A 57,671-nucleotide genomic window follows, 5' to 3' on the forward strand; every position below is an offset into this window, starting at 1 on the left:
CCCAGGCATTCCGTGAGGCGTGCGATCTACGCGAATTCCCCCGTCAGCGCCGGTTCACAGACGGTTTACGCGCACCCCTTGACCGCGCGGGGCGGCGACTTTCAGGATGTCTCCCATCGCGCAACACGCCGCGCTATACGCAACTGGGGGGTAACCGGCGGCCGTTGAACGGCCTCGGTCTCACCCTCCTTCGAGGCAGTCATGCCAGCTCCCGTGCACCGGTCCCTGCGATCGCAGGAGAACAGAGGAGTGAGCCATGCCGCAAGAAGCCCGCGCCGTCGTCGCGGTCAAAAAGGGCGCCCCGGTGGAAGTGGTGCCCGTTCTCGTGCCCGAGCCCGGTCCCGGTGAGGTGCTGGTGGGAGTGCAGGCGTGCGGGGTGTGCCACACCGACCTGCACTACCGGGACGGCGCGATCGGTGACGAATTCCCGTATCTGCTCGGGCATGAGGCGGCCGGAATGGTCGAGGCCGTGGGCCCCGGCGTCACCGCACTCGCCCCCGGCGACTATGTGGTCCTGGCCTGGCGGGCGCCGTGCGGCGGCTGCCGCTCCTGCCACCGGGGCCGCCCGTGGTACTGCTTCGACAGCCGCAATGCCGCCCAGCCGATGACCCTGACCGACGGCACCCCGCTCAGCCCGGCGCTGGGCATCGGCGCGTTCGCCGAGAAGACGCTGGTCGCGGCCGGACAGGCGGTGAAGATCGACCCCGGGGCACGGCCCGAGGCGGCGGGCCTGATCGGCTGCGGGGTGATGGCCGGGTACGGCGCGGCGGTGCACACCGGCGGGGTGTCCAACGGTGACACGGTCGCGGTCATCGGCTGCGGCGGCGTCGGCAACGCCGCGATCGCCGGGGCCTCGCTGTCCGGGGCCCGCCGGGTGATCGCCGTGGACATCGACGACGCCAAGCTGGACGCGGCGACCCGCTTCGGCGCCACCGACACCGTCAACTCCCGTGGTACGAACCCGGTCGAGGCGGTGCGCGAGCTGACCGGGGGCTTCGGCGCGAACGTGGTCATCGACGCGGTGGGCCGCCCCGAGACCTACACCCAGGGCTTCTATATGCGCGATCTGGCCGGGGTGCTGGTGCAGGTCGGGGTGCCGGACCCGGAGATGCGCATCGATCTGCCGCTGATCGATCTGTTCTCGCGGGGCGGTGCGCTCAAGTCGTCCTGGTACGGCGACTGCCTGCCCAGCCGGGACTTCCCGGTCCTGGTCGACCTCCACCTCAGCCGCAAGCTGGATCTGGAGGCGTTCGTCAGCGAGACGATCACGCTGGACGAGGTCGAGGCCGCGTTCGCGAAGATGCAGCGCGGCGAGGTGCTGCGGTCGGTGGTGGTCCTGTGAACGCGCCATTGAATTCCCGTGTTGTGATCGTCGGGGCCGGGATCGTCGGCTGCTCCCTCGCCGATGAGCTGACCGCACGTGGCTGGCGGGACGTCACCGTCCTGGAGCAGGGGCCGCTGCTCGCCCCCGGCGGCTCGACCTCGCACGCCCCCGGTCTGGTCTTCCAGACCAGCCCCTCCAAGACCCTGACCGACCTCGCCCGGTACACCGTGGAGAAGTTCTCCTCCCTCGAGGTCGACGGGCTGCCCTGCTTCAACCCGGTGGGCGGTCTGGAGATCGCCACCAGCGAGGAGCGCTGGGCGGACCTGCACCGCAAGGCCGGTCTCGCGGCATCCTGGGGCGTACGCGCCGAGCTGCTCGGCCCGGCCAGGTGCGCCGAGATGTGGCCGATGCTGGACCCGGAGCGGATCCTCGGCGGCCTCCACACCCCGGACGACGGGCTGGCCCGCGCGCTGCTCGCCTCCCGCGCCCAGATGGAGCGGGCCACCGCGCACGGTGCCCGGTTCCTGGACCGGCACACCGTGACCGCCATCGAGCGGGAGGGCGGCCGGGTGACCGCCGTGGTCACCGACCGGGGCACCTTCCCCGCCGACATCGTGGTCTCCGCCGCCGGTTTCTGGGGCCCGCTGATCGGCGACATGGCGGGGGTCCCCGTCCCCTTGCAGCCGCTGGCCCACCAGTACGCCAAGACCGGGCCGCTGCCCGAGCTCGCGGGGGTGAACGACCCCCGTACGGAGGCGAGCAAGCCGATCCTGCGGTTCCAGGACCGCGATCTGTACTACCGCGAGCACACCGACCGCATCGGCATCGGCAGCTACGCCCACCGCCCGCTCCCCGTGGACCCGGCGCGGCTGCCCGCGTACGACGACGCCCCGGTGATGCCGTCCTCGCTGCCGTTCACCCCGGAGGACTTCGCCCCCAGCTGGGAGGACAGCGTCCAGTTGCTCCCCGCGCTCGGCGCGAGCCGGGTCGAGGAGGGCTTCAACGGCGTCTTCTCCTTCACCCCCGACGGTATGCCGGTGATCGGCGAGTCCCGCGAGGTGCGCGGCTTCTGGCTGGCCGAGGCGGTGTGGGTGACCCACTCCGCGGGCGTGGCCCGGGCCCTGGCCGAGTGGATGACGGACGGTCGGCCAGGCATGGACGTCCATGAATGCGATCTGTACCGCTTCGAGGACGCCCAGCGCTCCCCCGCCTACGTCACCGAGCGGGGTCAGCAGAACTTCGTCGAGGTCTACGACGTCATCCATCCGCTCCAGCCGATGGAGCAGCCCCGTCCGCTGCGGGTCAGCCCCTTCCACGTCCGGCAGCGTGAGCTGGGCGGGTACTTCCTGGAGGCGGCGGGCTGGGAGCGGCCGCACTGGTACGAGGCGAACGCCCCGCTCGCCGAGTCCGTCGAACTGCCCCCGCGCGACGCCTGGTCGGCCCGCTACTGGTCGCCCATCGCCGCCGCCGAGGCCAGGGCCACCCGGGAGCGGGTCGCGCTGTACGACATGACCCCGCTCAAGCGGCTGACGGTCAGCGGCCCCGGGGCGCTGGACTTCCTCCAGCGCATGACCACCAATCAGCTGGCGAAGAAGCCCGGCGCGGTCACCTATACCCTGCTGCTGGACGAAGCCGGGGGCATCCGCAGCGACCTCACCGTGGCCCGGCTCTCCGAGCACCACTTCCAGGTGGGGGCCAACGGCGGGCTGGACATGGACTGGCTGCTGCGCCACGCGCCCGACGACGTGCACATCGCGGACATCACCCCGGGCACCTGCTGCGTCGGCGTCTGGGGCCCGCTCGCCCGGGAACTGGTCCAGCCGCTGACCCGCGACGACTTCTCCCACGAGGCGTTCGGCTACTTCAAGGCCAGGCAGACCTATATCGGCCATGTCCCGGTGACCGCGATGCGGCTGAGTTACGTCGGCGAGCTCGGCTGGGAGCTGTACACCACCGCCGACATGGGGCTGCGGCTGTGGGACACCCTGTGGGAGGCCGGACAGCGCCACGGGGTGATCGCCGCCGGGCGTTCGGCCTTCAACAGCCTGCGGCTGGAGAAGGGCTATCGCGCCTGGGGCCATGACATGACCACCGAGCACGATCCCTACGAGGCCGGGGTCGGCTTCGCCGTCCGGATGAACAAGGGCGACTTCACCGGGCGCGCGGCGCTCGAGGGCCGCTCCGAGGCGACGGCGGCGCGCCGGCTGACCTGTCTCACCCTGGACGACCCGGCCGCGGTCGTCATGGGCAAGGAGCCGGTGTACGCCGATGGCGTCCCGGCGGGCTATGTGACCAGCGCGTCCTACGGCTACACCATCGGCCGGACGGTCGCCTACGCCTGGCTGCCCGCCGCGGCCGCGGCGCCCGGCACCGCCGTCCACATCGAGTACTTCGGCGAGAAGGTGCCCGCGACCGTCGCCGCCGAGCCCCTCTTCGACCCGCGCATGGAGCGCATCCGCCGCTGACACCGAGCGCCGCGGGAGCGGGACACGACCGCTCGGCGGCCCCCTTGGCACTCACCGGTGACACCGCCCACCCCATCGAGCTCTTCGACCCCCGCCGGCCGACCGCCGCGACCGCCTGAGGAGAACCCATGACTGTGGCTCCCGAGTCCCCCGCCATCACGCCCCCCAGTCTGCTCGCCACTCTCCCCGGCCACTGGTACACCGCTCCCGGGGTCTTCCGCCGGGAGCAGGAGCACCTGTTCGAGGCCATGTGGTTCTGCGCGGTGCGCGGGGCCGATCTGGACCGGCCGGGTGCCTTCCGCACCGTGCGGGTCGGCCGGGAGAGCGTGCTGATCACCCGCAACCGGCGGGGGGAGGCGCGGGCGTTCCTCAATATCTGCCGCCACCGCGGCGCCCGGCTGTGCACCGAGGAGTCCGGTACGGTGCGGCGCTCGCTGCAATGCCCGTACCACGCCTGGACCTACGATCTGGACGGCCGGCTCACCGCCGCCCCCAACCTATCGAAGATGCCCGATGTCGACCGGGTCGAGCGCGGGCTGGTGCCGGTACGGCTTCGCGAATGGCTCGGCTATGTCTGGGTCTGCCTGGCCGAGGAGCCACCGTCGTTCGAGGAGACGGTGATCGGGGAGGTGGCCGAGCGGCTCGGCGACGCGGACTCCGTGGAGCGCTACGGCGTGGCGGGGCTGGCGCTGGGCCGCCGGATCTCCTACGACGTCAAGGCCAACTGGAAGCTGATCGTCGAGAACTTCATGGAGTGCTACCACTGCGCGACGATCCACCCCGAACTGACCGAGGTGCTCCCGGAGTTCGCCGACGGGCTGGCGGCTCAGTACTTCGTCGGGCACGGCGCTGAGTTCGCCGAGGAGGCCCAGGGGTTCACGGTGGACGGCAGCGAGGGGTTCGGCCGCTTCGCGGGGATCGCCGACGAGCAGGACCGCCGCTACTACGCGATCACGGTACGGCCGCAGGTCTTCCTCAATCTGGTGCCCGACCACGTGATCATGCACCGGATGTTCCCGCTCGCTCCCGATCGCACGCTGGTCGAATGCGATTGGCTCTACGCACCCGAAGTGGTGGCGTCCGATCGGGATCTTTCGAAGTCGGTGGAGCTGTTCCACCGGGTCAACACCCAGGACTTCGACGCCTGTGAGCGCACCCAGCCCGCCATGAACTCCCGCGCCTACCGCGACGGCGGGGTGCTCGTCCCCAGCGAACACCACATCGGCGCCTTCCACCGATGGGTGACCGACCATGTCCCGACCCCGGAAGCGGAGGAATGCCCGTGACGGACCTCTTCATCGGTGGCCAGTGGACCGGCGCGATCGACGAGCGCACCCGGGAGATCCGCTGCCCGGCCGACGGATCGCTGGTGGCGGTCGTCGACGAGGGCGGCGGCAAGGACGCGGCCGAGGCGGTGGCCGCCGCCCGGCAGGCATTCGACCAGGGGCCCTGGCCCCGTACCCCGGTCGGGGCGCGCGGCGATCTGCTGCTGCGCGTCGCCGCTCTGGTCGAGCGCGACAAGGCGGCGCTCGCCCGCGCCGAGTCCCTGGACACCGGGAAGCGCCTGGCCGAGAGCGACGTCGACATCGACGGTGTGGTGGCGTGCTTCCGCTACTACGGACAGCTGGTGCGCACCGAGGCGGACCGGGTCGTGGACACCGGCAGCGAGCACGCCGTCAGCCGGGTGGTCTATGAACCGGTCGGGGTCTGCGCTCTGATCACCCCGTGGAACTATCCACTGCTCCAGACCGCGTGGAAGGTGGCGCCCGCGCTCGCCGCGGGCAACACCTTCGTTCTGAAACCCAGTGAGCTGACCCCCAGCACCGCGATCGCCCTGATGCGGCTGCTTGCGGAGGCCGGACTGCCGGACGGGGTGGCCAATCTGGTGCTCGGCCCGGGCGCCGAGGCCGGGGCCCCGCTCACCGACAACCCCGATGTGGACATGGTGTCCTTCACCGGGGGCCTGCGGACCGGACGCCGGATCATGGCCGCGGCCGCGGGCACGGTCAAGCGGACCTCGCTGGAGCTGGGCGGCAAGAACCCCAATGTGGTCTTCGCCGACGCGGACTTCGACACGGCCGTGGACTACGCGCTCACCGCGGTCTTCCTCCACTCCGGGCAGGTCTGCTCGGCCGGGGCCCGGCTGCTGGTGGAGGACCCGGTGCACGACGCCTTCGTCGAGGAGGTCGTACGCCGGGCCCGCGGGATCCGGCTCGGCGGGCCGTTCGACGAGCGGGCCCAGACCGGTCCGCTGATCTCGGCGGCGCACCGGGCCAAGGTCGAGGCGTATGTGGCGGCCGGGCTCGCGGAGGGCGCCCGGCTGCGCTGCGGCGGCACCCGCCCCGACGATCCGGCCCTGGCCGACGGCTACTACTTCCTGCCGACCGTCCTCGACCGCTGCCACAGCGGGATGTCGGTGCTGGCCGACGAGTCCTTCGGGCCGGTGCTCACGGTGGAACGTTTCGCCGGTGAGGACGAGGCGGTGCGGCTGGCCAACGACACCGTGTACGGGCTCGCCGGGGCCGTATGGTCCGGCGACGAGGCGCGGGCGCAGCGGGTGGCCTCACGGCTGCGGCTGGGTACCGTCTGGATCAACGACTACCACCCCTGTCTCCCGCAGGCCGAGTGGGGCGGGTTCAAACAGTCCGGGACCGGGCGGGAGTTGGGGCCCAGCGGACTCGCGGAGTACCGGGAGGCCAAGCACATCTGGCGCAATACGCGTCCGCGTCCGCAGGGCTGGTTCGCCTGACCGGGGAGTCCGTCCGGGTCCGATACGCGTCCTCCTCGGCGTCCATCACCCAGACGGTGAACCCCGGTTCGGGGGAGCCCTCCCTGCTCACGGCCGGTCCGCCACCTCGTCGGGCGCCGCCGCGTCCGCCTCGGGGCGGCGGTACATCCGGGTGGCGGTGATCTGGCCGTGGACCTGCTGCTCCTCCTCCGGCTCGCGGACCGGCAGGCCCGGCCGCAGATGCTCCTCGACGCTGATGTACTTCAGTCCGGCCCGCAGATCCGCGTCATTGCGCAACCGGATCACCAGCGGGAACTCGGCCAGCGCGGTGGTGTCGAACAGCCCCGTCGTATAGAGCAGCTGCACTCCCAGCGCGTCCGCCACCGCCCGCTGGAGCTCCAGCAGATAGGTGGCGTTGGCGCGGCCGATGGGGTTGTCGAGGAAGAGCGTGCCCGCGTGGCGGTGCTTGTCCCGGCCCCGGTCGTTGCTGCGCAGGGCCGCCATCGTGCAGTACAGCGCGATGGCGGCGGTCAGCAGCTGCCCGCCGGAGAACACGTCGCCCATCTGCCCCACCGGGACCCGCTCGGCCCGCAGCACCGCGTCCGGTTTCAGGATCTCCACGGCCACCCCGCGCGGCTGGAGCGCGGCATGGACCCCGCGCAGCAGCAGTGACATGCCGTCCCGGCGCAGATCGGAGTTCTTCCGGACGGCGGAGCGGGTGGCCTCGTCGATGACCTCGCCAAGCCGCTCGGTGAGCGTGGCCTGGTCGGGGTCCTCGAAGCGGATCCGCAGGAACTCCTGGCCCGACCACTCGCCGAGCCCCTCCGGGAGCCGGGAGAGCCGCTGCGCCGAACGCAGCGTGGCCAGACAGGACTCGACGAGGCCGCGCAGCCGGTCCACGATCGAGTCGCGGTTGCGCTCCAGCTGCTCCAGCTCGTCGGTGAGCACGCGCAGCCGGGGCGCGAACGCCTCGGCCCAGGCGGCGGCGTGCTCTGGCAGCGCGGCCGCCGGGAGTTCGCGGATCTGCTGGCGGGCGGGGGTGCGCACCTGCTCGTAGCGGGTGGAGTTGGCGTGCCGTACGAGGACGTCGCTCGCCTCCCGCACCGAGGACTCGGCCGCCGAGAGATCGGCGGCGCAGCCGCGCAGTGAGCGGCGGGTCTCGGCGGCGGCCTGACGGGCCTCGGCGAGATCCCCCGCGTACGGCTCGGGCCGCTCGCCGTCGTCCTCCGCGCCGGGGCCGTCCCGCAGCAGATCCCGCAGCAGGGCGGCGGTCTCGTCGAAGCCGCCCGCGGCGTCCTCGGCGGCGCGGTGGGCGCGCACCAGGTCGGCGTGGGCGGTGCGGGCGGTGTCCAGGGCGTCCGTACGGGCGGCCAGTTCGCCATTGGCGGTGCGCAGCAGCTCCTTCGCCTGCTCGGCGTCGGCCGGGACCGTCTCCTCCGGCAGCTCGGTGTGGGCGTCGCCGTCGGCGGGGGCGAGCCGCTCGGCCTCGCCGCGCAGCCGACCCAGCTGCTCGCTCGCCGCCGACGCGCGGCTCTCCAGCATCTGGACCAGCGATTCGGCGCGGGCGGCGGCGGCCTGCCGGGAGGGGCCGTCGGCGCCGTCAGTGCCCTCCAGGAGCTGGGCGGCGCGGGTGCGGACCTTGTTGGTGAGCCGGTCGAGGGTGGCGAGGGCCGCGCTCTCGTCGCTTTCGGCGCGGGCCTGTTCGGCGCGGAGGTCGGCGCCGACGCCGACCTTCTCGTAGACCTGGGAGGCGGCGCGGTACGCCTCGCGGAGCGCGGGCAGCGAGGCGGAGGGCGGCTCGGTGGCCTCGCCGAGGTCGTCGGGGGCGCCCGCGATCTCCGCGCGCTCGGCGCGCAGGGCGCGGGCGGTACGGCGCGCGTCGTCGGCCGCGCGCTGGGCGGCGCGCCGGTCCTCGTCGGCGGCGCGGGCCCGGTCCACGCAGCCCGCGGCGCGCTCCTCGTACTCGACGGCCTCCTCTGCCAGTTCGCGCAGCCGGGTCTGCCAGGTGGCGCGCTCCCGCAGCCGGTACGCCAGACCGGCCAGCGCGTCCGCCACCCGGCGGGCCCGCTGCGCCGCCTCCTGGCGTTCGTCCCGGACGCGGGCGGCCTCGGTGGCGGCCTCATCGGCCTCCGCGCGTGCCGTGCGTGCCTCCACGAGGTCGCTCTGCGCGGTGTCGGCGGCCTCCCGCGCGGTCTCGGCCGCGGCCGCGAGCTCCGCGAGCCGCCCGGTCGGGCAGCCGGTGCGCCAGGAGGCGAGCCGCGCGGACAGCGCCCGGTCCCCGGCCAGCCGCGCGGCGAGCGCCCTGATCTCCTCGTCCCGCGCTGTGGCACGGGCCCGCAGCTCGCGCCGTTCGTCGTCGGCGGCGCGCTCGTCGTGCATCGCCGGGTTCGGCGGCACGAGGAAGACCGCGCTGTCCTCGGCGCCGGGCGTGGGCGTCGGCGCGAGCAGCGCGGCCGACGTCCCGACGGCCACGGCGGACCGCGGCAGCAGCGACGCCTGGCCGAGCACCTCACGGGCGCGGGCGTGGGTGCCGGGGTCGGTGATGACGACGCCGTCCACCAGCTCGGGCCGGGCCGCGAGCACGGCGGCGTGGTCGACGGGGTCCACGGCCTGGGCGAGATAGCGCCAACCCGGGAGCGCGGGGATGCCGTGCTCGCCGAGGAATTCGACGGCCGCCAGCACATCGGCGCTGGGCGGCAACAGCCCCCCGTCACCGAGCGCCCCCAGGATCCGCGCGTCCTCGGCGGCGGCGGTCCGCAGCTCGAACAACTGCCGCTCGGCGGAGCTCACACTCTCCTCGAGCAGCTCCCGCAACGCCTCGGCGTTGCGGTCCAACTCCTCGGCGGTGAGCGGGCCTTCCTCGAGGGGCCGCGGGGCGGGCTGGGGGCGGCGACCACGGTCGCGGTCGCTTTCGGGATCGGGTCCGGGTTCGGGTTCGGGTTCGCTGCCGGGATCGGGGCTCCAGCAGTCGGAGTCGTCGGTGGCGGTGTCGGCGTCGTCGGGGCCGGGCTGGGTGTCGTTGGCGGCGGCGGCCTCCCCTTCGGCCTTACCGCCGTTGCCGACCCGAGCCGACACCTCTCCGGGCGGCCGGGACTCAGCCGCCACAACCCGGGCCCCGCCGCGCGGAACGCCCGCCGGGGCCGCGTGGTTGACGTCGGCCGAGTCCGTCGCGACCCGCGTCCCGGCCCGACCGCCGTCGCCGTGGGAACCGGCCGCCACGGCCGGGGCGCCGTCACGGGGACCGTCGGGGCGCGGGCCGTCATCGTCCGCCAGATCGTCCCCGGCCTCGTCGATCCGCACCGTCACCCGTCCCGCGGGCCGCGACTCCGCCGCGAGCGGACGACGCCCGGGGGCCTCCCCGGGGTCCGCCTCCGCGTCCTCGGCGGACGCCGCTCCATGGCGAGCGCGGCGCGTCTCCTCCGCCTCATCCACCGGTTGGGCATCCGTCCGTCCACCGCCGACGGGGGAGGAGCCGTCCCCCGGCCCCTCGACGCGCCCCGGCACCTCGCCCACCGGGCACGGCTCGCCGAGGGCGCACGAGGCGGCGCCGCCCTCACCGGGCGCCGGGCCGGAGGCGGGACCCGGGCCGGCGCAGTCCTCTGCCGCGAGGCGTTCGCGGGTGTCGGTGGGGGGCTCCTCGGGGGCGTAGGCGTGGTCGTGGGGCGCGGGCTCGCCGTCCACGGGGACCGGGTGGGCGGAGGGGTCCGCGCGGAAGGCGGCGGGGAGTTGGGAGAGTCCGACGTCGTCCGCGTCCTCCTCGTCCACGTGGACCGTGATCCACCCGGTCCGGTCCGAGTCGGTCGGCAGGGCTCGGGCCCCTCGGCGGCCCACGCCGTCCGCGTCCGGAACCCGCACCGTCACCCCGCGCGCCGCGCGCGCGTCCGCCGGTGACGGGCGGGTGGCGGCGGCGCGTGGGGCGGGGACGGCGGCGGACGGCTGCGGCAGGCCCAGCAGTTCGACCAGGCGCTGCTCCGCGCCCAGCGCCTCCGCGGCGCGCCGCTCCGCGTCGTACGCGGACTCCGCGGCCCGCGCCGCGTCCGCCGCTCGCGCCGCGGCCAGTTCGATGCGGGCCTCCTCGGCGGCGGCCGACTTCGCGTGGTCGGCGGTGCGCCGGGCGGTCTCGCGGGCCTCGTCGAACGCGGCGACCGTGGTCTTCTCGGCGTCGCTCGCGGCGAGCGCGGCGCGGGCCGGGTCGGCGTCGGGGGCGGAGTCGTCGAGCCATCCGGCGCGGACGGCCTCGGCGGTCTCCTGCTCGACCTCGGCGAGCCGCTGGCGCAGATGCTCGGCGTCGCTGCGGGCGCGCTGGGCCGCCGTGGCAGCGGAGGTGGCGTCGCGGTGGGCGGCCTCGCCCGCCTCCTGGAGGCCGGCGGAGCGCTCCTCCTCCTCGTTGGCGACCCGCTCGCCGTCCTCAGCGGCCGCGTGCAGGGCACGGACGAGTTCGGCGGCGGCCTTGGCGCGGGCGGCGAGCGCGGGGGCCGCGTCCCGCTCGGCCTCGCGGATGGCGGCGGCCACGCGCGCGGAGCGGTCGGCGGCGGCGCGGTGGCGCAGCACGGTCTCGGCGGCCTGCCAGGCGGAGTGCAGGGTGCGGGCGTCGTTGAGCTCGCGGCGCTGCGCGGCGGCGCCCTTCTCGGCGGCGGCGAGCGCCAGGGAGGCGTGCCGGTAGGCGAGTTCGGCGGCGACGAGGTCGCTGCGGCCGCGCGCCCCCTCGGCGTCGGTGACGGCCTCGGCGGCCGAGGCGACCCGCTCGGCGAGCTCGGCGGCGCGCGCCCGCTCCTCCCCGCCGCGCGCGGACAGCCGCCGGGCGAGCGTACGGGTGCGGCGCTCGGCGCCCGCGTGCACACCGCGCGCCTGCTCACGCCGGTCCGCGGCGTCCGCGATGCGCTGGAGCAGATCGAGCGAACCGGCGGTGAAGTCACGCTCGGCGGTCAGCTCGGCGCGGCGGCCCAGCTTGTGGGCGAAGCCGTGGACGAGGTCGGCGAGCCCGTCCGTGTCGCGGGTGTCGGTGACGGCGCGCAGCAGCAGGTCGGTGAAGTCGGAGTCGTTCTTGACCGCGAAGAGCCCGGCGGCCTCGCCCTCGTCGGCGTTCATCTCCCGCTGGTAGCGGAAGAGTTCGGGGTCGAGGCCGAGCTCGCCGAGGTGTTCGTTCCAGCGCTCGTGGATCTCCACCCAGACCACGTCCAGATGCGGGTACGCCTTGGCGGCCTCCGTAAGGGCGTCACGGAAGCCCTTCATGGTGCGGCGGCGGCCGCGGGCGGTGGAGGCGCCCTCGACGGCGGGCCGCACCGCCGCGGACTCGGCGACCGGCAGCGAGTCCAGGCTCATCCCGGGGCCGGGCCGGAAGGAGTACCACGCCTCGGCGAACTTCCGCGGGTCGTTGGAGACCTGACGGCCGCGCCATTCGCTGACCTTGCCGACCACGACGGTCTCACCGGTGACGGTGTGCTGCCACTCCAGCGCGACATGCCCGCAGTCGTCGGCGAGCAGGAACTTGCGCAGCACACCGGAGCTGGCGCCGCCCAGGGTGTTGCGATGGCCGGGCAGCATGACCGAGAAGATCAGTTTGAGCAGGACGGACTTGCCGCCACCGTTCTCCAGGAAGAGCACCCCGGCGGGGGCGGGGCGGCGCGGCGGGCCGACCGGCTCCTCCTCGAAGAACTCCGCCTGAGTGGGCGCGGGGCTGGGCACCGGCTCGCCGACTCCGCGCAGGTCCAGCACGGTGTCGGCGTAACGCGCACCGGCCGGCCCGATGGAGTAGAGGCGGATCCGGGACAGCTCGTACATGGCGGCGGACTCTCGTTGTCGGAAGGTGTGGTGGTGTCGGGCGGGTGGGGGGCCGGGCGTCGGGGTTCAGGAGTGGAAGGGGAGACCGGCGTCGGCCACCAGGTCGAGGTCGTCGCCCTGGTCGGGGGGCAGCAGGGTGGCGCCGCCGTCGCTGACGGGGACGACGCCGAGCTCCAGCAGCTCGGCCATGGCGGCGGAGGCCGCCATGTCGCGCACCTGGAGCTGATAGCGGGCGGTCGTGCGGTAGGTGCCGCCGGATTCGTCGCCGGTGCGCTGGAGGAAGCCGGAGTCGACCAGGAAGGCGACGGCCTTGCCGACGATGCCGGTGGTGGAACCGGCGAGCCTGCGCGCGTCCTTGGTGGCGCCGGTCGCGCTGCGCCGGGCGTAGACCCGCCAGGCGGACTCCAGACCGGGCGCACCGGTGGCGGGGTCGGTGTTCTCCCCCTGCTCCTCGGCGCGCTCCTCCAGCCGCCGGCACGCCTGGCGGACGAAGGCGTCGACCCCGTTGACGGTGACGCGGCCGATATAGCCGTCGTCGGCGAGGTCCTCGGGGCGGGGGAACGCCAGGGCGGCGACGGCGAGATGGGCGAGGCCGTGCAGAAAGCGGTCGGCGGAGTCGGTGGCGGCGCGGCGGGCGTAGTCGCCCATGCGGACGGCGAAGACGGAGTCCTCGGCGGCGGTCACCGCCATTCCGGCGCGGGTCGACACCTCCAGCACGATGAGCCCGAGACCGGCGGCGATGGCGTCGGTGAGGCGCGCGAACGCCGGTTCGTCGCGGTGGCGGCGCAGCAGCTCGGCGTATTCGACGTCCCGCGCGGGCAGCAGCTTGGGCTGGAGCCCGAAGGCCACCAGCCGCGCGGCGTCGGCCGCGTCGGCGGGTGTCAGCCCGGCGGCCGCCGGGGCGGGGGCCGCGTCCGGCGGGGTCATCTCGTCGATGTCGTACTCGGTCACGGCTGAACCTCCTCGCGCGGGGCGTACTCATGGATCGCGGCCATCAGGCCACCTCCGCGCGGTCGGCCGCCATACCGGCCGCGTCCAGCAGGGCGGTGCCCACTATCAGGTCGGCGCCGCCGAATTCGGGGTCGTCCAGTTCGGTCCCGTCGTCCACGGCGAACAGCAGCCGCTGCTCGCCCTGGCGGTAGGCGGTGCCGACCGGGGGGCTCGCGGCGTGGACGGCGAGGAGGGCGATCAGATAGGGCAGATCGGGGTCGCGGCGGCGGGCGTCGGCGAGCAGCCCGGACAGCCGTCGCGGGGCGTCCGCGGGCAGTTCGAGCAGTTCCATGGCCACCGCCAGCTGCTCCTCGCTGAAGCGGCTGTCGTCGGGGGTGGCGATGAGATCGGGCTCGGGCATCTCCGCGCCGAGGTGCTCCCGCTCCACGGGCGGGGTGAGCAGCATCTCGACCAGGTCGCTCATCCGCACCGAGGTCGGGGTGCGCAGCCCCGTGCCGCGGGCGAAGAACGCGTCGGTGACCCGGCCCGCGCGCTCGAGGGGCAGCGGGAGGACGGGGGCCAGCAGCTGTCCGTACAGGTCGTATCCGGAGCGCGGGGCCGGGGGCGCGAAGGACTGGCGGTCCTGCTCCGCGCGGAACAGCGGACCGGCCTCGAGCAGCCGGGACTGGAGCTGGGTATGGCGCCGGATGCAGTCCTTGACGATGTCGACGAGCTCGGCGGCGCGCCGCTTGTGCTCGGCGCTCTCGGCCTCGTCGCGCGCCTTGCGGATGTTGGTGAGGATCGCGTTCTCGTGGCGGTAGCGGTCGGCGACGTGGTCGAGCGCCTCGCTGATCAGCTCGGGGACGGTGCTCAGCCAGTCGACGGCGCGGACGTTGCGCCGGGTGGCGTCGAGGGTGCGGCGCAGGGTCTCCGAGTACTGCACGGTGCGGTAGCGGGCCTGCTCGGCGGCGAGTTGGGCATCGGCGAGGCGGCCCCGGCTGATCAGGACCTCCAGCTTGACCTCGGCGGCGATCTGGGCGCTGGTGACATCCGTGTCGAGGGCGCCGACCAGGACGTTGACCGCCTCGTCGGTGGTGCGCAGATAGACGCTGCCGCCGGGGCCCGGCACCTCTTCGATCAGCTTGAAGTCGTAATCCCTGCGGACATAGACCCCATCGGGCCCGAAGGTGCCGTAAACGGCGCGGAAGCCGCGGTCCACACTGCCGACGTTGATCAGGTTCTCCAGCACCCAGCGGGCGACCCGGTCGTGCTCGGCGGCGGGGCGCCCGGGGGCCTGGGCCGCCACCCGGGGCAGCAGCCTGGCCACTATCTGCTCGTGGTCGGCGCCGGTGTCGAAGTCCATGTGGAGCGTGACGAGGTCGATGGCGGCGAGGGCGACCTCCGCCATCGCGTACACCCCGTACTCCCCCGCGAGGTTGGCCTTGCGCGCGTCCAGGTCGTGCAGCGGCGCGGTGCAGGCGAGCGCGCGCAGCCGCCGGGCCAGGCCCTCGTCGGCGGCCGGGCCCGGGGCCGGCCTGGCGGCCCCTTCAGCGGTGTTGAGCTGGGGCGCGGCGGCCCCCGGGGGTGGAGATGTCACGTCGCACAGAGTAGGCGGTCGCACCGACAACGTACGAAACGGCACGGAGATCCCGCTATGACACACCAGGTCCCCCGCGCGTGTACGCGCGTACACCGGCGCGTCCCCCGCACCTCACCGATCCGTCAGTCTACGGCTCACCGGCCGGTGGTCCGTCCAGGGCGAGCGCCGCGAAGGTGGCGAGCCAGTGGTCGCCGGTGAAGTCCCCGGAGACGGTGGCCGGGAGCCCTGCGGCCAGATGGTCACGGGCCGCCGTCCGCAGCACGTCCGCGCGCGGATCGCCGTGCGGCAGGGCGGCGGCCAGGCGGCGGAGCGCGGCGGCCCGGCTGAGGATGAGGCCCAGCAGATGGCCGATCTGCGGATCGGCGGGGTCGGAGACGATGGGCGGGGTGAGCACGGTGACGGGCGCGCCCCATTCGACGCCGGGGAGGAAGCGTTCCAGCCAGCGCGCGAACTCCTCCTCCGGCAGCACCCGGCAGACCGCCTCGGCCTCGGTGAGCGCGGGCGAGAGGAAGTCCTGTCCGGAGGGCTCCCAGTGGACGGGCGCGTCGCGGTCGTCGGCGAACCAGTCGAGGACGGCCTCGGTGACCGGTTCCACGATCCCCTTGACGCCCGCGGCGGCCGCGCTGTCCAGGACCAGGCCGAGGGCGAAGGCGCTGTTGGTGTGGACGCCGTGCCGCACCGGGTAGGTGGCGCGTTCCAGCCATCCGCCCAGCAGTGCGCAGACGGCGTCGGCGGCCGGTTCCAGGGCCTCGGCCCAGCGCTCGCCCGCGGGCCCCGGCAGGCTTCGGCACTCGGCGGTCAGCGCGAGCAGCCAGGCCCATCCGTAAGGGCGCTCGAAGGAGGGATGTGCGCGCAGATAGTCCGCCTCGGCGGCGAGGGCGCCGGCCGTAAGGTGCTCATCCAGTACGGCGGTGACCTCGCCGGCGCGGACGCGGTCGGGGCAGCGGCGCAGCAGCCGGACCAGCAGCCAGTGCATATGGACCGCGGAGTGCCAGTCGTAGGAGCCGTAGAAGGCGGGGTGGTGCCGGCGTGGCTCGACCAGGTCCTCGGGTCCGCGCAGCAGATGCGCGGGGGCGTTGGGATAGGCCCGGGTGACGTTGGCGGTGGCGAGGGCGGCGAACCGGGCCGCGTACCGGCCGAGTTCGCTCCCCGTCCCGTCCGGCCCTTCCACCTCGTCGGGCTCGTTCGCGGCGTCGGGCTCGTTCGCGGCGTCCGGCCCGTTCACCACGTTCGGCCCGTTCACCACGTTCGGCTCGTAGGCGTTCAATGCGTTGCCCCCTCGGCGACGCGCAGATCGGTCCGGGTGCTCACGGCCGCCCCGATGATCGCCCGCAGCGCGTCGGCCGCCATGGCGGCGGGCAGTGCGGGTTCGGCGCCGTCCACGACCTGCTCGGGCGCGTACGGGAGGTGGACGAAGCCACCGCGCAGGGCGGGCCGCTCGGTGGCGATGAGGTGGGCCAGACCGTAGAAGACGTGGTTGCACACAAACGTTCCGGCGGTCTGTGAGACGGCGGCCGGAATCCCGGCCTGGCGGACGGCCGCGACACACGCCTTGACGGGCAGGGACGCGAAGTAGGCGGCGGGACCGCCCTCGACCACCGGTTCGTCGATGGGCTGCCGTCCGGCGTTGTCGGGTATCCGGGCGTCGTCGACGTTGATCGCGACCCGCTCGACGGTGACACCGGGACGGCCGCCCGACTGGCCCACGCACAGCACCAGGTCGGGGTCGGCCTCCGCCACGGCGGCGGCCAGCTCCTCGAGGGCGGTGCCGAAGACACAGGCGAGTCGTACGGCCGTGACCTCGGTGCCGGGCGGCGGATCGGCGGCCACCAGGGAGACGGCCTGCCACGACGGGTTGACGGCCGAGCCCGCGAAGGGTTCGAAGCCGGTGAGAAGCACGCGGGTCACAGCAGCGGCCCCCTTCAGAAGGCGAACAGCGAGATGATGGCGATGTTGCAGACCAACAGCGCCCCGGCGGTGGGGATCTGCGCCTTGATGGGCCCGTACTGGTCCTTGAGTTCCAGCAGGGCGGCGGGCACCAGATTGAAGTTGGCGGCCATGGGCGTCACGAGCGTGCCGCAGAATCCGGCCAGCATGCCGACGGCGAGGACGACGGGCGCGTCCCCGTGCATCTGCTGGATGAGCACGGGCCAGCCGATGGCGGCGGTCATCACCGGGAAGGCGGCGAAGGCATTGCCCATGATGACGGTGAACAGGGCCATTCCCACGCAGTAGACGGCCACGGCCACGTACTTCTGGCCCTCCGGCAGCACCTGTTCGGTGATCTTGCCGACCTGGGTGCCCACCCCGGCCTCCTGGAAGATGGAGCCGAGCACGGCGAGCAGCTGGGGCAGCAGCAGCGCCCACCCCATGGACTCCAGCAGGCTCCGGCCCGCGTGCAGCGACACCGCGGGCCGCCGCTCGCGCACCACGACCATGGCGACCAGCAGCCCGACGATCGCGCCGAAGCCGAGGCCCAGGATGGTCTCGCTGCCGGCCTCCAGGACCGGTTCGCCCCCGATGTGCCAGTGCTTGACGGCCGAGGCGCAGACGACGGCGACCAGCGGGATGGTGAGCGCCGGGACGAACAGCCTGCTGCCGAGCCGGGCGGCCGAGGCCACGCGCTGCTCGGACGTGGTGGTGCGCGGCACTCCGCGCCCGGTGAGCGGGAAGCCGCCCAGGCAGACCATGGCGAGGACGGCGACGCCCAGCGGTTCCGCCGGGGCCTTCTTCTCCACCACCCAGCTGCTGTAGAAGAAGCAGCCGCCGAGCAGCCCCCAGAAGGCGGCCGAGCCGAGGCGCTTGGGGTTGGTGCGGTCGACGACCATCTGGGCGGCCATGGCGAGGAAGACGGCGCCGACGAGCCAGTAGAACCACTCCGCCTTGATCACTTGGCTTCCTCCGCGGTGCGGCTGCCCTCGGCAGCGGATCGGCCGCCGGCGGCGGCGAGGTCGTGGTCCAGCGAGCGGTCCAGGCGCAGCAGCCGGAAGCCGTGGATGAGGAACGCGCAGACGGCGGTGGGGATGGCCCACAGCGCCAGCTGAAGGGGCTCCAGGTGGGTGTGGTACGTGGTGTTGACGAACCCGGTGATCAGCAGGATCGAGCCGATCGCCAGGAAGCAGTCCTCGCCGAAGAACAGCCCGACCGTGTCGGCGCTGGCGGAGTACGAGCGGACGCGCTCGCGGACCCGCTCGGGCAGCGGGCCGTGGCGGCGCTCCGCGGCGCCCTCGGCCATCGGCGCGACCATGGGCCGGACGCTCTGGGCCGGCCCGCCGATGCTGGTGAGGCCGAGCGCGGCGGTGAGCTGGCGCAGCAGCAGATAGAGGGCGAGGAACCGGCCGGTGGTGAGCTTGCCGAGCCGGCCGATGAGGGTACGGGCCTGTTCCTGGAGGCCGTGGCGCTCCAGGAGGCCGATCACGGGCAGGGTGATGACGAAGATCGTCACCGAGCGGCTGGAGGCGAAGCCGTTGCCGAAGGCCGCCAGGATCTCCTGGGGCGAGAGCTTGGCCAGCAGTCCGGTGGCGATGCCGGCGACCCCCACCACCAGCAACGGGTTGCGTCGTGTGGCGAATCCGAGGATCACCACGAGGACGCCAAGGAGAACGATCATGCGTCCGGCCTTCCGCGCACAAGGACCTCACGGGGGCGTGAGGAGGGTGCACCGGAGGCTAGGCGTTCGTTCAACGATCCGACAAGAGCCTGAAACGAACTTGTTCCGGCTCCGCCGGATCGTTTACCGCTGGGAAACCTCTATCGGCGGGACATCTTCCGCCCGTAGGCGTCGGCCAACTGCCCCTGGGAATCGTCCAGATAGGAGGCGAGCAGCCGCTCCGCCTCCATCGCGTCGCCGCCCTGGAGCACCTCCAGGATCTGGCGGTTGCGCACCAGATAGGGAGCGTGGAAGCGGCGGGGGTCGGCCATGACGTGGAAGACCAGCCGGAGCTCGGCCAGCACCGCGCGCATGAGTTCGTCCGCGCGGGGACTTCCGGCGAGGGAGACGATCGCCTGATGGAAGCGGATATTGGCGGTGGACAGGTCCTGCCAGGCCCGGTCCCGCGCGGCCCGCTCGCCCGCCAGGACCGCCGCCTCGACCGCCCGCACCTCGTACGGTGGCTCGCCCAGGCCGCGGACCGCCGCGCATTCGACGAGCCGGCGCACGCGGTAGATGTCGTTGAGGTCGTCCACCGTGACGACGCGGACGAAGACGCCGCGGTTCAGTTCGTGCACCAGCAGCCGCTCGTGGGTCAGCAGGCGGAACGCCTCCCGGAGGGTGTTGCGCGAGACGCCGAGCGCGCCGCCCACGCTGTCCTCGGACAGCCGGGTGCCGGGCGGGAAGAACCCCTCGGCGATGCGGTCGCGCAGGATGTCCGCGACGCGCTCCGCCGTGCTGGTGCGCCCCAGCAGTGCCCGGTCGGCCTCGAGCCCGGCGGCGAGACCGGGGACCGGGGCGTACCCGGTCGGCTCCACCGGCTCCGCGGCTTCCGGCGTCCCGGCCGTCTCCGGCGCCTCCGACATCTCCGGCACCTCGTCCGGCGACTCGTCCGACGACTCGCCGGAACGGCGGTTCGCACCCTTTGTCCCGTTCGCCACATCAGCCCCTGTTCGGTGTCTCGTTCGTCCCGTATAGCGAGAAGTCAAGCCCAGAAACCGCCCCCGGACAACAAGCGTCTTGTCGGATCGTTCAACGATCGCTTACCTTGTGGTGCCATCCGCATCCCCTGACGTATCCCCCACGCCCGAACGGACGGATATGACCGCATCCTTGGCGAACCTGTCCATCGATCTCAACGCCGACCTCGGCGAGGGGTTCGGCCGCTGGCAGCTCACCGACGACGAGGCCCTGCTGTCCATCGTCACCAGCGCCAATGTCGCCTGCGGCTTCCACGCCGGGGACCCCTCGACCATGCGCCGGGTGTGCGAGCTGGCCGCCGAGCGCGGAGTGCGCGTCGGGGCCCAGGTCTCCTACCGGGACCTGGCTGGTTTCGGCCGGCGCAGCATGGACGTCCCGCCCCGGGAGCTGGCCGACGAGATCGCCTATCAGATCGGCGCGTTGGAGGTCTTCGCCCGCGCCGCCGGGACGCGGGTGCACTACGTCAAGCCCCATGGCGCGCTCTACAACCGCAGCGTGCACGACGAGGCGCAGGCCGCGGCCGTGGTCGAGGGCGTCAGGCTGGCCACCGGCGGTCCGCTGCCGGTGCTGGGGCTGCCCGGGTCCCGGCTGCACGAGGCGGCCCGCGCGGCCGGGCTGCCGGTGATCGCCGAGGCGTTCGCCGACCGCGCCTACACCGCCGCCGGGACGCTCGTGCCGCGCGGCGAACCCGGCGCCGTGGTCCACGACCCGGACACGGTGGTCAAGCGCGCCCTGGGCTTCGCCCGCGACCGCGCGGTGACCTCCATCGACGGACGGCGCGTCGAGGTGGACGTGCGCTCGCTGTGCGTCCACGGCGACACCCCCGGCGCCGCCGACCTCGCCCGCCGGGTGCGGTCCGAGCTGGCCACCGCGGGGGTGCGGGTGGCGGCGTTCATATGACGGTGCGGACCCTGCCCGTCGGTGAGCACGGGCTGCTCATCGAGCTCGACAGCGGTGAGGCGGCCGAGGCGCTCCACGCCGAGCTGCTGCGCCGCGCCGCCGAGCGGCGGCTGCCCGCCGTGCGCGAGATCGTGCCCGCCGCCCGCACCGTGTTCCTCGACGGGCTCGCCGACCCCGGGCGGCTCGCGGCCGAGCTGCCCGGCTGGCGGATACCGCCGCTCGACCGGGGCGACAGCGAGATCGTCGAGGTGCCCGTGCGCTACGACGGGCCCGATCTGGACGAGGTCGCGCGGCGGTGGGGGGTGGCGCCCGAGGAGGCCGTACGGATCCACTCCGGCGCCGAGTTCCGGGTGGCCTTCTGCGGCTTCGCACCCGGCTTCGGCTATCTGACGGGGCTGCCCGAGCGGTTCCACGTGCCGCGCCACGCCACGCCCAGGACGCGGGTGCCGGTCGGCTCGGTCGCCCTCGCGGGCGGGTACACGGGCGTCTATCCGCGCTCGTCCCCCGGCGGCTGGCAGCTCATCGGCACCACGGACACCGTGCTGTGGGACACCGCGCGGGAACCGGCGGCGCTGTTCACCCCCGGCACTCGCGTCCGCTTCATCCCGGTATCGGATGGCGCGGCCCCGGAGGGGGCGGCGCCATGACCGACAGCGCCTTCGTCGTCGTACGGCCGGGAGCCCTGACCACCGTCCAGGATCTCGGCCGCGTCGGCCATGCCCATCTCGGAGTGCCCCGCTCGGGGGCGCTCGACCAGCCGGCCCACCGGCTCGCCAACCGCCTGGTGGGCAACGCCGAAGGGGCCGCGACCCTGGAGACCACGCTGACCGGCTGCGCGGTACGGCTGCGCCGTCCGGCGACGGTCGCGGTCACCGGCGCGCCCTGTCCGGTCACGGTCGACGGCCGCCCCGTCGCGTGGGGCGCGGCCGTACGGGTACCGTCGGGCGCGCTCCTGGAGGCCGGGGCCGCCGCCCACGGGGTGCGCAGCTATCTGGCGTTCGACGGCGGTGTCGAGGCCGAGCGGGTGCTGGGCAGCCGGGCCACGGATGTGCTCTCCGGGCTGGGCCCGGCGCCGCTCGCGGACGGCGCGGTGCTGCGGCTCGGGCGGCCGCGCGGGCCGGTGCCCGCCGTGGACGGGGTACCGCACCGGGGCGTCGCACCCGAGCTGGTACTCCCCCTGGTGCTGGGTCCCCGTGACGACTGGTTCACCCCCGCGGGGCTGCGCACCCTCTCCACCGGGGACTTCCGCGTCTCGGCCGCGAGCAACCGGATCGGCCTGCGGACCGAGGGCCCCTCGCTGGAGCGGGCGCGGGACGGTGAGCTGGCCAGTGAGGGCATGGCCCTCGGCGCGCTCCAAGTCCCGCCGGACGGACGGCCGGTGCTCTTCCTCGCCGACCATCCGACGACCGGGGGCTACCCGGTCGTGGGCGTCGTACCGGACCGGTATCTGGCCGCCGCGGCGCAGGCCGTCCCCGGCACTCCGGTGCGGTTCACCCCGCTGGGCCGGGTCTCCTGGGGGCCGCCTGCCGGACGGACCGTGCCGGATGGCGGCTAGGGGGCGCGCCGTGCGCCGACGCGCTGCCTGCGCTGTGCCTTGCGGCGCAGCGCGCGGCGCTCCTCCTCACCGGTACCACCCCAGATCCCGTGGGTCATTCCGCTCTCCAGTGCGTAGTCCAGGCATTCCTGGATCACCGGACAGCGCCGGCAGACCTCCTTGGCCAGCGTCTCCTGCCGCCGGGCGGCCGGACCCGCCACCCCCACGGGGAAGAACAGCTCCGGATCCTCGTGCGTGCATTCGGCGTCATGCCACCAGGCCATGGCTGCCCCTTCCGTGAACGACGTTGCGGAAAGCACCCGCCGTCGGGCTCACGCGCGGGATGCGCGGGGCGGGCGCCCGTGGGTCAATTCGGGCGCGTCCGGGCGGGCTTTGACAAGGTGCGGGTTTCCGATCGTGGCGGCGGCAAACGGATCCGAACACGCCATGCCTCATATCGGGCGGCCTGGTTGAGCCCGGGGCGGCCTGGGGCCCCTCCCGGTCGGTCTGGGCCCCCAGGCGCGCCAGTCGTCAGTCCCGCAGCCGCTCGGGCAGCAGGATGACGGTGCTGCCCGGCCGGCCGATCCACCGCGGCCCGCCGTCGACCGCGACCCCGGTGACCGCGGCGGCCATCGCCAGCGCCCGCGCTGTCCAGCCGGACGGATGCCCGCCGTCCCCGAACCGATACCGCCATGCCTCCTCCGGATCGCCCTGTTCCGGATCGAGCATGACCTCCTCGCAGGAGCACATCGCCCCGTCACGGGCTATGGAGGGATGGATGAACGCGTCGGGGTGGTCGAAGACCGAGACGGCCACGGTGCCCCGGGAGAGCGGTGCCAGCACCTCCTCGCCATGGATGGCGATGCCGTCGAACTGCTGGAGCACCACGCCGCCGGGCGCCGCGCCGATCAGCAGCCGCCCCTCCTCCTCCAGCAGGACATCCGCGTAGTCGGCCTCGCCGCCTTCCTCACCTTCCTCGCCATTCTCGTCCTCGTTCTCGTCCTCGTCCTCGTCCTCGTCCTCGCCGATGGTGGCGACGATGTCCCCGCCCAGCGCGGCCACGACCTCCGGCACGCTCCGCCCGGCCACGAACGCCACACACCCCCAGTCCTGGTACTCCCCGCCCTCGCCGTCGAAGGCGGCGATCAGCTCATCGGCCGCCCGCTGCGCGGCCCGCTCCTCTGGGGACGGCTCCCGGGCCCCGGGCGCCCCGGCCACCAGGTCGGCCAGCGGCGTCCACCACGCCAGCTCGCCCGGGCACCGTCCGTCGGCCTCCCGGGGCCGCCAGGGGTCGGCCCCGGCCGCGATGAGCGCCGATGCCTTCTCCCGGTCCCAGTTGCGCACCGCGTGCCACAGCGGGGTGCGGCCCGCCGCGTCCGGCTGGTCCACCTCCCGTGCCACCGTGAGCAGTTCGGCCAGCACCTCGGCGCTTCCCGAGCAGGCCGCGGAGTGCAGCGGCGCCATATGGCCGCCGACGAGGCGGTCGGGGTCGGCCCTCGCGGCGAGCGCGGCGCGCACGGCCCTCAGATCCGTCCAGTCGTGGATGTCCTGCCAGTCGGTCATGCGTCCAATCTGGCATCCGCCACCGACAATCCGTCCCCGGCCTCCTCCGGCGGGCCGTAACCGCCGCCGCCCGGGGTGTGGACGACCAGGGCGTCCCCCACCCCGACGTCCGCCGCGTCACGGCCGTCCAGGCGGTCCACCGAACCGTCGGCGCGCTCGATCAGGTTCGCGCCCAGCGCTCCCGGTTCACCACCGGCCATGCCGTACGGGGCCACCCGGCGGTGGCCGGTGAGGAGGGCGACGGTCATCGGCTCCAGGAAGCGGATGCGGCGGGTGACGCCGTGGCCGCCGCGCCAACGGCCGCGGCCGCCGCTGTCCCGGCGGATCGCGAAGCTCTCCACCCGCACCGGATAGCGCCACTCCAGCACCTCGGGGTCGGTCAGCCGGGAGTTGGTCATATGGGTCTGTACGGCGTCGGCGCCGTCGAAGCCGTCCCCCGCGCCGGAGCCGCTGGCGACCGTCTCGTAGTACTGGACGCGGTCATTGCCGAAGGTGACGTTGTTCATCGTGCCGGAGCCCTCGGCCTGGACGCCCAGGGCCGCGTACAGTGCGCCCGTGACGGCCTGGGAGGTCTCGACGTTCCCGGCGACCGTGGCGGCCGGGAAGACGGGCGCCAGCATGGAGCCCTCGGGGATGCGGACCTCCAGGGGCTTCAGACAGCCGCTGTTGAGCGGGATGTCCTCGGCGACCAGCGTGCGGAAGACATAGAGCACGGCCGCCATCACCACCGAGCTGGGCGCGTTGTCGTTGCCCGGCCGCTGGGGCGAGGTGCCGGTGAAGTCCAGGACGGCGCCACGCGCGTCCCGGTCCACCGTAAGGCTGACGCGGATGACCGCCCCGCCGTCGGTCTCGTAGCGGTACGAGCCGTCGCGCAGCCCGGCGACGATACGGCGCACCGACTCCTCGGCGTTGTCCTGGACGTGGCCCATATAGGCGTGCACGACATCGAGGCCGAACTCCCCGATCATCCGGCGCAGTTCCTGGATGCCCTTCTCGTTGGCGGCGATCTGGGCGCGCAGATCGGCGAGGTTGGCGTCCGGGGCGCGGGACGGATACGGCCCGCCGGTCAGCAGCTCGCGGGTCTCCCGCTCGCGCAGCGCCCCGTCCCGCACCAGCAGCCAGTTGTCGAAGAGGACGCCCTCCTCCTGGATGGTGCGGCTGAAGGCGGGCATGGAACCGGGGGTGATGCCGCCGATCTCGGCGTGGTGGCCGCGCGAGGCGACGAGGAAGAGCAGTTGGTCCCCCGGCTCGTCGAAGACCGGGCTGACCACGGTGACATCCGGCAGATGGGTGCCTCCGTGGTACGGGTCGTTGATCGCGTACACATCGCCGGGTCGCATCGCGCCCCCGTTGCGCCGCAGCACCTCCTTGATGGACTCGCCCATGGAGCCCAGGTGCACCGGGATGTGCGGGGCGTTGGCGATGAGGTTGCCCTCGGCGTCGAAGAGGGCGCAGGAGAAGTCGAGCCGCTCCTTGATGTTGACGGAGTGGGCGGTGTGCTCCAGGCGGACGCCCATCTGTTCGGCGATGGCCATGAAGAGGCTGTTGAAGACCTCCAGCATCACGGGGTCAACCTCGGTGCCGACCGCGGTGGTGCTCGGGCGCGGCCGGACCCGGGTGAGCAGCAGATGGCCGCGCTCGCCCATGGTGGCCTGCCAGCCGGGGTCGACCACGGTGGTGGCGTCCTCCTCGGCGACGACCGCGGGCCCGGCGACCCGGTCCGACGGGCGCATGCGGTCGCGTTCGTAGAGCTCCGTCCGCTGCCAGCACCCTTCGGAGAACATCCTTACGGTCGTCACGGCAGCCAGTTCGCCCTCTCTGGGCGGCCGTTCCACGGCATGGCCGCCGGTGGGCCCGGACGCGCCGACCGCCTCGACCGACACCGCCTCGACGACCAGCGGCTTGTCCATGGTGAAGGCGTAGCGGGTGCGGTGCGCCCGGACGAAGTCCTCGGTCATCGCGGGGGCCGAGCCGAGCGGGACGGGGATGGAGGAGTCGGTGCCCGCGTACCGCAGATGGACCCGGGCGACGGTGTCCAGGGTGCCCTCCGGGACCCCGTCCGCGAGGAGTTCGCCGCGGGTCTGATCGGCCAGCCGCGCGCACAGCTCGCGCACCCGCGGCAGCGTCTCCTCGCCCAGCTCCGCCTCGACGGCCTGCTCGCGCATGGCGGTGGCGTCGGCCACCCCGATGCCGTACGCGGAGAGCACCCCCGCGAGCGGCGGCACGATCACCGTGCCGATGCCGAGCGCGTCGGCGACCGCGCAGGCGTGCTGGCCGCCCGCGCCGCCGAAGCTGGTGAGCGCGTAGCGGGTGACGTCACGGCCGCGCTGCACGGAGATCTTCTTGACCGCGTTGGCCATGTTGAGCACCGCGATGTCCAGGAAGCCCGCCGCGACCTCCTCCGGTCCGCGCCGGTCGCCGGTCGCCGCCGCGATCTCCTCGGCGAGCGCGGCGAAGCGCTCCCGGACCGTCGCCGCGTCCAGCGGCTGGTCGGCGTGCGGGCCGAAGACCGCGGGGAAGTGGTCCGGCTGGATCCGGCCGAGCATCACATTGGCGTCGGTCACGGTCAGCGGGCCGCCGCGCCGGTAGCAGGCGGGGCCGGGGACGGCCCCGGCCGAGTCCGGCCCCACGCGGTAGCGCCGGCCGTCGAAGTGGAGCACCGAACCGCCGCCCGCCGCCACGGTGTGGATGTTCATCATCGGGGCGCGCATCCGCACCCCGGCGACCTCGGTGCCGAAGATCCGCTCGAACTCGCCCGCGTAGTGCGAGACATCGGTCGAGGTGCCGCCCATGTCGAAGCCGATGACGCGGTCGTGTCCGGCCTCGCCGGAGGAGCGCGCCATGCCCACCACACCGCCCGCGGGCCCGGACAGCACCGCGTCCTTACCCCGGAAGTGCGCGGCCTCCCGCAGCCCTCCGTTGGACTGCATGAACATCAGCCGGATACCGCGCAGTTCGGCGGCCACGTCCTCCACATAGCGGCGCAGGATGGGCGACAGATACGCGTCGACCACGGTGGTGTCGCCGCGGGACACCAGCTTCATCAGCGGGCTGACCTCGTGGGAGCAGCTCACCTGGGCGAAGCCGAGGTCGCGCGCCACCGCGGCGATCGCCCGTTCGTGCGCGGCGTGCCGATAGCCGTGCAGCAGGACGACGGCGGCACTGCGGAGGCCGTCGCGGTGGGCGGTGCGCAGCGCCTCGGCGGCGGCGTCGAGGTCCAGGGGGCGTACGACCTCGCCATGGGCGTCCACCCGCTCGGGGATCTCCACCACCCGGTCGTACAGCGCCTCGGGGAGCAGGATCCGGCGGTCGAAGAGGCGGGGACGGTTCTGGTACGCGATGCGCAGCGCGTCCCGGAACCCTTCGGTGACGACGAGGACGGTCGGCTCCCCCTTGCGCTCCAGGAGGGCGTTGGTGGCGACCGTGGTGCCCATCTTGACGACGTCGATCCGGTCGGCCGGGACCGGATCGCCGGGACCGAGCCCCAGCGTCTGCCGGATCCCGGCGACGGCCGCGTCCGTATAGCGCTCGGGGTGGTGGGACAGCAGCTTGCGGGTGACCAGGCGGCCGTCCGGACGCTTGCCGACGACGTCCGTGAAGGTTCCGCCCCGGTCGATCCAGAATTCCCAGCGACCCGTCACCCCGCCATTGTCGCAGCGGACGGCGGTGTGTCGGCGATGAGCGGATCGGCGGACGGGTGGGGCAGCGGGCCGGGGGTGGTGGACGGGTGAGGAAGGTGCGCGGGGGCCGGGCCGCGGGTCACCGCGGTGAGCGCGGCGAGCGTCGCCCGCCGGTCCCGGTCCTCGAGCAGATGTCCGGTGCCCGTGAGGCGGTGGCGCCATTCCAGGGCCGCCAGCGCGACCAGACCGGGCAGGAGGTCGGTACAGCGGTCCGCGATCCAGCGGGTGCCGCGGGTCGCCATCCACCACGCGGAGGCGGCGCGCGAGGGCGCGGGGCCGTCGAGCTCCAGGGACGGCGGGGCGCCGGTCGCGATGGACCGGGCGCGCAGGGCGCCGTGGAACTCCCTGGCCAGCAGCCGGTGCCCGAGCTCGCTCGGATGCAACCGATCCACGCTCCACGCCCGCCGGTCCGCGACCCAGGTGTGGTCGCCCAGCTCCACATGGACCGCCTCGTGGCGCTGGGACAGCGCGTGCACCACGGTGTTCACGGCGCGCATCCGGCGCCCCAGCGGGCGTGCCAGCGCGGACGGCAGCCCCAGCATCCGCCCGGGGTCGGGCAGGCAGGCGGTGAGCACCACGGCGCCGTCGGCGCGCAGCGCGCCGATCGTGTGGTCAAGGGCCTCGGCGACCCGGTGGATGTCGAACGAGTCGCGCAGGGTGTCGTTCCCGCCGACCACGACCGACACCAGATGCGGGCGGGCGCGGCGGGCGGCGGGCAGCTGTTCGTCGGCGACATCGGCGGCCAGCGCCCCGCTGCGGGACAGATTGACGAACTCCACGGGCTCGTCGGGGTGCGGCCCGGCCGCCGCCGCCAGCAGCGCGGCCCAGCCGCGCCATCCGCCGCCGGGCGCCGGGTCGCCGAGCCCCTCGGTGAGCGAGTCGCCGAGGGCGGCGAACCGTAGGCTGCGCGGCTCCGCGCCCTCAGCCGGGCCCTCGCCCTCGTCCGTGGCCTCCCCGCCGCCGGGAGTCCTGCCCGGCGTGGTGCCCGGCGTCCGTCCCGCCCGGTGCGGGGCAGCGGCCCCGTCCTGTCCCGCACACCCCGTCTCCGTAAGGACGGCCTCCGCGAGGACGACCTCCGTAAGGACAGCCTCCGCAGGGACAGCCTCCGTATGGACGGCCTCCTTACGAGACGGTTCCGCACCAGCGCGGTCCCCCGTGTGAGCGCCGGCTGCGCTCACCGCACACCGCCGACGGCCCGGGGCGCGGAGGCCGCCGGAGCGGCCGGGAGCGCGGCGGCCGGGAGCCGACCGCCGTCGGCGCACCGGACGCCCTCGGTGGACGCGTCATGGGCGGCCAGGAAGGAGGCGACCGCCGCGGGCCAGCCGTAGCGCTCGGCCCGGGCCCGGGCCGCCGCCCGGCGCAGGGGCTCCGAGCGGCCGAGGACGCGCTCGACGGCGTCCGCGAAGGCCGTTCCGTTGTCGGCCGCGGTCTCGCCCGCCGCGCCGACGATGTCCGGCAGCGCGGAGAGCGCGCTGACGACGACGGGCGAACCGCAGGCCAGCGCCTCCAGCGCGGCGAGGCCGAAGGTCTCCGCCGGACCCGGCGCCAGCACCACATCGGCGCTCGCCTGGATGGCGGCGAGCCCCGCCCGCTCCGCCACATGGCCGAGGAAGACGGCCGGAAGCCCCTCGGCGCGGGCGCGGGCCTCCAGGCGCGGCCGGAGCGGCCCGTCCCCGGCGACCACGAGCGCCGCGGAGACGCCCCGCCGCCGCAGCTCGGCGAGCGCGTCGAGTGCCCGGCCCGGCCGCTTCTCGGGCGAGAGCCGCGAACACATGGCGATGAGCACGGCCGCCTCGCCGCGGTGGTGGTCCCGCAGCGCCGCGTCGTGGTGGGAGGGGTGGAAGTGGCCGAGATCCACGCCCAGGGGGGCGCGTACGACATTGCGCGCGCCGATCCGTACAAACTCGCGCGCCGCCCATTCGGTGGTGCAGACGATCCGCGAGTACGCCCGCGCGGTACGGAGGTTGAGCCGGTCCGCGGCTCCCTCGGCGAACGCGTCCGGCACCCCCAGGTGCGCAGCACGGCGTCCGCGCTCTCGTGGGAGACCATCATGGCCGGTACGCGGGCGCGCCGTGCCCACTCCCCCGTCCAGCGGAGGGAGGTGCGGTCCGACACCTCGAGCCGGTCCGGTGCGAGGCCGTCGAGCAGCCGGGTCAGCCGCCGCCGGTCGGTCAGGACGCGGTAGCCGCCGGTGCCGGGGATGGTCGGCCCGGGCAGCGTGATCACCCGCCCCTGCCGGGTGTGCTCGTCCGAGACCCGCTCGCCCGGCACCACCAGGACGGCCTCGTGCCCGGCCGCCTGGTATCCGGCCCCGAGCTCGCGCAGCGCGGTGCGGAGGCCGCCGGAGGCGGGGGTGACGAAGTTGGCCAGCCGGACGATGCGCAGCCCCTTGCCGTCGCTCATGCTCTGCTCTCCTCTCGCGGCGCTCATGCCGGGCCCCCTCCATTCGCTTCTCCGCCCGCGCGGCGCAGGAGCGCGGGTGTCGCCGTCCACCGCGGCCCGGCGGCCGCGCGTGCGGCGCTCATGCGGCGACCGCCGTGCGGGCCGCCAGGACCTCGGCGTAGTGGTCGATGAGCTGGTCGCCGATCGCCTCCCAGGTACGGCCCTCGACCGCCTCCCGGCCGGCGCGGCCCAGCGCCGCGCGCAGCTTCGCGTCGGCCGCGAGCAGCGAGACGGCGTCGGTCACCTCGGTCGCGTCCCCGGGCGGCACCAGCAGTCCGGTGCGCCCGTGGTCGATGAGGTCCAGCGGGCCGCCCGCCGCGGGCGCGATCACCGGGACACCGCTGGCCTGGGCCTCCTGTACGGTCTGGCAGAAGGTCTCCTGGGGTCCGGTGTGGGCGAAGAGGTCCAGCGAGGCGAAGACGCGGGCCAGGTCGTCGCCGGTGCGACGGCCGAGGAAGCGGGCCCTCGGCATGGCCGCCCGCAGCGCGGGCTCGCTCGGCCCGTCCCCGACCACGACCACCTGGATGCCGGGGAGCTCGCTCAGCGGCGCCAGCAGCTCGACGTTCTTCTCCGGGGCGAGGCGGCCGATGTATCCGACGATCAACTCACCGCCGGGGGCGAACGAGCGGCGCAGCTCCGGGTCGCGGCGCGAGGGGTGGAAGCGCTCGGTGTCGACCCCGCGCGGCCACAGCCGGATCCGCGGCACGCCGTGCTCGTCCAGGTCGCGAGCGGCGGCGGTGGAGGGGGCGAGGGTGCGGTCGGCGGCGGTGTGCACGGCGCGGATCCGCCGCCAGGCCGCGTTCTCGCCCGCGCCGAGGTAGGTGCGGGCGTAGGAGCCCAGGTCGGTCTGGTAGACGGCCAGCGCGGGTATCCGCAGCCGGAGCGCGGCCGTCATCCCGCGCGCGCCCAGGACGAAGGGGCTGGCGAGGTGGACGACATCGCTGCCGTGGGAGGTGATCGCGGCCGCGAGCTTCCGGCTGGGGAGCGCGACCCGCACCTGCGGATAGCCGGGCAGGGGGAGGGACGGGATACGGACGACGGGGTACGGATGCGACCGGTCCATCTCCCCTTGGCTCTCGGGTGGACCGCCGGCCGCGGCGGGCGGTGGGCCTCCGGGGGGACCCGCCGGTGCGATGACCAAGGGGTGATGACCACGGCGGTGGAGGTGGTCCGCGGTCTGGAGCGTGCAGTGAGCGACGCCGTTGATGTCGGGTGGGAAGGATTCAGTCACGATGGCGACACGCATACCGGTGTTGTCGGCGTACGAAGGGTGGCCCCGGCATCGTGAACGTTTCGCGCCGTGGAACGTCCCATGAGCGTTGGCCCTCGCACCCCGAGGGGCCCACTCGGGGCCCCTGGAGGGATCGCCGCGAACCCGAATGAACCCGCTGGAATCGGTGGCCGATCACTCGGCGTGAATGTTTCGCCGCAAGCGCCCTGGTCGGGGCGGTGTGGGGATACGGAGGGTGATGGGCCTCTCACCCACGCCCGGAAGGACGCGCCCGACGCCCTGGGGGTTGCCCGCGTCCGATGCCTTGTGGCCGCCTGCCCCCGGCCAGGTACGTCGGGGGCGGCCGGGGAGGGGTCAGAAGCCCGGAGTCTCGGGTCCGATGCGGCTGCGGACCGCCGTCTGGACCTCGGCCTCCTCCGCCGGATCGGCGGCCAGCCGGCGGAGCTGTTCGACGACGCGGGCGTCGGCGGTGGCGGCGTGGCGGGCGGCGACTTCGCGGGTGCTCTCCTCGCAGTCCCAGAGGCATTCGACCGCGAAGCCCGCCGCGAAGGACGGATCGGTGGCGGCCAGCGCGCGGGCGGCGCGACCGCGGAGGTGGGAGGAGGCCGTCTCCCGGTAGATATGGCGCAGGACGGGCGCGGCGCAGGAGATCGTCAGGCGCCCGGCGCCGTCGACGAGCGTCCACAGGGTCTGGGCGTCCGGGCCCTCGGCCCGGACCGTGCGGCGGAGTGCGGCGAGCACGAGCGGGGTGTCGTACTGACCGCCGCGGCAGGACAGCATCGCGGCCGCCGCGTCCCCGAGCGCGTCGGGGCGGTGGGCCCAGACGCGGGCCCGGTCGAGGGCGGCGATACTGCGCATGCGCTCGAAGGCGGAGAGGGCCGCCTGGGAGACCAGCTGTGAGGCGTCCGGCTCGGTCACGGCGGCCTCGATCAGGTCGAGCACCTCGGGGTCGCCGATCTCCGCGAGGTGCCGCAGCGCCGCGGCGCGGGCGGCGTCGGGGGCCGACGCGGCGGCGGCGAGGAGCTCTGGCCGGTCCTCGGGACCGGCGACGGCGGCCAGACAGCGGGCGGCCGCGTCGGGGCGGCGGGCGTCCGGCTTCAGATCGTGCTCCCGCTGGGCCCACAGCAGGATGTCATGGACGCTCCAGCCGGGGCGCGGCCCCGAGGGCCGCAGCTGGCGCTGCCATCGGTCGAAGGCGCCGCGCTCGGCCGCCGCGCGCACCCGCGGCCCGTGGTCCGGATCGTCGGCCCACAGCCGCCAGGGCCGGGGTTCATAGGCGCCGCGCACCACGGCGGCCAGTTCGGCGTCGCCGTCGGGGGTCCGGGGGAAGTGGGCGAGGATCGCGGGGGCGAGGCCGCGCAGCCCGGTGTCGTCGTCGCGCAGGGCCAGCTCGTCGAGGGCCCATTCCCAGTTGCTGCCGGCCGCGGCGTAGCGGCGCAGCAGTCGCAGCGCGTCGGACCTGCCGTACGCGGCGAGATGGCCGAGGACGGAGAGGGCGAGCCCGGTGCGCTCCTCGTCGTCGTTGACCAGGTCGTCGGGGTGGAACAGATGCTGTTCGATCTCGTCGAGCCCGGCGTCGAGGTCCAGACAGAGCCTGGCGTAATAGAGCGAGCGGTTCTCGACCTGCCAGTCACGGCGGGGGTCGCGCAGCACACAGTGGTGCAGTGCCGCGAGCGCCTCGGCCCGCGGCGCGGCGAGGGCGTGCAGGGTCCCGTCGCCGCGGCCTCGCTGGAGGAGGCCGAGCAGGGTGCCGCTGGGCGCTATGTCTGGATCGAACATGAGGTCAGCATCCGGTGCGGGAGGTTCGCTGGCAACGGGATTTCCGTCGATCGGCATTCTTGCCGATGTCCTGCCGCCGTATGCCTGATGAACGGTGCGGGACTGAGGGACTCCCGAGCGCCGCAGCCTACCCGGAATCGCGCCCTCCGCCGATTCCCGCCCGACATGCACCCGGAAGGCCATCGGCATATGCCGCAAGCACCACCGGATCGGGTATTGCCAAACCGCTTACGGGATGTCGCAGCCTGTGCAAGAGTCGTTACCGGTCCCTCCCTCAAGACCGGCCGCGCCGCGCCCGTATCGGAGAACGTCATGCCGTCCCCCCGCTCCGCGGACCATCCCGCCGTATCGCCTCCCCAACGTGACACGGTGGACGCCCTTATCTCGCAGACCCAGCGGCTCCGCGGCGGGCTCGACGCCGTCCGCCGCGACACCGTCGCGGACCTGGGCGGCACGGATGACGCGCAGGTGCGCTGGCAGCGCGCGCTGTGCGAGCTCGCCGTCCACCAGCTGGACGATCTGGGCCGGCATCTGGACGAGCTGCGCGAGGGACTGCCCGCCGATGTCCCCGGGACGGCCGACCCTTGCGAGGCCGCCGACACGGCCGAGAACGCCGGTCCCGTCGAGACCGTCGAGACCGTCGGTCCGGAGGCCGACGACGCGACGGCGGGGGCCCCGGCCGGGGGCGAGGCCGAAGGTCATGCCCCCACTGGCCGCGGTTCGCTGCTGAGCCGGGTCGGCAGCGCCGAGTGGAACCTCCTCACCGACGAGGTGACCTGGTCCGACGAGCTCTGCCGGATCTTCGGCCGCGACCCCGGGGACGGCGGGCTCACCCTCGACGAGCTGCCCTCCTGGGTCTTCTCCGAGGACCAGCCGATCCTCACCGGGATGGTCACGGACTGTCTGGTGGACGGAAAGCCGATCGACGGCGAGTTCCGTGTGGTGCGCCAGGACGAGATGGTGCGCACCGTCCATATGGCGGGCGAGCCGGTGCTGGACACCGACGGCAGCACCGCCTCCATGTGGGCCGTGCTCCGGGACGTGAGCGAGCTGCGCCGCAGCGAGCGTGCGGTGCGCGAGAGCCGGGACACACTGCGCCACCAGCGGCGGATCGCCCGGACCGAGCGCCGGCTGGCGGTGGAGGTGCAGGAGGCCGTGCTGCCGCCGTGGCGCGGCTCCCTCCGGCTCCCGGCCCGCGACGGCTTCCCGGGCGCCGGTCCCGCGCCCGACGGCGCCGCCCTCGAACTCGCCGCCCACTACCTCCCCTCCGAGTCCAGCGCCCAGATCGGCGGCGACTGGTACGACGCGCTCGAACTCCCCGACGGCCACACCCTGCTGAGCGTCGGCGGCCTCACCGGCCACGGGGTGACCGCCACTTGCGGCATGGCCATGCTGCTGGGCGCCGTGCGCGGGATGGCGGTGGCCGGGATCGAGCCGGGCGCGCTGATGGGCCGGCTCAACCAGTTGCTCGCCGTCTCCTCCCAGCCCGCCCTGGTCGGCGCCGTCTGCGCGCGGTACGACCCGCGCACCCGCACCCTGGCGTGGGCGCAGGCCGGACACCCCGCCCCGCTGTTGTTCCGCGACGGGACGGGGCGCCCGCTGCGCTCTCCCGACGGCGTGCTGCTCGGCGCCACGACGGGCGCCGCGTACACCCAGTGCGAGGAGCGGCTGGAGCCGGGCGATCTGCTGGTGCTGCACACCGGACGGCTCGCCAGGGACGCCGAGGGCGCCACCGAGCGGCTGCTCGCGCTCGCGCCACGGCTGACCGCCGCCCATGGCGCACAGGAGTGCGTACGGACGGTGGCCGAGGCGTTCGGCGACGAGCCGCGCGAGAACGACGCCTGTGTGCTGATCGCCAGGGTCACCGGCACCCGCGCATGACGCGGCGCCCCGCGTCGGCGTGACGCGGTGAAGGGCCCTCGTTGGGCGTTGACCCCGCGTGAGACGTCGGCTCCCCGTGAGGCGTTGACCCCGCGTAGGGCGTCGGCCCTTCGTACGGCGTCGACCCCGCGTAAGGCGTTGACCCCGCGTGCTGCCCCTCGTCATGCCCTTCGTACGGCGTGGCCCGGTCGCTAGACGGCCGCGCCCTTGGCGATGGAGCCGGGCCCTTTCAGCCCCGTGCCGCCCTTCCCCGCGCCTCCTCTCGGCATCACCTGCTGGATCTCCTCGCGCAGCTCCCGGATGGCCGGTGACGTGCTGTACCGCCCGGTGAGCCGGTACATCTCGCGCAGCCGGTCCCAGGTGCGGTGCGAGGAGTTCTGCTCGATCGTCAGCAGCGCCATCCGGGCATAGCGGTCGGCCTGCTCGGGATCGTCGCCGATGAAACAGGCCGAGGCGATGGAGATGTGGTCGAAGATCTGGGACCGCTGGCGCCCGCCCTCCCGCATCCGCAGCGCCTTCTTGGCATGGCTCTGGGCGATCCCCGCCGCCCCCGGCTCATGCTCCGCCAGGGTGCGGTAGACCAGCCCCTGCATGCCGTGCAGATCGGCCTCGTTGAACAGCTGCATCCAGCTCGGCGCCGGTCCGTCGTCCCGGTCCGAGACGAACAGCTCCTCCGCCTCGCCCAGGGCGCGCCGCACCGCCTGGCCATTGCCCTTGGACGCCTGCGCCCATGCCTCGATGGTGCAGAACATGGACCGGGTGCGCGGCAGCGCGGCCTCGCCCGCACCGGACTTGGCCAGTCGCATCAGCTCCAGGGCGTCGTCCGGGCGGCCGAGGTGCACCATCTGCCGGGCGGCCCGGGAGAGCGCCTCGCTCGCCCGGGGCCGGTCGCCGCCCTCGCGGGCCGCGTGAGCGGCGATGACGAAGTACTTCTGGGCGGTCGGCTCCAGGCCGACGTCATGGGACATCCAGCCGGCGAGGACGGCCAGATTGGCCGCCACCCCCCACAGTCTGCGCTGGAGGTGCTCGGGGTGGCGATAGGCGAGCATGCCGCCCACCTCGTTGAGCTGGCCCACCACGGCCTTGCGCTGGAGCCCGCCGCCGCGGGCCGCGTCCCAGGCGCGGAAGACCTCGACCGAGGTCTCCAGGGCGTCGATCTCCTGGGAGCCCACGGGGGCGGCCTCGTAGCGGTCGAAGCCCACGGGCTCGACGGAGAGGGGATTGTCGGTACGGGGCGCGTCGGTGGCGAGGGTGGGGTCGGAGAGCAGAAAGTCGCTCATGGCACCGGTGATGGCGGATCCCGCGGCGAGCGCGGCACCCGCACCCACCAAGCCGCGTCGGTTGAACATAAGGTCCATTCCCGTGAATTCGGTGAGGACCGCGGCCGTGGACTCGGGCGGCCAGAGCAGCCCGTCGCCGGACTGCCCCTTTCCCGCGCGCCCCCCTCGTCCGAACCCGAGATCCTCAATGGTCACGACTCGACCGAGGCGCTCGGTGAACAGGGCCGCCAGCACCTTGGGCACGGGATCGCGCGGCGTCTCGCCGGTGTCGATCCAACGCCGCACCCGCGAGGTGTCGGTCGCCAGCTGCGGATGGCCCATGGCCGCCGCCTTCCGGTTCACGAGCCTCGCGAGCTCCCCCTTGGACCAGCCGGCGAGGCCGAACAGGTCCGCAAGACGGGTGTTGGGTTCCCTCGTCACGTCAAGCCCCCAGGTTCCTCGGCTGACTTGACAGTAACGGTCCCGTCACGAGCCGTGCGACTATTCGCCAGGGTTCGCCAGGGTCCGCCAGATGGTGTGCCACCCGTACAGGGGTGTGATGTAGGAGCGCGTTACCCGGCCCGGTGGCGGCTCGAGTTCGACCGAACCGCATTCCCCAGGGTGCGGCCCCGCCCCGGGGCCGGGTGCGTACGCAATTCGTCGGCACACGAAGGGATCTGTCTCGCCCATGTACGCAGCGTCGTCCTCCGTGTCCGCCCCGCCCCGGCCGTACCGGCGGCAGCTGCCCGGCAATGGGCCGTACCTCGATCCCGCCCCCGGCGGCCGGGCCCGGCGGACCGCCGCCCTCGGCACCGTGCCGCCCCGCGGGAGACTCGACTTGTCCGGTCCACAGGGTGCGCAGCTGCGCACCGCGATCACCTCGGTCCACCGCATCTGTCCGGAGTTCAACCCGGTGCAGGTGCTGCGGCGCAGCGGCCGGTCCGTGCTCCTGATCGGGGCGACCGGGCGCAGCACCGCGGTGGCCAAGTGCCTGCTGGACCACTCCCCCGCGTGGGCCGAGCGGTTCCGCCGGGAAATAGCGATGTACCGGGCGTTCGTCCGCCAGCGCCCACCGGTGCGGGTGCCCCGGCTGATCGCCGCGGACCCGGACAACTGCACGCTGGTCATCGAGCGGATGCCCGGGCGGATCGCGGCCGCGCAGCGCCACCCCACCGAGCCCCCGCCGCGTGCCGATCTGGGCGCGGTGCTGGGCGCGATCCGCCGGGTCAACCAATGGCGGCCGCCCGCCGATCTGTTCGACGCCCCCATCGACTACGCCGCCCGGCTGGCCCGCTATCACGAGCTCGGGCTGCTGACCGACCGGGACATGGGCGATCTACAGAAGCTGCTGCGCGGTGTCTCACACGCCTGCGGGCGGCAGACCCCGGTGCAGTTCTGCCACGGCGACGCCCTGTTGAACAACGTTCTGCTGTCCCCCGCGGGTCCGGTGCTCCTCGACTGGGACCACGCGGGCTGGTATCTGCCCGGCTATGACCTCGCCACGCTGTGGACGGTGCTGGGCGACGCCCCCGTCACCCGGCGCCAGATCAGCCAGTTGGCGCAGGCCGCCGGTCCGGCCGCGCGGGACTCCTTCCTGGTGAATCTGATGCTGGTGCTGACGCGGGAGATCCGGCAGTACGAGACCGCGGTGCAGCGCACCATGCACGATCCCGCCCCCGTGGTGCCGGGCGCGGTGCCGGCCGGTGAGGAGCAGCGGCTGCTGCTGCGCCGGCTGCACGACGACTGCGCGCTGGCCCGGCGCGCGGTGCGGGCTGCGGTCGGCACCCGCTGAGCGGAGGCGGGGTGGCGGCCGCCTGGCGCGTCACCGGTCTGGACCGGTGACGCGCCGCAGGCGGGTGGACATGCGAACGTCCGTCCGGGTGACGGCGATTGACGCCACGCCTGGCAGCGCATATCTCTAAGTGGCTCGGCTCGGCCCGGCCCGCTTGAGGAGGCTGCAATGCCAGGATCCGCACAGGACAGCGCCCACGACGCGCACGGAAACCCGTCCGGCCCCACCCGGAGAGCCACGCTGCGGACCGCGGGAGCCGCGGCGTCCGCCGCCGTTCTGCTCCCACTGGCCTCCGCCACCCCCGCCGCCCATGCCGATCAGCGCCGGGCCGATGCACCTGGTGCCGACGGCGGAGCCCTGCGGCGCGCCTTCGCGGCCGCTGCCGCCGAGTACGGCGTTCCGCTGAGCGTGCTCCTGGGCGTGTCATATCTCCAGTCGCGCTGGGACGGCCATGGTGGCGCGCCCAGCGTCACCGGTGGCTACGGCCCCATGCACCTCACCGACGCCCACACCGCCCTGCTCACCGCCCCGCACCACAGCCAGGGCACCGAGGACGCGCGCGGCGATCTGGCCCGGCCGCTGAGGGTTCCCAAGGCCGCCGTTCCCCAGCCCCGGCAGCTGCCCGCACGGCTGCGCACCCTCAGCCGCGCCGCGGACCTCACCGGGCTGTCCGCGGAGGCGCTGCGCGGCGATCAGAGCGCCAATGTGCTCGGTGGCGCGGCGCTGCTGGCCGCCGCCCAGAAGCGGCTGGGGCTGCCGCCGAGCGAGGACCCCGCCGACTGGTACGCGGCGGTGGCGGCCTACTCCGGTGCCGATGACGCCGCGGCCGCGGCCTTCTTCGCCGACGAGGTGTACGGGGTGATCCGCGGCGGTGCCGCGCGGACGACAGCCGACGGCGAGCGGGTCTCCCTCGACGCGGCCCCCGATGTCGCCCCGGACACCCGTCAGCTGCGGGCGCTCGGTCTGCCGTCCCGGGCGCGGGATCCGCGGGTCGAGGCCCCCGAGGACGTGTCCTGCGAGTGGATCCCGGCGCCCTACGAGGAGTTCGGGGAGGGCGACTACGGCAACCACGACCTGGGCGACCGCCCCTCCTCGCAGTCCGTCGACTACATCGTCATCCATGACACCGAGGGCTCCTGGGACACCACCATCAAGCTGGTCCAGGACCCCACCTATGTGTCCTGGCAGTACACCCTGCGCTCCTCCGACGGGCATATCGCCCAGCATGTGCCGCTCAAGGACGTCGCCTGGCACGCGGGCAACTGGTACGTCAACGCCAAGTCCATCGGCCTGGAGCACGAGGGGTTCCTGACCGCCCCGGACGCCTGGTACACGGAGGCGATGTACCGCTCCTCGGCGCGGCTGGTGCGCTATCTCGCCAAGCGGTTCGACATCCCGCTGGACCGCCAGCACATCCTCGGCCATGACAATGTGCCGGGCACCACCACCTCCACCATCGCCGGTATGCACACCGACCCCGGCCCCTACTGGGACTGGGCGCACTACTTCACCCTGCTCGGCGCACCCTTCCAGCGCACCGCGGGCTCCTCCGGCGGCCTGGTCACCATCCGCCCCGACTACGACACCAACCGGCCCCTCTACACCGACTGCGAGACGGCGGGCGAGGCCTGCGCCCCGCACGGCTCGTCCGCGGTGCGGCTGCACACCGCGCCGAGCGCGGACGCCCCGCTGGTCAAGGACATCGGGCTGCGCCCGGACGGCTCGGACTCCACGACCGGGGTGAACGACACCGGCGCCCGCGCCACCACCGGGCAGCAGTTCGCGGTCGCGGGCCACGAGGGCGACTGGACGGCGATCTGGTACCTCGGCCAGCGGGTCTGGTTCCAGAACCCCAAGCGGCGGCCGACGGCGGTGAGCGCCAAGGGGCTCGTGGTGACGCCCAAGGCCGGGGCCGCGGAGGTTCCGGTGTACGGCCGCGCCTATCCGGAGAAGGAGGCGTATCCGGAGGGTGTGCCGGTGCAGGCGGTCTCGCCGCTGCCGTACAAGCTGCTCGCCGGGCAGTCCTATCCGCTGGGGCTCAGGGTGCGGGGCGAGTATCTGTGGGCGACCACCTTCGATCCGGCCGGTCACAAGGTGGTGCGCGGCCAGGATGTGTACTACCAGATCCAGTTCGGACACCGGGTGGCGTTCGTCCGGGCCGCCGATGTGACGGTCCGGCGCTCGGGGAAGTGAGCCTGATGGGCCGTCAGCCCGCCGCATAGCGGGCGGCCGGGGGCCGTGAGCGACCGTACGGTCGCTCACGGCCCCCGGCGAAGGTCTCCCCTGCGAAGGTCTCCCGGCGAAGGTCTTTCAGCGCTGCTGGAACATCTCCGCGGGCAGCGGCTTGAGCAGCCGGTACAGATCGTCGGTGATCGGCCGGTCCCAGCTGGCGATGGTGACGAGCACGCCGTCGCTGCGGTCGAACTGGGCGCAGGAGATCCGGCCCTCGGAGAGCTTGATCCGGCGGACGATGAGCAGATTGTCCTCGTGCATGACCGGGTTGTCCTCGGTGTCCACCACCTGAACCGGCTCATCGTTCCCCAGCGCCGCCAGCAGCTGGGTCACCTCGAACGGCGGCTGGCCCTCGGCCACCTCCCGGGCCGGTGAGCCCTCGGGCAGATTGCCGATGATCATCGCCGGGCCGCGGCCGCCGAACAGGTCGTAGCGCAGGAAGACGCCCTGGCAGGTGCCGTCCGGGGCGGGCAGCAGCCCCGCCCCGAGGTCGCCGGGCCAGTCTCCCGGATCCATGGCGAGGACGTCGAAGTCCGGCCCGGTGGGCGTGGCGGCGCTGCGGCGGCGGAGGAAGGACATGCGGACATGGTACGTGGCCGCGCACCGGTTGCCGTGCCGGGGAGCGGCCGGGCCGCACCCCTCATCCGGGGTCGGGCGCCGGTCGCTGCGGAAGGCCGACCATGGGGGTGATGAGCCGCTTGGCCAGCCCGGCCCGGTCGGTGCCGACCTTACGGTAGACATCGGACAGCAGCCGGGCGACCTCGCGCTCCTCGAGCCCCGTGGCCTCACCGATCCGGGCGTCCGACCAGCCCTCGGCGGCCCGCTCGGCGATGACCTGCTCCTGCGAGGTCAGCGGGCTGGTGTGATCGATGCGCAGCTGCATGGGGCGCAGCCCGGCGGCGGACAGCTCGTCGCGGGCCCGGGCCGCGAGCGCGTCGGCACCGCAGCGCACCGCTCCCTCCAGACCGCGGTAGAGCCGGTCGCCGGCCTCCTGGGGCAGGCCGATGCGGCGCAGCGCGGCGCCGTGCTCGACCAGCGCCACGGCCAGGTCGTACGCGGCCGGTGACCGCATCAGATGGCTGACGGCCTCGGCCAGCAGCTTGATCCGGTCCGGCCCCTGGGTCACGGTGGCGGCGGTGTGCAGCGCCTTGCCGATGGCGGAGTGGGTGCCGAACTGACGGGCGCGGCGCACCGCGTCATCGGCGACCTCGACGGCCTGCCGGGGATCGGTCAGCGCGAGGGCCTGGGCGAGGTGGAGCTGCCAGGGGCACCAGGCGGGGTTGCGCATACCGCGCCCGTCCATGCGGCGGCCGACCTCGGTGAGCTGGCTCCGGGCCTCGCGGTGGAGGTTGGCGGCCAGCAGCAGCTCACCGCGGACCGATGGGACATCGGGGCAGAGCGTGGCCTGCGGCAGCGTCTCACCGCGGTGGCGGGCCGCGAACTCCTGAGCCTCCTGGACCCGGCCCCGGCAGATCAGCGTTCCGATGAGGGTGCCGACCGCGGTCCAGTGCGCGGGTGTCGAGGAACCCACCAGATCGGCGATCCGCATCCCCTCACGGGCCAGCTCCTCCGCCTCGCCGAGGGCCCCGCGGCGCAGCCGGGCGTAGCCGAGGAGGGTGAATCCGAACGCCAGGTGGGAGCCGCGCCAGCCCTTGCGCTCGCATTCGGCGATGCCCTTGTTGAACAGCTCCTCGGCGCGTCCGGGCTGGTCGCAGTGGAGGAAGACCAGGGCGACCAGGATGGGCACCTCGAAGCCCCAGTCGTCATCGGTCCAGCTGAGGCCGTCGCCGAGGGCTTCCTCCGCGTAGTGCAGGGTGGTGGCGACCGGTTCTCCGCGCGTCATCGCGTCCCAGGCGCGCAGCCCCATCAGATAGCGCTCGGCCATGCCGCGGCCGGTGAGGTGGTCCGCGAGCCGGGCGAGCCGCCGGGAGCGGGCGGGCGACTCCTTCTCGTCGGCGCGGAACATGTTCCACATCAGCTGCTCGGTCTGCATCCGCAGCCGGGTGCGGGCGCTGGTGGCCCGCCCGACCTCGTCGGCGAAGACCTGGGCGGCCTCCTCCATCCGGCCGCTGTGGCCGTACGCCTGGGCGAGCCGGTAGGTGATCGCCTCGCGCAGCTCGGGGCCGAGCGCGGGCTCCTCGAGCGCGGCCCGCAGATGGTTGACGGTGACGTCGGGCTCGGTGAGCTGGGCGGCGCAGCCCAGTTCGTACAGCACGGCGGCGCGCTCCTCCAGGGCGGGCGGTTCGCGCAGGGCGCGGCTGCGGGACAAGGGCAACACCGTGCTCGTGGTGGAGCACAAACCGGAGACCATCGCCATCGCCGACCATGTCGTGGACCTCGGCCCCGGCGCCGGCACGGCGGGCGGCACCGTGTGCTTCGAGGGCACCGTCGAGGGGCTGCGGGCGAGCGGCGGCGTCACCGGCCGCCATCTCGACGACCGGGCCACGCTGAAGGAGACGGTCCGCAAGGCCACGGGGCAACTGGAGATCCGCGGCGCGTCCGCGAACAACCTGCGGGACGTCGACGTCGACATCCCGCTCGGGGTGCTCTGCGTCATCACCGGCGTCGCGGGCTCCGGCAAGAGCTCGCTCGTCCACGGCTCCATCCCGGCCCCGGAGGGTGTGGTCTCGGTGGACCAGACCCCGATCCGCGGCTCGCGCCGGAGCAACCCGGCCACGTACACCGGCCTGCTGGACCCGATCCGCAAGGCGTTCGCGAAGGCCAACGGCGTCAAGCCGGCCCTGTTCAGCGCCAACTCCGAGGGCGCCTGCCCCACCTGCAACGGCGCCGGTGTCATCTACACGGACCTGGCGATCATGCAGAGCGTGGCCACCGCCTGCGAGGACTGCGAGGGCAAGCGGTTCAGCGCCTCGGTGCTCGAGTACCACCTGGGCGGCCGTGACATCAGCGAGGTGCTGGCGATGCCGGTGACCGAGGCCGAGGAGTTCTTCGGCAGCGGCGAGGCGCGCACCCCGGCGGCCCACAAGATCCTTCAGCGGATGACGGACGTCGGACTCGGCTACCTCACCCTCGGCCAGCCGCTCACCACGCTGTCCGGTGGCGAGCGGCAGCGGCTCAAGCTGGCCGTGCACATGGCCGACAAGGGCGGGGTCTACGTCCTCGACGAGCCGACCACCGGACTGCACCTCGCCGATGTCGAGCAGCTGCTCGGGCTGCTGGACCGGCTCGTGGACTCCGGCAAGTCGGTCATCGTCATCGAGCACCACCAGGCCGTCATGGCGCACGCCGACTGGATCGTCGACCTCGGCCCCGGCGCCGGTCACGACGGTGGCCGCGTCGTCTTCGAGGGCACCCCGGCCGACCTGGTGGCCGCCCGGTCCACCCTCACCGGTGAGCACCTCGCGGAGTACGTCGGCGGCTGACCGGGGCCGTCTCCACCGGCACCGGGACCCTCGCGGGAAGCGCCGCCGGGCGGCGGCTCAGCGGCGCACCCGTGGCATCCCCAGCCCGATCCAGGAGATGATCTCCCGCTGGACCTCGTTGTTGCCGCCGCCGAAGGTGAAGACGACGCTGCTGCGGTAGCCGCGCTCCAGCTCGCCGTGGAGGACCTCGCCCGCCGAGCCCTCCTTGAGCGGGCCGGCGGCGCCGACGATCTCCATCAGCCAGGCGTAGGCGTCACGGCGCGCCTCGGAGCCGTAGACCTTGACGGCTGAGGCGTCCTGCGGGGTGAGGGCCTCGCGCTCGAGGGCCTCCACCATCTGCCAGTTGAGCAGCTTCATGGCGTCCAGCCGGGCGTGGGTGCGGGCCAGCCGGGCGCGCACCCAGCCCAGGTCGATCACCCGGCGGCCGTCGGGGAGCTTGGTGTCGGCGGCCCACTGGCGGACGCCGCGCAGGGCGCGGATGGCCATGGTGCCGTGGGCGGCGAGGGTGACCCGCTCGTAGTTGAGCTGGGTGGTGATCATGCGCCAGCCCTCGTTCTCGGCGCCGACGCGGCGGGTGGCCGGGACACGGATGTTCTCGTAGTAGCTGGCGGTGGTGTCGTGGGAGGCGAGGGTCTTGATGAGGGTGGCGGAGTAGCCGGGGTCGTCGGTCGGGACCAGCAGGATGCTGATGCCCTTGTGGGGTTTGGCGTCGGGGTCGGTGCGGACCGCGAGCCACACCCAGTCGGCGGTGTCCCCGTTGGTGGTCCAGGTCTTCTGGCCGTTGACGATGTAGTCGTCGCCGTCGCGCACCGCGCGGGTCTTGAGGGAGGCGAGGTCCGTACCGGCGTCGGGCTCGCTGTAGCCGATCGCGAAGTCGATCTCGCCGGAGAGGACCCTGGGCAGGAAGTACGCCTTCTGCTCCTCGGTGCCGAACCGCATGATGGTGGGCCCCACGGTGTTGAGCGCCATCAGCGGCAGCGGCACCCCGGCCTGGGCCGCCTCGTCGAAGAAGATGAACTGCTCGACCGGGCCGAGGCCGCGCCCGCCGTACTCCTCGGGCCAGCCCACCCCCAGCCAGCCGTCGGTGCCGAGCCGGCGGATGGTCTCGCGGTAGAACCGCTTCTGCCCGGTTGAGTCGGCGTAGCGGGCGTAGGCGTCATCGGGGACCAGTTCGGCGAAGTACGCGCGCAGCTCATCGCGCAACCGCCGCTGATCAGGGGTGTATTCGAGGTCCACGGCCCCTCCTGGAGTCTCGCGTGCGCCATGACGGCGGGCTGGGAGCGTCCTGGGATCGAGGGGCACGGTAGAACGTGTTCCAACAATACGGAAGGGCCGTGGACCGGGCCGCTCGGCCCGGTCCACGGCCCCGGGTCTCAGCCCTCCACCCGGGACGGGGTGTCGTCGCCGCCCGGCCGTACGGCCCGTACCGGCTGGCCCGGGCGCCAGGTGCGCAGCACCAGCCGCCCGTTCTCCTGGGTGGTGTGCACCACCTCGGTCACCTCGGCGCGGAAGAGGTGGAAGGGCTCGGGCGGCCGGATCTCCTCCGCGAAGCGGGCGATCGTCCCGGGGTCGGTCACCTCGACCGCCCGGCCGCTCACCCGGATGTCGCCCTCGGTCAGATCGTCGCCCGGGCCGGGGTTGGCCTGCACCGAGAACCGGGGATCGCGGCGCAGGTCCAGTGCCTTGCGCGACTCCGGCATCATGCCGAGCCACAACTCACCGGAGAGGAAGTTCACTTCGAGCGGGGTCACCCGCGGGGAGCCGTCCTGGCGCAGGGTGGCCAGCACATGGTGGCGGTAGCGCCGGAAGCGGTCCTGGGCGTAGTCGGCGAAGGCGGGCTCGGCCGCCGCGAATCCGGCCCAGCTGGTGGTCGGGTAGGTCATCGTCATGGCACCCATGCTCGGACCGTTTCCGGACGTCTCCTGTCGGGATTTCCGGGCTTCCCACTCGCGCGCCTGGTCCGGTGGCAGATACGCGTTCCACTCGGTGCCCGGCAGCGGATAGCCGACCCAGGTGCGGGCGTAGGCCGGGGGCCTGACCCGGCCGCGCCGGAGCAGCAGCGCGGTCGGTTCCCGGGCGGCGCGGCGCAGCAGCGAGGGCAGGGTGGTGGACCGGTTGTTCCCGCTGGTCTGGGCGGAGGAGCAGCCCGCGTGGTACGCGACGGGCAGGGCGCGGTCGCCGGTCACCAGGCAGGGCGGGCGCAGACCGAGGCGCTGGAGCCCCTTCGCGGCGGTGCGATAGCGGCCGGTGGTGGCGTCGGACTGCTTGGCGGTGTGGTTGAGGATGACGAACTGGCTCGCCAGATGGAGCGTGATGATCACCCCGAGGGCGACCGCCAGGTGCTGCGGGGAGCGCGCGGTCCGTACGGCGCGGAACACCAGCCCGGCGATCGGCAGCGCCAGCAGCGCGTACGAGGGCATCAGGAAGCGCGGTGCGGAGTAGCCGATGAGCAGCAGATAGGGCAGGGCGAGGGTGGCCGCGCAGGCGATGGGCAGCACGGTCAGCGGTACGGCCGGGGGCCGGGCGGCCGGGCGGCCGAGCCCCACCCGCACCCGGCGCGACTCCTGGCGGTCGCGCAGGGCGGTGTGCACGGCGAGGAGGGTCAGCACGGGCAGCGCCAGCCACCACACGGTCAGCTCCGGGTGGCGCAGCGGCACCTCGCAGGGGCGGCACAGCTGGGGCCCGTTGAGGCTGCGCAGCGCGGCGCCGACGCTGAAGTGCAGGCCCATGCCGCCCTCGACGTCGCTGGAGACGTTCAGCCGTTCCCCGATGCCGCCGAAGCGGTCGTACGCCTCGCCGATCCACTGGGCGGCGCCGAGCAGCGGTCCGCCGATCAGCGGAAGCAGGGCGGGGCGCCAGGTGCGCACCCCGATCGCGCCGATCAGCAGCGGCAGGGTGAGCCAGCCCCCGTCGGGGGTGCGCACCAGGGTGACGCCCGCGAGGACGGCGGCCAGCCACCAGCGGGCGTTCGGTTCGTCCGGCACCCGGAGGAACCAGCCGACGGCGGCGACGGCGCCGATCGCCACCCAGAGGTTGGGCATAACGGCGGGCCCGCTGATCTGGGTGATCCACAGCCCGGAGAACAGCAGCGCGGCCAGGGCCACCTGGGGCGTGGGCAGCAGCCGGGTCCAGACCCGGAAGGCGCCGTAGAGCGCGCCCGCGGACAGCAGCATCAGCAGGATCCGCAGCGCCGGAATGGAGTCGGTGGCGGATACGAGGGGCGCGACCAGGAGACTGACGCCGCGCGAGCGGGGTGCGCTGAAGTACGCGGGCGGGGTGCGCGGATCGACCTGGGAGACATACACGGACTCGTCCCAGCCCAGCGCGTGGCCGGTGTGCGGGATCACCATGGCGAGCTGGACCACGGCGTATCCGATGGCGACCAGGCCGAGCCAGGGGGCCGGACGGCGGTACCGCTGCGGCGGGCGGGGCTGGGGGCGCGGCGGCAGGACGGCGGCCGCCGGTGCGGCAGTATTCTCCATGCGCGCACCATATGATGGCTATGTACCTTTTTCGTCCTATTAGGCCGTTCGGCTCAGTGTCCAAGGGGTGCCAGGGACGCGGCGGATCCGTACGCTGTTGCAGCGGTGCACACCCCCATCCGGCGGAGGACGGACACACCCATGAAAATGCTCATCAACGTCCCCGAGACCGTGGTCGCCGACGCCCTGCGCGGACTGGCCGCCTGCCACCCCGAGCTGATCGTCGACGTCGACAACCGGGTGATCGTCCGGCGGGACGCGCCGATCGAGGACAAGGTGGGGCTGGTCTCCGGCGGCGGCTCGGGGCACGAACCGCTGCACGGCGGTTTCGTGGGCCCCGGCATGCTCGACGCCGCCTGCCCCGGCGAGGTGTTCACCTCCCCGGTGCCGGACCAGATGGTGCGCGCCGCGGCCGCGGTGGATAGCGGCAAGGGCGTGCTGTTCATCGTCAAGAACTACACGGGCGACGTACTCAACTTCGACATGGCCGCCGAGCTCGCCGAGGACGAGGGCATCCAGATCGCCAAGGTGCTGGTCAACGATGACGCGGCGGTCACCGACAGCCTCTACACGGCGGGCCGGCGCGGCACCGGCGCCACCCTGTTCGTGGAGAAGATCGCGGGCGCGGCGGCCGACGAGGGCGCGCCGCTGGAGCGGGTGGAATCGATCGCCCGGCGGGTGAACGAGCTCTCGCGGAGCTTCGGCGTCGCGCTCAGTGCCTGCTCCACCCCGGCCAAGGGCGGTCCCACCTTCGATCTGCCCGCCGGGGAACTGGAGTTGGGCGTGGGCATCCACGGCGAGCCGGGGCGTGAGCGGCGGGCGATGATGACCTCCCGCGAGATCGCCGACTACGCGGTGGAGGTGGTGGTCGAGGATCTGCGCCCGGACAGCCCGGTGCTGCTGCTCGTCAACGGCATGGGGGCGACCCCGCAGCTGGAGCTGTACGGCTTCGCCGCCGAGGTGCACCGGGCGCTCGGCGAGCGCCGGGTGGCGGTGGCGCGTACGCTCGTCGGCAACTACGTCACATCACTCGACATGGCGGGCGCTTCGATCACGCTGTGCCAGGTCGACGAGGACCTCCTGCGGCTGTGGGACGCGCCCGTGCGGACCGCCGGGCTGCGCTGGGGCGCCTGAGGCCGGCCGGCCCCCGATACGTACGCTGTCGCCGTTGGCTACACCCCGAGGAGGCGTCTGTGTCCAGCAGTGAACCCGCCGTCGACGACGTGCTCGACACCCCTTTCTTCCTCCGATGGCTCACCGCCGCGGCCACGTCCGTGAGCCGTGAGGCGGCCCGTCTCACCGACCTGGACTCCGCGATCGGCGACGCCGACCACGGCACCAATATGCAGCGCGGCTTCGCCGCCGTCTCCGAGGCGCTGGAGAAGGAGCCCCCGGGCTCGCCCGGGGCCGCCCTCATCCTGGCCGGGCGCCAGCTGATCTCCAAGGTCGGCGGGGCCTCCGGACCGCTGTACGGGACGCTGCTGCGGCGCGCCGGCAAGGCGCTCGGCGACGCCGAGCAGATCACCCCGCAGCAGCTGGCGGACGCGCTGCGGGCCGGGGTGGACGCGGTGGCCCAGCTCGGCGGGGCCGCGCCCGGCGACAAGACGATGCTGGACGCCCTGCTCCCCGCCGTCGAGGCGCTGGGCGGGGGCACCGGGTCGTTCGCGGCCGCGGGCGAGGCCGCCGAGAAGGGGGCGCTGGCCACCGTGCCGATGCTGGCCCGCAAGGGCAGGGCCAGCTATCTGGGTGAGCGCAGCGTCGGCCATCAGGACCCCGGCGCCACCTCGTCGGCGCTGATCATCAGCGCGCTGGCGGAGGCGGCCCGATGACCGACGAGAGCGGGAAGGTCGGCATAGTGCTGGTGTCGCACAGCGCGGCGGTGGCCGACTCCGTCGCCGAACTGGCGAAGGCGCTGTCCGGCGGCGGCACGGCACCGGTCCGCGCCGCGGGCGGCACCGCGGACGGCGGGTTCGGCACCAGTCCGGAGCTGATAGCGGAGGCGGCCCAGGCGGTCGACCGGGGCGCCGGAGTGGCGGTCCTGGTGGACCTGGGCAGCGCGGTCCTGTCCGTCAAGGCGCTGCTGGCCGAGGGCGACGAACTGCCCGACGGCACCCGGCTGGTGGACGCACCGCTCGTGGAGGGCGCGGTGGCGGCGCTCGTCACGGCCTCCACCGGGGCGGATGTGGAGGCGGTGCTCCAGGCGGCCTCGGAGGCGTACGACTACCGCAAGGTCTGACACCTCCGCGCGCCATTGGACGGGGCCCCGCCGGTGGCGGCGGGGCCCCGTTCCGTCCGGCCCCCGTTCCGCTCGATGTTCACCTTTCAACGAACACTCCGCGTGCATATTTGCACCGCCGCTTATTCCTCTGATACTCGGCGCGTACGGGGCGAGTTGCCCGGTTTCGGACCGCCCCGGGCGCGGCGACAGCGCCCCGCCCCCTTCAGCCGTCAAGTGATAGGCGCGATACCAGAACGGGCTTCCGAATCCGTCGATCTTGCGTCTAGACTGCTGATGTCCGAGTGGGGGGACCGGCGGCACTCAGGGGGATTAAATGGGCGTAATTGAGTTTGCCCGCGTACACCTGGCATCCATCGAACCGATGATGCCCACGCGGATGTCGCACCGGCCGCGGCCTCTTTGCGGTCCGGCCCGGATTCCACGCGCGGAAATGACCCGCCCGCGCCGACCGCACGATTCCCTGAGCGTCTGATCTCCGCACCCGTCACGGGCGTTCGACATATCGACCATGGGGTGGCGGTCCTGACCGACACCTGCCTTCATGGTGCCGCACAGAGCACGGACGGCAATCCACTTTTCTCCATAGAAAGCAAGGGTTTCCGCGTGCCTGTTTTCTTCTCCTTAATCAACGGATTTCGACATTTCGACGTGGAGGAGTCAGTCGCATGACCACACCCACGCTCAGCCCCGGCCGCTTGGATGCGGATACCGTCCGTGAGTCGGTGGACGTCGTACTCGAAGATTTCCTGACGGCCAAGGCCAGCACCACTCCGCAACACCATCTGCCGTATCTCTCCGGGCTGCTGAAGGATTTCCTGTCCGGCGGAAAGCGCATACGGCCGCTGTTGTGTGTCACCGGCTGGCAGGCCGTCGGCGGCGGCGAGGACACCGAAACGGTGTTCCGGGTGGCCGCCTGCCTGGAGATGTTCCACGCCTTCGCGCTGATCCACGACGACGTCATGGACGACAGCGACACCCGTCGCGGCAGGCCGACCATCCATCGCACCCTGGCCGCGCTGTGCGCCACCGACCGCAGACCGGACCAGATCGAGCGGTTCGGGGTCAGCGGCGCGGTGCTGCTCGGCGACCTCGCGCTCACCTGGTCGGATGAGCTCCTGCACTCGGCCGGTCTGACACCCGTCCAGTTCGACGCCGTACTGCCACTGCTGTCGGAGATGCGCACCGAGGTGATGCTGGGCCAGTACCTCGATCTACAGGCCACCGGGGAGCTGACGGACGACGTCGAGGCCACCCTCACCGTCAACCGGTACAAGACCGCCAAGTACACCATCGAGCGTCCGCTGCACGTCGGAGCCGCCGTCGCGGGCGCCGGCCCGGAGGCCATGGAGGCGTTCACCGCCTACGCCCTGCCGCTCGGCGAGGCGTTCCAGCTCCGCGACGATCTGCTGGGCGTGTACGGCGATCCGGAGTCGACCGGCAAGTCCCAGCTGGACGATCTGCGGGCCGGGAAGAACACCACCCTGATCGCGCTCGCCCTGCGCGGCTCCGACAGCGTCCAGGCGGCGCGGCTGCGCAGCCTCATTGGCAATCCGCGGCTTGACGAGCGGGACGCCGCGACCATTCAGGAGATCTTCGCCGCCACCACCGCCCGGGAGGCCGTCGAACAGATGATCGACGACCGCCGGACGCAGGCCCTGCGGGCCCTCGACGACGCCCCATTCACCGCGGACGCGGTCAACGCGCTGAAGCAGATCGCCCGCATGGCCACTGTGAGGAACTCATGACGATAGGACTTTCCACGGCCGGGGCCCAGGACATCAGCCGGAACAGCGTCCGCCCGTACCTGGAGGAGTGCACCCGCCGCTTCCAGGAGATGTTCGACCGCCATGTCGTCACCCGGCCCACCAAGGTCGAATTGACCGACGCCGAACTGCGCGAGGTCATCGACGACTGCAACGCGGCGGTGGCCCCGCTCGGCAAATCGGTTTCCGATGAGCGCTGGATCTCCTATGTGGGGGTGGTGCTGTGGTCCCAGAGCCCCCGTCATATCAAGGACATGGAGGCGTTCAAGGCCGTCTGCGTCCTGAACTGCGTGACGTTCGTGTGGGACGACATGGATCCCGCACTCCACGACTTCGGTCTCTTCCTGCCCCAGCTGCGCAAGATCTGCGAGAAGTACTACGGCCCCGAGGACGCGGAGGTCGCGTACGAGGCGGCACGCGCCTTCGTCACCAGCGACCATATGTTCCGCGACTCGCCCATCAAGGCGGCGCTGTGCACCACGTCCCCGGAACAGTATTTCCGTTTCCGGGTGACCGACATCGGCGTCGACTTCTGGATGAAGATGTCGTATCCGATCTACCGGCATCCGGAGTTCACCGAACACGCCAAGACGAGCCTGGCCGCGCGCATGACCACCCGCGGACTCACCATCGTCAACGACTTCTACTCCTATGACCGCGAGGTCTCCCTGGGCCAGATCACCAACTGTTTCCGGCTCTGCGATGTGAGCGATGAGACGGCGTTCAAGGAGTTCTTCCAGGCCCGCCTCGATGACATGATCGAGGACATCGAGTGCATCAAGGCGTTCGACCAGCTGACGCAGGACGTCTTCCTCGATCTGATCTACGGCAACTTCGTCTGGACCACCAGCAACAAGCGCTACAAGACGGCCGTCAACGACGTCAACTCTCGCATCCAGTGAGGGAACGGGGACCCGTGACTCCCGCGAAGAACTCCGCACAGCCGGAGCGCTCCTGGACCACCGGCACGGCGCCCGGCTCGGTGCCGCTGCTGGGGCACACCCTGGCGCTCTGGCGCCGTCCGCTCCAGTTCCTGGCCTCCCTGCCCGCCCACGGCGATCTGGTGGAGGTCAGGCTGGGGCCCAGCCGTGCCTATCTGGCCTGCCATCCCGAGCTGGTCCGTCAGGTGCTGCTCAACCCCCGGGTGTTCGACAAGGGCGGGGTCTTCGACAAGGCGCGGCAGCTTCTCGGGAACAGCCTCTCGGTCTCCCGGGGCGAGGACCACCGCTACCAGCGGCGGATGATCCAGCCCGCGTTCCACACCCCGAAGATCGCCGCCTACACCGCCGCGGTCGCCGATGACACCCGCGCCGCGATCGGCTCCTGGGAGCCGGGGCGCACCCTGGACATCAGCGACACCATGCACGCCCTGCTGATGCGGGTGGCCGCGCGGACGCTGTTCTCCACCGGGATCGACGAGGCGACGATCGACGAGGCGCGCCACTGTCTGCGCATCGTCTCGGACGGCATATACAAGCGCACGATGGCGCCTTTGGGGATCATGGAGAAGCTCCCCACCCCGGGCAACCGGCGCTATGACCGGGCCAATGCCCGGCTGCGGCAGATCGTGGACGAGATGATCCGCGAGCGCCAGCGCTCCGGCGCCGACCACGGCGATCTGCTCTCCACGCTGCTGCGCGCCGAACACCCCGAGACCGGCAAGGGACTTGACGACGGCGAGGTCCTCGACCAGGTGGTCACCTTTCTGGTGGCCGGGAGCGAGACCACCGCCTCGACCCTCGCCTTCGTCTTCCATCTCCTGGGCGCCCACCCGGAGGTGGAGAAGCGGGTGCACGCCGAGATCGACGAGGTCCTGGAGGGCCGCGGTCCCACCTTCGACGACCTGCCGTCCCTGGAGTACACCCGCGGGGTCATCACCGAGTCGCTGCGGCTGTATCCGCCGTCCTGGATGGCGATGCGGGTCACGGCGGCCGAGACCGAACTCGGCGGCCGGACCGTCCCGGCCGGCACGATGATCCTCTACAGCGCCCAGGCGCTGCACCACAACCCCGAACTGTTCCCCGACCCCGAGCGGTTCGACCCCGAGCGCTGGCTCGGCGACCGCGCCAAGGAGGTGGAGCGCGGAGCGCTGCTCCCGTTCGGCGCGGGCAGCCACAAGTGCATCGGGGACGTCCTGGCGCTGACCGAGACGGCCCTCATCGTGGCCACGATCGCGAGCCGGTGGCGTCTGCGCCCGGTGCCCGGGACGACATTGCGCCCCGAGCCGAAGGCGACGCTCGAACCCGGCCCGCTGCCCATGGTGTGCGAGCCGCGCTGACGACGTCCGGCCCGGGGTCCGCCCCGGACCGGACGCCCCGTACCTTCCGTACCCCACCTCGCGAGTGAAGGACATCTTCCGCATGAGGACCGCGCAGCAACCGGCGACGCGCCACTGGCGGCACGCCGTCGCCCCCGGCGGGCTTCCACTGGCCGGCCACGCCCTGCTCATGGGCCGCAAACCGCTTCAGTTCCTGGGCTCCCTGCCCGCCCACGGCGATCTGGTCGAGCTCCGGCTGGGGCCCCGGCCCGTCTATCTGCCCTGTCACCCGGAGCTGGTCCAGCAGGTGCTGGTGAACGCGCGGGTCTACGACACCGGCGGGCCGGTCAAGGAGAAGGCCAAGCCCATCCTGGGGAACGGTCTGATCACCTCCGACTGGGCGGACCACCGGCGGCAGCGCCGACTGGTGCAGCCCGCGTTCCACGCCGCCCGGATCGCCAAGTACGCCGAGGTGATGGAGCAGGAGTGCGAGGCCGAGTCCACGGCGTGGACGGCGCGCCGGCCCATCGACGTCAGCCACGAGATGCTCGCGCTCACCGCACGGGTGACGGCCCGTGCGCTCTTCTCGACCGATATGGCGCCGCATGCCGTGGCCGAGATCCAGCACTGTCTGCCCATCGTCGTGGAGGGCGCCTACCGGCAGGCGATCGACCCCACCGGGCTGCTGGCCAGGCTCCCGCTCGCGGCGAACCGGCGCTTCGACGACGCGCTCGCCCGGCTCAACCAGCTCATCGACCGCATGATCGACGACTACAAGGCCTCGGACGACGGCGACCGCGGCGATGTGCTGTCCGCGCTCTTCGCGGCACAGGACGACGAAACCGGCGGCACGATGTCGGACCAGGAGATCCACGACCAGGTCATGACCCTGCTGCTGGCCGGGATCGAGACCACCGCCTCCGCGCTGACCTGGGCCTGGTTCCTGCTCGGCCGCAATCCCCGGACCGAGGCCGCGCTGCACGCCGAGGTCGACGAGGTGTTGGGCGGGCGCGCCCCGCGCTACGCCGACGTCCCCCGGCTCGCGTACACCCAGCGGGTGTTCAGCGAGGCGCTGCGGCTGTTCCCGCCCGCGTGGCTGTTCACCCGGACCACCACCGAGACCACCGAGCTCGGCGGGCGGCGGCTGCCCCCCGGGTCGGACGTGCTGATCAGCCCGTATGTGCTGCACCGCGATCCGGCCCTCTTCCCCCGCCCGGAGTCCTTCGACCCCGACCGCTGGCTCCCCGAGCGGGCCAAGGAGGTGACGCGCGGGTCGTATCTGCCGTTCGGCGGCGGCAGCCGCAAGTGCATCGGCGACGTCTTCGGCATGACGGAGGCGACGCTCGCCCTGGCCGCCATCGCGGGCCGCTGGCGGATGCGCCCGATTCCGGGGACGAAGATCCGGCCGAGGCCGCAGATGAGCCTCACGGCCGGTCCGCTGCGGATGATTCCGGAACCACGTTGAACGCCGTGTCCCACGGACCCCGCGGACCGCGGTGGGTGGCCACCGCGGTCCGTCGAGTGTGCCCGGCCGGGGCGGTTCGTCGAGTGCTCCTGGCCGGGGCGGTTCGTCAGGTGTTCCCGGCCGGGGGCTCGGGCGTCCGGAGCGCGGGCTCGGGCGTCCGGGGCGCGGGCTCGGGCGTCCGGGGCGGGGGCTCAGGCATCCAGGCCGGGGGCTCAGGCGTCCGGGGCCGGGGTGAAACGTACCGGCAGTCGCCGCAGCCCGCGCAGCATCAGACTGGGCCGCCAGGCGAGCTCGGCCGGATCGGCGTCCAGGGCCAGATCGGGGCAGCGCTCCAGCAGGGCCCGGAAGGCGATGGCCGCTTCGAGCCGGGCCAGCGGGGCGCCCAGGCAGTGGTGGACGCCATGTCCGAAGGCGAGATGGCCGCGCGGTGCGCGCCGGATGTCGAAGCGGTCCGGCTCGGCGAAGCGCCGGGGGTCGCGCGACCCGGCGGCCAGGACGACCCCCACCGGCTCCCCGGACGGAATGGTCGTGCCCGCGATCTCCACCGGCTCCCTGGTGAAGCGGAACGCGGCGCTCTCCACCGGGCCGTCGTAGCGCAGCATCTCCTCGATCGCGCCGTCCAGCAGCGACCAGTCGGCGCGCAGCGCGGCCAGCTGCTCGGGGTGGCGGAGCAGGGCGAGGGTGCCGCTGGAGATCAGGTTGGCGGAGGTCTCGTAGCCCGCGACCAGCAGCACGAACGTCATGCCGAGCATCTCCTCGTCGGAGAGCGCGTCGCCGTCCCCGTCCATGTCCATGGCGCGGACCAGTGCGCTGAGCAGATCGTCGCCGGGGCCGCGGCGCTTGGTCTCGATGAGCTCCGCGAAGTAGCCCGTCAGTGCCTGCGCGGCGGCACCGGCGGCCTCCGGGCGGGTCAGGTCGGTGCTCTCCAGATACCAGTCGTGGAACGCCTTGCGATCCGTCTCCGGCACGCCCAGCAGCTCGCAGATGACGGCCAGGGGCAGCGGCAGCGCGTAGTCCTCGACGAGATCGGCCCGGCCCAGCGGGGCCATCGCGTCCAGCAGTTCGTCCGCGATCTGCCGCACGCGGGGCCGCAGGGCCTCGATCCGGGCCGGGGTGAAGGCGCGGGCCACCAGCCCCCGCAGCCGGGTGTGGTGCGGGGGGTCGGTCTGCACCATGTTCCGCCCGATGGCGTTGCCCCCGTCGTCCTGCCACGCGGCCGAGTGACGGACGTCATTGCTCAGCCGGGGGTCGGTCAGCGCGGCGCGGGCCTCCTCATGGCCGACGACGAGCCAGAACTCACCGGAGGCGTCGGTGCGCACCCGGTGGACCGGGCCCCGCTCCCGCAGCCGTGCGTAGACCGGATACGGGTTGACGACGAAATCCGCGCCGAGCGCGGACAGATCCTGGGGCATGCGATCCCCTCAGTCGGTTGGCGGCTTCCCCCGAAGCCAGAACCGGGGATCGTTCCCCGCCCTGGCGATGATCTTAACACCTAACCGGAGAGATTCCCCCGGTTAGTGTTAGGGTTGCGGGCCATGGGCAGCCGTGTGGAGAAAGAGACACCGTTGCGCCGAGACGCACGGCGCAACCGCGAGATGCTGATAGCTGCCGCCCGGGAGATCTACACGGATCAGGGTGTGGACGCCCCGCTCGACGACATCGCCCGTCGGGCCGGAGTCGGCAGCGCCACCCTCTACCGGCGGTTCGCCGGCCGGGCGGAACTCATCGAGGCGGTATTCGGCGATTCCCTCCGGGACATTCTGCGGGCCGCCGAGGAGGCGCGCTCCGCGACCGACGCCTGGGCCGGGCTCACAGCCTACCTGGAGCGCATCTTCGGGCTACTCGCCGCCGACCGGGGCACCAACGACCTGATGACCACCGGCATCCAGGGCGTCCCCTCGCTCGACGCGCTCCGTAAGGAGAACCACAAGACGCTCGACGACCTTCTGGGCCGCGCCCAGGAGCAGGGCAAGGTCAGGCCGGACGCCACCGCGGAGGACCTTCAGTTCATGCTGGCCGCGCTCGGTCGCGCGGTCCCCGGCTCGACCGTGGCCGCGCCGCTGGCCTGGCGCCGCTATCTGGCCCTGCTGCTCGACGGGCTGCGCCCCGAGGGGTCCCATCCGCTCCCGGCCCCCTCGCTCACCCCGGAGCAGCTCAACGCCGCCATGCTCCAGCTCGGCAAGGTACGGCGGCCGCGCACGGGACGCGCCGACTAGGGGGCGTCCGGGGCGGGACGTCCTGGACTGGGCATCCCGGGCTGGGCGTCCTGGGCGGGCCGTATCACCACAGTGGCCGGGGGAAGTGTGTCGCCCGCCTACATATCCGAGCCGAACTGCGCATTTCTACGGTGTGGCAACACAAAGCCGTCCCCGCATCTCGCTCGGAAGTGGTGACCCATGCCCACCCCGGATTCTCCGGCCTCCGCTCCCCCGACCCCACCCGGCTCACTGCGCCGTATCGTCGCCGCGAGCCTGATCGGCACCACCATCGAGTGGTACGACTTCTTCCTCTACGGCTCGGCCGCCGCGCTCGTCTTCAACAAGCTCTTCTTCCCGGACTCCGACCCGCTCGTCGGGACGCTGCTGTCCTTCCTGACCTACGCGGTCGGCTTCGCCGCCCGGCCGGTCGGCGCCCTGGTGTTCGGCCACTACGGCGACCGGCTCGGCCGTAAGAAGCTGCTGATCCTCAGTCTGCTGATGATGGGCGGCGCGACCTGCGCCATCGGGCTGCTGCCCACCCACGCCACGGTCGGCTCGGCGGCGCCCGTACTGCTCACCGCGCTGCGTCTGCTCCAGGGGTTCGCGCTGGGCGGCGAATGGGGCGGGGCGGTGCTGCTGGTGTCGGAGCACGGGGACGCGCGGCGGCGCGGGTTCTGGGCGTCCTGGCCGCAGACCGGCGCCCCCGCGGGGCAGCTGCTGGCCACCGGGGTGCTCTCCGCGCTGACGGCCACGCTCTCCGACGACGCCTTCGAGTCATGGGGCTGGCGGGTGCCGTTCCTGCTCTCGGGGGTGCTGGTGCTGGTCGGCTTGTGGATTCGTCTCTCTGTCGATGAATCGCCAGTGTTCAAGGCGGCGCTGGCCCGGGCCGAGGCCCGTAAGGCGGCCACGGGCGGGGACGAGGGCGCCGCCGAGAAGATGCCGCTGGTCGCGGTCCTGCGCGACCACTGGCGGGATGTGCTGATCGCCATGGGCGCGCGGATGGCCGAGAACATCAGCTACTACGTCATCACCGCCTTCGTCCTCGTCTACGCGACCTCCGACCATGTGGGCCTCGGCAAGCAGACCGCGCTCAACGCCGTACTGATCGCCTCGGCCGTCCACTTCGCGGTCAT

At 73.2% G+C, this 57,671-nt stretch carries 39 protein-coding genes and 2 pseudogenes (1 of these 41 only partly in view); 20 read left to right on the forward strand and 21 right to left on the reverse strand.

Translation table 11 applies throughout. The annotated features are described in order from the left end of the window. Positions 1-256: 256 nt before the first annotated feature. From ACJX2R_RS07820 to ACJX2R_RS07835, 4 genes are all read left to right on the forward strand, one after another. Positions 257-1,342, forward strand: a complete 1,086-nt coding sequence (locus ACJX2R_RS07820) for an S-(hydroxymethyl)mycothiol dehydrogenase (protein ID WP_413099420.1) — start codon at positions 257-259, stop codon at positions 1,340-1,342. After that, complete coding sequence (locus ACJX2R_RS07825; protein ID WP_413099421.1) at positions 1,339-3,789, forward strand: GcvT family protein; 2,451 nt, start codon at positions 1,339-1,341, stop codon at positions 3,787-3,789. The genes ACJX2R_RS07820 and ACJX2R_RS07825 overlap by 4 nt, the downstream gene beginning before the upstream one ends. A gap of 128 nt (positions 3,790-3,917) precedes the next feature. Then, complete coding sequence (locus tag ACJX2R_RS07830; RefSeq protein ID WP_413099422.1) at positions 3,918-5,075, forward strand: aromatic ring-hydroxylating oxygenase subunit alpha; 1,158 nt, start codon at positions 3,918-3,920, stop codon at positions 5,073-5,075. Continuing rightward, positions 5,072-6,538 carry an aldehyde dehydrogenase family protein gene (locus ACJX2R_RS07835; protein ID WP_413099423.1) on the forward strand — a complete coding sequence of 489 codons (1,467 nt, stop codon included), beginning with the start codon at positions 5,072-5,074 and terminating at the stop codon, positions 6,536-6,538. Before ACJX2R_RS07830 ends, ACJX2R_RS07835 begins: the two co-directional genes overlap by 4 nt. 87 nt (positions 6,539-6,625) lie before the next feature. Here ACJX2R_RS07835 and ACJX2R_RS07840 read toward each other — a convergent pair whose 3' ends face one another. From ACJX2R_RS07840 to ACJX2R_RS07875, 8 genes are all read right to left on the reverse strand, one after another. Then, the gene (locus ACJX2R_RS07840; protein ID WP_413099424.1) at positions 6,626-12,298 is read right to left on the reverse strand and encodes a hypothetical protein; all 5,673 of its coding nucleotides are present in this window, start codon (positions 12,296-12,298) and stop codon (positions 6,626-6,628) included. 66 nt (positions 12,299-12,364) lie between these two features. Continuing rightward, positions 12,365-13,225, reverse strand: coding sequence for a hypothetical protein (locus ACJX2R_RS07845; protein WP_371106184.1), 861 nt, complete (start codon positions 13,223-13,225; stop codon positions 12,365-12,367). A 67-nt stretch (positions 13,226-13,292) separates the two neighbouring features. Continuing rightward, on the reverse strand, positions 13,293-14,825 hold the full coding sequence (locus ACJX2R_RS07850; protein ID WP_262705190.1) for a hypothetical protein: 1,533 nt from the start codon (positions 14,823-14,825) through the stop codon (positions 13,293-13,295). A gap of 130 nt (positions 14,826-14,955) precedes the next feature. Further along, a complete protein-coding gene (locus ACJX2R_RS07855; protein WP_413105796.1) occupies positions 14,956-15,999 on the reverse strand; it encodes a DUF2891 domain-containing protein in 1,044 nt (347 codons plus the stop codon). 92 nt (positions 16,000-16,091) lie between these two features. Further along, positions 16,092-16,736: a pyroglutamyl-peptidase I gene (gene pcp, locus ACJX2R_RS07860; protein ID WP_413099425.1), complete on the reverse strand. Its 645-nt coding sequence runs from the start codon at positions 16,734-16,736 to the stop codon at positions 16,092-16,094. A gap of 14 nt (positions 16,737-16,750) precedes the next feature. Then, on the reverse strand, positions 16,751-17,719 hold the full coding sequence (locus ACJX2R_RS07865) for a DUF979 domain-containing protein (RefSeq protein ID WP_413099426.1): 969 nt from the start codon (positions 17,717-17,719) through the stop codon (positions 16,751-16,753). After that, on the reverse strand, positions 17,716-18,438 hold the full coding sequence (locus tag ACJX2R_RS07870; RefSeq protein ID WP_262705193.1) for a DUF969 domain-containing protein: 723 nt from the start codon (positions 18,436-18,438) through the stop codon (positions 17,716-17,718). The genes ACJX2R_RS07865 and ACJX2R_RS07870 overlap by 4 nt, the downstream gene beginning before the upstream one ends. 140 nt (positions 18,439-18,578) lie before the next feature. Then, the gene (locus ACJX2R_RS07875; protein ID WP_413099427.1) at positions 18,579-19,418 is read right to left on the reverse strand and encodes a GntR family transcriptional regulator; all 840 of its coding nucleotides are present in this window, start codon (positions 19,416-19,418) and stop codon (positions 18,579-18,581) included. Between the two features lie 160 nt (positions 19,419-19,578). Between ACJX2R_RS07875 and ACJX2R_RS07880 the strand changes: the two genes are divergently transcribed. The 3 genes from ACJX2R_RS07880 to ACJX2R_RS07890 are packed head-to-tail and all read left to right on the forward strand — an operon-like array spanning position 19,579 to position 21,913. Further along, positions 19,579-20,358 (forward strand): LamB/YcsF family protein, encoded by a 780-nt coding sequence (locus tag ACJX2R_RS07880; RefSeq protein WP_413099428.1) that lies wholly within the window; start codon positions 19,579-19,581, stop codon positions 20,356-20,358. Beyond that, positions 20,355-21,005 carry a 5-oxoprolinase subunit B family protein gene (locus ACJX2R_RS07885; protein ID WP_413099429.1) on the forward strand — a complete coding sequence of 217 codons (651 nt, stop codon included), beginning with the start codon at positions 20,355-20,357 and terminating at the stop codon, positions 21,003-21,005. Before ACJX2R_RS07880 ends, ACJX2R_RS07885 begins: the two co-directional genes overlap by 4 nt. Next, positions 21,002-21,913 (forward strand): biotin-dependent carboxyltransferase family protein, encoded by a 912-nt coding sequence (locus ACJX2R_RS07890; RefSeq protein WP_413099430.1) that lies wholly within the window; start codon positions 21,002-21,004, stop codon positions 21,911-21,913. Before ACJX2R_RS07885 ends, ACJX2R_RS07890 begins: the two co-directional genes overlap by 4 nt. Here the strand turns inward: ACJX2R_RS07890 and ACJX2R_RS07895 are convergent. From ACJX2R_RS07895 to ACJX2R_RS07925, 7 genes and pseudogenes are all read right to left on the reverse strand, one after another. Further along, entirely contained in the window at positions 21,910-22,176 is a 267-nt protein-coding gene (locus tag ACJX2R_RS07895) for a WhiB family transcriptional regulator (RefSeq protein WP_413099431.1), read from the reverse strand. The two genes, ACJX2R_RS07890 and ACJX2R_RS07895, sit on opposite strands and share 4 nt — an antisense overlap. 247 nt (positions 22,177-22,423) lie before the next feature. After that, positions 22,424-23,455, reverse strand: a complete 1,032-nt coding sequence (locus tag ACJX2R_RS07900) for an ankyrin repeat domain-containing protein (RefSeq protein WP_413099432.1) — start codon at positions 23,453-23,455, stop codon at positions 22,424-22,426. Beyond that, positions 23,452-27,096, reverse strand: a complete 3,645-nt coding sequence (locus ACJX2R_RS07905) for a hydantoinase B/oxoprolinase family protein (protein ID WP_413099433.1) — start codon at positions 27,094-27,096, stop codon at positions 23,452-23,454. The genes ACJX2R_RS07900 and ACJX2R_RS07905 overlap by 4 nt, the downstream gene beginning before the upstream one ends. Then, positions 27,093-28,313: an SGNH/GDSL hydrolase family protein gene (locus ACJX2R_RS07910; RefSeq protein ID WP_413099434.1), complete on the reverse strand. Its 1,221-nt coding sequence runs from the start codon at positions 28,311-28,313 to the stop codon at positions 27,093-27,095. Before ACJX2R_RS07910 ends, ACJX2R_RS07905 begins: the two co-directional genes overlap by 4 nt. Next, positions 28,310-29,565 (reverse strand): annotated as a pseudogene (locus ACJX2R_RS07915) (glycosyltransferase). Before ACJX2R_RS07915 ends, ACJX2R_RS07910 begins: the two are co-directional and overlap by 4 nt. A gap of 91 nt (positions 29,566-29,656) precedes the next feature. Further along, the gene (locus tag ACJX2R_RS07920) at positions 29,657-30,823 is read right to left on the reverse strand and encodes a glycosyltransferase family 4 protein (protein WP_413099435.1); all 1,167 of its coding nucleotides are present in this window, start codon (positions 30,821-30,823) and stop codon (positions 29,657-29,659) included. 339 nt (positions 30,824-31,162) lie between these two features. Continuing rightward, positions 31,163-32,587 (reverse strand): HEAT repeat domain-containing protein, encoded by a 1,425-nt coding sequence (locus ACJX2R_RS07925; protein WP_413099436.1) that lies wholly within the window; start codon positions 32,585-32,587, stop codon positions 31,163-31,165. A 312-nt stretch (positions 32,588-32,899) separates the two neighbouring features. Between ACJX2R_RS07925 and ACJX2R_RS07930 the strand changes: the two genes are divergently transcribed. Beyond that, positions 32,900-34,468, forward strand: a complete 1,569-nt coding sequence (locus ACJX2R_RS07930; protein WP_413099437.1) for a PP2C family protein-serine/threonine phosphatase — start codon at positions 32,900-32,902, stop codon at positions 34,466-34,468. Positions 34,469-34,659: 191 nt separating this feature from the next. Here the strand turns inward: ACJX2R_RS07930 and ACJX2R_RS07935 are convergent, their stop codons facing one another. After that, positions 34,660-36,168 (reverse strand): hypothetical protein, encoded by a 1,509-nt coding sequence (locus ACJX2R_RS07935; RefSeq protein ID WP_413099438.1) that lies wholly within the window; start codon positions 36,166-36,168, stop codon positions 34,660-34,662. A gap of 247 nt (positions 36,169-36,415) precedes the next feature. On the opposite strand from ACJX2R_RS07935, the gene ACJX2R_RS07940 reads away from it, so the two are divergent. Continuing rightward, entirely contained in the window at positions 36,416-37,519 is a 1,104-nt protein-coding gene (locus ACJX2R_RS07940; RefSeq protein WP_413099439.1) for an aminoglycoside phosphotransferase family protein, read from the forward strand. A gap of 168 nt (positions 37,520-37,687) precedes the next feature. Further along, complete coding sequence (locus ACJX2R_RS07945; RefSeq protein ID WP_413099440.1) at positions 37,688-39,712, forward strand: N-acetylmuramoyl-L-alanine amidase; 2,025 nt, start codon at positions 37,688-37,690, stop codon at positions 39,710-39,712. Positions 39,713-39,829: 117 nt separating this feature from the next. Here ACJX2R_RS07945 and ACJX2R_RS07950 read toward each other — a convergent pair whose 3' ends face one another. Both ACJX2R_RS07950 and ACJX2R_RS07955 read right to left on the reverse strand, forming a co-directional pair. Then, on the reverse strand, positions 39,830-40,330 hold the full coding sequence (locus ACJX2R_RS07950; protein ID WP_413099441.1) for a hypothetical protein: 501 nt from the start codon (positions 40,328-40,330) through the stop codon (positions 39,830-39,832). Between the two features lie 61 nt (positions 40,331-40,391). Beyond that, positions 40,392-42,020 (reverse strand): helix-turn-helix transcriptional regulator, encoded by a 1,629-nt coding sequence (locus tag ACJX2R_RS07955; RefSeq protein WP_413106180.1) that lies wholly within the window; start codon positions 42,018-42,020, stop codon positions 40,392-40,394. Here ACJX2R_RS07955 and ACJX2R_RS07960 point away from each other — a divergent pair. Beyond that, positions 42,007-43,134: pseudogene (locus ACJX2R_RS07960) on the forward strand (ATP-binding cassette domain-containing protein); the annotation flags it as partial. The gene ACJX2R_RS07955 and the pseudogene ACJX2R_RS07960 sit on opposite strands and share 14 nt — an antisense overlap. A gap of 57 nt (positions 43,135-43,191) precedes the next feature. Here the strand turns inward: ACJX2R_RS07960 and ACJX2R_RS07965 are convergent. Together ACJX2R_RS07965 and ACJX2R_RS07970 are read right to left on the reverse strand one after the other, a co-directional pair. After that, positions 43,192-44,370 (reverse strand): acyl-CoA dehydrogenase family protein, encoded by a 1,179-nt coding sequence (locus ACJX2R_RS07965; protein ID WP_413099442.1) that lies wholly within the window; start codon positions 44,368-44,370, stop codon positions 43,192-43,194. A gap of 137 nt (positions 44,371-44,507) precedes the next feature. Further along, complete coding sequence (locus ACJX2R_RS07970) at positions 44,508-46,616, reverse strand: pyridoxamine 5'-phosphate oxidase family protein (RefSeq protein WP_413099443.1); 2,109 nt, start codon at positions 46,614-46,616, stop codon at positions 44,508-44,510. Positions 46,617-46,757: 141 nt separating this feature from the next. Here ACJX2R_RS07970 and dhaK point away from each other — a divergent pair, with 141 nt between their 5' ends. The 7 genes from dhaK (at position 46,758) to ACJX2R_RS08005 (ending at position 54,340) form a co-directional block, all read left to right on the forward strand. Then, the gene (gene dhaK, locus ACJX2R_RS07975; RefSeq protein WP_262704639.1) at positions 46,758-47,750 is read left to right on the forward strand and encodes a dihydroxyacetone kinase subunit DhaK; all 993 of its coding nucleotides are present in this window, start codon (positions 46,758-46,760) and stop codon (positions 47,748-47,750) included. 59 nt (positions 47,751-47,809) lie between these two features. Then, on the forward strand, positions 47,810-48,445 hold the full coding sequence (dhaL, locus tag ACJX2R_RS07980) for a dihydroxyacetone kinase subunit DhaL (RefSeq protein ID WP_413099444.1): 636 nt from the start codon (positions 47,810-47,812) through the stop codon (positions 48,443-48,445). Continuing rightward, positions 48,442-48,852, forward strand: a complete 411-nt coding sequence (dhaM, locus tag ACJX2R_RS07985; protein WP_020873511.1) for a dihydroxyacetone kinase phosphoryl donor subunit DhaM — start codon at positions 48,442-48,444, stop codon at positions 48,850-48,852. The genes dhaL and dhaM overlap by 4 nt, the downstream gene beginning before the upstream one ends. 668 nt (positions 48,853-49,520) lie before the next feature. After that, the gene (locus ACJX2R_RS07990; RefSeq protein WP_413099445.1) at positions 49,521-50,600 is read left to right on the forward strand and encodes a polyprenyl synthetase family protein; all 1,080 of its coding nucleotides are present in this window, start codon (positions 49,521-49,523) and stop codon (positions 50,598-50,600) included. Next, positions 50,597-51,520 (forward strand): terpene synthase family protein, encoded by a 924-nt coding sequence (locus ACJX2R_RS07995; RefSeq protein WP_413099446.1) that lies wholly within the window; start codon positions 50,597-50,599, stop codon positions 51,518-51,520. Before ACJX2R_RS07990 ends, ACJX2R_RS07995 begins: the two co-directional genes overlap by 4 nt. Before the next feature lie 14 nt (positions 51,521-51,534). After that, positions 51,535-52,896, forward strand: a complete 1,362-nt coding sequence (locus ACJX2R_RS08000; protein WP_413099447.1) for a cytochrome P450 — start codon at positions 51,535-51,537, stop codon at positions 52,894-52,896. An 82-nt stretch (positions 52,897-52,978) separates the two neighbouring features. Then, the gene (locus ACJX2R_RS08005; protein ID WP_413099448.1) at positions 52,979-54,340 is read left to right on the forward strand and encodes a cytochrome P450; all 1,362 of its coding nucleotides are present in this window, start codon (positions 52,979-52,981) and stop codon (positions 54,338-54,340) included. 212 nt (positions 54,341-54,552) lie between these two features. Here ACJX2R_RS08005 and ACJX2R_RS08010 read toward each other — a convergent pair whose 3' ends face one another. Continuing rightward, positions 54,553-55,752, reverse strand: coding sequence for a cytochrome P450 family protein (locus ACJX2R_RS08010; protein ID WP_413099449.1), 1,200 nt, complete (start codon positions 55,750-55,752; stop codon positions 54,553-54,555). 123 nt (positions 55,753-55,875) lie between these two features. Here ACJX2R_RS08010 and ACJX2R_RS08015 point away from each other — a divergent pair, with 123 nt between their 5' ends. Next, entirely contained in the window at positions 55,876-56,556 is a 681-nt protein-coding gene (locus ACJX2R_RS08015) for a TetR/AcrR family transcriptional regulator (RefSeq protein WP_262704632.1), read from the forward strand. A gap of 180 nt (positions 56,557-56,736) precedes the next feature. After that, a protein-coding gene (locus tag ACJX2R_RS08020; protein WP_413099450.1) for an MFS transporter crosses the window boundary here: on the forward strand, positions 56,737-57,671 show its 5' portion. 499 nt of this gene lie beyond the right edge of the window; only the first 935 of its 1,434 coding nucleotides appear in the window; the start codon lies at positions 56,737-56,739; the stop codon falls past the right edge of the window.

Source organism: Streptomyces sp. Inha503, assembly GCF_047215865.1.
Lineage (GTDB): Bacteria > Actinomycetota > Actinomycetes > Streptomycetales > Streptomycetaceae > Streptomyces > Streptomyces lycopersici.

Coding starts and splice junctions, on each gene's coding strand:
- ACJX2R_RS07990 (WP_413099445.1), top strand. CDS start 49,521: ATGACCACACCCACGCTCAGCCCCGGCCGCTTGGATGCGGATACCGTC.
- ACJX2R_RS07820 (WP_413099420.1), top strand. CDS start 257: ATGCCGCAAGAAGCCCGCGCCGTCGTCGCGGTCAAAAAGGGCGCCCCG.
- ACJX2R_RS07845 (WP_371106184.1), bottom strand. CDS start 13,225: ATGACCCCGCCGGACGCGGCCCCCGCCCCGGCGGCCGCCGGGCTGACA.
- ACJX2R_RS07830 (WP_413099422.1), top strand. CDS start 3,918: ATGACTGTGGCTCCCGAGTCCCCCGCCATCACGCCCCCCAGTCTGCTC.
- ACJX2R_RS07885 (WP_413099429.1), top strand. CDS start 20,355: ATGACGGTGCGGACCCTGCCCGTCGGTGAGCACGGGCTGCTCATCGAG.
- ACJX2R_RS07920 (WP_413099435.1), bottom strand. CDS start 30,823: ATGCGTGTCGCCATCGTGACTGAATCCTTCCCACCCGACATCAACGGC.
- ACJX2R_RS07900 (WP_413099432.1), bottom strand. CDS start 23,455: ATGACCGACTGGCAGGACATCCACGACTGGACGGATCTGAGGGCCGTG.
- ACJX2R_RS07870 (WP_262705193.1), bottom strand. CDS start 18,438: ATGATCGTTCTCCTTGGCGTCCTCGTGGTGATCCTCGGATTCGCCACA.
- ACJX2R_RS07995 (WP_413099446.1), top strand. CDS start 50,597: ATGACGATAGGACTTTCCACGGCCGGGGCCCAGGACATCAGCCGGAAC.
- ACJX2R_RS08015 (WP_262704632.1), top strand. CDS start 55,876: ATGGGCAGCCGTGTGGAGAAAGAGACACCGTTGCGCCGAGACGCACGG.
- ACJX2R_RS08010 (WP_413099449.1), bottom strand. CDS start 55,752: ATGCCCCAGGATCTGTCCGCGCTCGGCGCGGATTTCGTCGTCAACCCG.
- ACJX2R_RS07930 (WP_413099437.1), top strand. CDS start 32,900: ATGCCGTCCCCCCGCTCCGCGGACCATCCCGCCGTATCGCCTCCCCAA.
- ACJX2R_RS07940 (WP_413099439.1), top strand. CDS start 36,416: ATGTACGCAGCGTCGTCCTCCGTGTCCGCCCCGCCCCGGCCGTACCGG.
- ACJX2R_RS07890 (WP_413099430.1), top strand. CDS start 21,002: ATGACCGACAGCGCCTTCGTCGTCGTACGGCCGGGAGCCCTGACCACC.
- ACJX2R_RS07945 (WP_413099440.1), top strand. CDS start 37,688: ATGCCAGGATCCGCACAGGACAGCGCCCACGACGCGCACGGAAACCCG.
- ACJX2R_RS07970 (WP_413099443.1), bottom strand. CDS start 46,616: ATGGAGAATACTGCCGCACCGGCGGCCGCCGTCCTGCCGCCGCGCCCC.
- dhaM (WP_020873511.1), top strand. CDS start 48,442: ATGACCGACGAGAGCGGGAAGGTCGGCATAGTGCTGGTGTCGCACAGC.
- dhaK (WP_262704639.1), top strand. CDS start 46,758: ATGAAAATGCTCATCAACGTCCCCGAGACCGTGGTCGCCGACGCCCTG.
- ACJX2R_RS07840 (WP_413099424.1), bottom strand. CDS start 12,298: ATGTACGAGCTGTCCCGGATCCGCCTCTACTCCATCGGGCCGGCCGGT.
- ACJX2R_RS08005 (WP_413099448.1), top strand. CDS start 52,979: ATGAGGACCGCGCAGCAACCGGCGACGCGCCACTGGCGGCACGCCGTC.
- ACJX2R_RS07880 (WP_413099428.1), top strand. CDS start 19,579: ATGACCGCATCCTTGGCGAACCTGTCCATCGATCTCAACGCCGACCTC.
- ACJX2R_RS07895 (WP_413099431.1), bottom strand. CDS start 22,176: ATGGCCTGGTGGCATGACGCCGAATGCACGCACGAGGATCCGGAGCTG.
- ACJX2R_RS07950 (WP_413099441.1), bottom strand. CDS start 40,330: ATGTCCTTCCTCCGCCGCCGCAGCGCCGCCACGCCCACCGGGCCGGAC.
- ACJX2R_RS07925 (WP_413099436.1), bottom strand. CDS start 32,587: ATGTTCGATCCAGACATAGCGCCCAGCGGCACCCTGCTCGGCCTCCTC.